Source organism: Segatella intestinalis (assembly GCF_029348455.1).
Lineage (GTDB): Bacteria > Bacteroidota > Bacteroidia > Bacteroidales > Bacteroidaceae > Prevotella.
Genome location: NZ_JARJVV010000010.1, coordinates 1 through 57,671, shown reverse-complemented (window position 1 = coordinate 57,671; position 57,671 = coordinate 1). Strand labels below are relative to the sequence as shown.

Annotated in this window: 52 protein-coding genes and 3 pseudogenes (1 of these 55 running past the window's edge); 23 read left to right on the top strand and 32 right to left on the bottom strand. The window is 44.5% G+C overall.

Translation table 11 applies throughout. The features are described from left to right. Positions 1-2,906: the 3' portion of a helicase-related protein gene (locus P3T48_RS08100; RefSeq protein WP_276506342.1), read on the top strand. 2,350 nt of this gene lie to the left of the window's left edge; 2,906 of the gene's 5,256 nt are visible here — the last part of the coding sequence; its start codon lies beyond the left edge, outside the window; the stop codon is at positions 2,904-2,906. A gap of 467 nt (positions 2,907-3,373) precedes the next feature. Here the strand turns inward: P3T48_RS08100 and P3T48_RS08095 are convergent, their stop codons facing one another. The 12 genes and pseudogenes from P3T48_RS08095 to P3T48_RS08040 all read right to left on the bottom strand — a co-directional run bounded on the left by P3T48_RS08095 (position 3,374) and on the right by P3T48_RS08040 (position 9,565). Continuing rightward, positions 3,374-3,712 carry a helix-turn-helix domain-containing protein gene (locus P3T48_RS08095; protein WP_276506341.1) on the bottom strand — a complete coding sequence of 113 codons (339 nt, stop codon included), beginning with the start codon at positions 3,710-3,712 and terminating at the stop codon, positions 3,374-3,376. Positions 3,713-4,451: 739 nt separating this feature from the next. After that, positions 4,452-4,841 (bottom strand): HepT-like ribonuclease domain-containing protein, encoded by a 390-nt coding sequence (locus P3T48_RS08090; RefSeq protein WP_276506340.1) that lies wholly within the window; start codon positions 4,839-4,841, stop codon positions 4,452-4,454. Beyond that, on the bottom strand, positions 4,828-5,127 hold the full coding sequence (locus P3T48_RS08085; RefSeq protein ID WP_022109834.1) for a nucleotidyltransferase family protein: 300 nt from the start codon (positions 5,125-5,127) through the stop codon (positions 4,828-4,830). Before P3T48_RS08085 ends, P3T48_RS08090 begins: the two co-directional genes overlap by 14 nt. A gap of 147 nt (positions 5,128-5,274) precedes the next feature. Further along, positions 5,275-5,793, bottom strand: a complete 519-nt coding sequence (locus tag P3T48_RS08080) for a DUF1810 domain-containing protein (RefSeq protein WP_276506339.1) — start codon at positions 5,791-5,793, stop codon at positions 5,275-5,277. Positions 5,794-6,024: 231 nt separating this feature from the next. Beyond that, complete coding sequence (locus P3T48_RS08075) at positions 6,025-6,189, bottom strand: hypothetical protein (protein WP_276506338.1); 165 nt, start codon at positions 6,187-6,189, stop codon at positions 6,025-6,027. A gap of 40 nt (positions 6,190-6,229) precedes the next feature. After that, positions 6,230-7,120: a hypothetical protein gene (locus P3T48_RS08070; RefSeq protein ID WP_276506337.1), complete on the bottom strand. Its 891-nt coding sequence runs from the start codon at positions 7,118-7,120 to the stop codon at positions 6,230-6,232. A 62-nt stretch (positions 7,121-7,182) separates the two neighbouring features. After that, positions 7,183-7,353 (bottom strand): hypothetical protein, encoded by a 171-nt coding sequence (locus P3T48_RS08065; RefSeq protein WP_276506336.1) that lies wholly within the window; start codon positions 7,351-7,353, stop codon positions 7,183-7,185. A gap of 198 nt (positions 7,354-7,551) precedes the next feature. Further along, a pseudogene (locus tag P3T48_RS08060) lies at positions 7,552-7,707 on the bottom strand (IS4 family transposase); the annotation flags it as partial. Positions 7,708-7,833: 126 nt separating this feature from the next. After that, the gene (locus P3T48_RS08055) at positions 7,834-8,343 is read right to left on the bottom strand and encodes an HD domain-containing protein (RefSeq protein ID WP_276506335.1); all 510 of its coding nucleotides are present in this window, start codon (positions 8,341-8,343) and stop codon (positions 7,834-7,836) included. 21 nt (positions 8,344-8,364) lie between these two features. Beyond that, the gene (locus tag P3T48_RS08050) at positions 8,365-8,832 is read right to left on the bottom strand and encodes a peroxiredoxin (RefSeq protein ID WP_276506334.1); all 468 of its coding nucleotides are present in this window, start codon (positions 8,830-8,832) and stop codon (positions 8,365-8,367) included. Between the two features lie 182 nt (positions 8,833-9,014). After that, positions 9,015-9,215, bottom strand: a pseudogene (locus P3T48_RS08045) (type II toxin-antitoxin system YoeB family toxin); the annotation flags it as partial. Positions 9,216-9,286: 71 nt separating this feature from the next. Beyond that, positions 9,287-9,565, bottom strand: coding sequence for an Arc family DNA-binding protein (locus P3T48_RS08040; RefSeq protein ID WP_276506333.1), 279 nt, complete (start codon positions 9,563-9,565; stop codon positions 9,287-9,289). Positions 9,566-10,072: 507 nt separating this feature from the next. Between P3T48_RS08040 and P3T48_RS08035 the strand changes: the two are divergent. Together P3T48_RS08035 and P3T48_RS08030 are read left to right on the top strand one after the other, a co-directional pair. Then, positions 10,073-10,387 (top strand): annotated as a pseudogene (locus tag P3T48_RS08035) (type II toxin-antitoxin system RelE/ParE family toxin). A gap of 7 nt (positions 10,388-10,394) precedes the next feature. Continuing rightward, positions 10,395-10,739, top strand: coding sequence for a HigA family addiction module antitoxin (locus tag P3T48_RS08030; RefSeq protein ID WP_022253029.1), 345 nt, complete (start codon positions 10,395-10,397; stop codon positions 10,737-10,739). A 72-nt stretch (positions 10,740-10,811) separates the two neighbouring features. Here the strand turns inward: P3T48_RS08030 and P3T48_RS08025 are convergent, their stop codons facing one another. Next, positions 10,812-11,540: a sulfite exporter TauE/SafE family protein gene (locus P3T48_RS08025; protein ID WP_276506332.1), complete on the bottom strand. Its 729-nt coding sequence runs from the start codon at positions 11,538-11,540 to the stop codon at positions 10,812-10,814. A gap of 326 nt (positions 11,541-11,866) precedes the next feature. Beyond that, positions 11,867-13,924 (bottom strand): molecular chaperone HtpG, encoded by a 2,058-nt coding sequence (gene htpG / locus P3T48_RS08020; protein ID WP_276506331.1) that lies wholly within the window; start codon positions 13,922-13,924, stop codon positions 11,867-11,869. A gap of 222 nt (positions 13,925-14,146) precedes the next feature. Here htpG and P3T48_RS08015 point away from each other — a divergent pair, with 222 nt between their 5' ends. Both P3T48_RS08015 and P3T48_RS08010 read left to right on the top strand, forming a co-directional pair. Next, complete coding sequence (locus P3T48_RS08015) at positions 14,147-14,671, top strand: RNA polymerase sigma factor (protein WP_276506330.1); 525 nt, start codon at positions 14,147-14,149, stop codon at positions 14,669-14,671. Positions 14,672-15,057: 386 nt separating this feature from the next. Beyond that, positions 15,058-16,476: an aspartate ammonia-lyase gene (locus tag P3T48_RS08010; RefSeq protein WP_276506329.1), complete on the top strand. Its 1,419-nt coding sequence runs from the start codon at positions 15,058-15,060 to the stop codon at positions 16,474-16,476. 19 nt (positions 16,477-16,495) lie between these two features. Here P3T48_RS08010 and P3T48_RS08005 read toward each other — a convergent pair whose 3' ends face one another. Continuing rightward, a complete protein-coding gene (locus P3T48_RS08005) occupies positions 16,496-16,645 on the bottom strand; it encodes a hypothetical protein (protein ID WP_276506328.1) in 150 nt (49 codons plus the stop codon). Positions 16,646-16,915: 270 nt separating this feature from the next. Here P3T48_RS08005 and eno point away from each other — a divergent pair, with 270 nt between their 5' ends. Continuing rightward, complete coding sequence (gene eno / locus P3T48_RS08000; protein WP_217757668.1) at positions 16,916-18,223, top strand: phosphopyruvate hydratase; 1,308 nt, start codon at positions 16,916-16,918, stop codon at positions 18,221-18,223. A gap of 233 nt (positions 18,224-18,456) precedes the next feature. On the opposite strand, the gene P3T48_RS07995 is transcribed toward eno, so the two are convergent. The 5 genes from P3T48_RS07995 to P3T48_RS07975 all read right to left on the bottom strand — a co-directional run bounded on the left by P3T48_RS07995 (position 18,457) and on the right by P3T48_RS07975 (position 28,267). Then, positions 18,457-19,311 (bottom strand): helix-turn-helix domain-containing protein, encoded by an 855-nt coding sequence (locus P3T48_RS07995; RefSeq protein ID WP_276506327.1) that lies wholly within the window; start codon positions 19,309-19,311, stop codon positions 18,457-18,459. Between the two features lie 36 nt (positions 19,312-19,347). Continuing rightward, positions 19,348-20,703: an MATE family efflux transporter gene (locus tag P3T48_RS07990; protein WP_276506326.1), complete on the bottom strand. Its 1,356-nt coding sequence runs from the start codon at positions 20,701-20,703 to the stop codon at positions 19,348-19,350. Between the two features lie 366 nt (positions 20,704-21,069). After that, positions 21,070-23,214, bottom strand: coding sequence for a M3 family metallopeptidase (locus tag P3T48_RS07985; protein ID WP_443217180.1), 2,145 nt, complete (start codon positions 23,212-23,214; stop codon positions 21,070-21,072). A 123-nt stretch (positions 23,215-23,337) separates the two neighbouring features. Beyond that, a complete protein-coding gene (gene nifJ / locus P3T48_RS07980; protein ID WP_276506325.1) occupies positions 23,338-26,916 on the bottom strand; it encodes a pyruvate:ferredoxin (flavodoxin) oxidoreductase in 3,579 nt (1,192 codons plus the stop codon). 160 nt (positions 26,917-27,076) lie between these two features. Further along, a complete protein-coding gene (locus P3T48_RS07975; RefSeq protein WP_276506324.1) occupies positions 27,077-28,267 on the bottom strand; it encodes an ATP-binding protein in 1,191 nt (396 codons plus the stop codon). Between the two features lie 160 nt (positions 28,268-28,427). Here P3T48_RS07975 and P3T48_RS07970 point away from each other — a divergent pair, with 160 nt between their 5' ends. The 3 genes from P3T48_RS07970 (at position 28,428) to tamL (ending at position 33,420) form a co-directional block, all read left to right on the top strand. Next, positions 28,428-29,504: a hypothetical protein gene (locus P3T48_RS07970; RefSeq protein ID WP_158462280.1), complete on the top strand. Its 1,077-nt coding sequence runs from the start codon at positions 28,428-28,430 to the stop codon at positions 29,502-29,504. A 110-nt stretch (positions 29,505-29,614) separates the two neighbouring features. Beyond that, positions 29,615-31,261: a glycoside hydrolase family 43 protein gene (locus tag P3T48_RS07965; protein WP_276506323.1), complete on the top strand. Its 1,647-nt coding sequence runs from the start codon at positions 29,615-29,617 to the stop codon at positions 31,259-31,261. A 20-nt stretch (positions 31,262-31,281) separates the two neighbouring features. Further along, entirely contained in the window at positions 31,282-33,420 is a 2,139-nt protein-coding gene (tamL, locus tag P3T48_RS07960) for a translocation and assembly module lipoprotein TamL (protein WP_276506322.1), read from the top strand. On the opposite strand, the gene P3T48_RS07955 is transcribed toward tamL, so the two are convergent. Next, positions 33,374-33,856 carry a hypothetical protein gene (locus P3T48_RS07955; protein ID WP_276506321.1) on the bottom strand — a complete coding sequence of 161 codons (483 nt, stop codon included), beginning with the start codon at positions 33,854-33,856 and terminating at the stop codon, positions 33,374-33,376. The genes tamL and P3T48_RS07955 overlap by 47 nt on opposite strands. Before the next feature lie 101 nt (positions 33,857-33,957). Between P3T48_RS07955 and P3T48_RS07950 the strand changes: the two genes are divergently transcribed. Continuing rightward, positions 33,958-34,770, top strand: coding sequence for an MBL fold metallo-hydrolase (locus P3T48_RS07950; protein WP_276506320.1), 813 nt, complete (start codon positions 33,958-33,960; stop codon positions 34,768-34,770). An 11-nt stretch (positions 34,771-34,781) separates the two neighbouring features. Here P3T48_RS07950 and P3T48_RS07945 read toward each other — a convergent pair whose 3' ends face one another. From P3T48_RS07945 to P3T48_RS07930, 4 genes are read right to left on the bottom strand one after another with little or no spacing between them, the layout of a single operon-like run. After that, a complete protein-coding gene (locus P3T48_RS07945) occupies positions 34,782-35,081 on the bottom strand; it encodes a nitrous oxide-stimulated promoter family protein (protein ID WP_276506319.1) in 300 nt (99 codons plus the stop codon). Positions 35,082-35,096: 15 nt separating this feature from the next. Further along, a complete protein-coding gene (gene trxB, locus P3T48_RS07940; RefSeq protein ID WP_022253047.1) occupies positions 35,097-36,029 on the bottom strand; it encodes a thioredoxin-disulfide reductase in 933 nt (310 codons plus the stop codon). A 15-nt stretch (positions 36,030-36,044) separates the two neighbouring features. Then, entirely contained in the window at positions 36,045-36,638 is a 594-nt protein-coding gene (locus P3T48_RS07935) for a 7-carboxy-7-deazaguanine synthase QueE (protein ID WP_276506318.1), read from the bottom strand. Between the two features lie 36 nt (positions 36,639-36,674). Beyond that, on the bottom strand, positions 36,675-37,043 hold the full coding sequence (locus P3T48_RS07930) for a 6-pyruvoyl trahydropterin synthase family protein (RefSeq protein WP_276506390.1): 369 nt from the start codon (positions 37,041-37,043) through the stop codon (positions 36,675-36,677). A 280-nt stretch (positions 37,044-37,323) separates the two neighbouring features. Between P3T48_RS07930 and P3T48_RS07925 the strand changes: the two genes are divergently transcribed. Then, positions 37,324-38,424, top strand: a complete 1,101-nt coding sequence (locus tag P3T48_RS07925; RefSeq protein ID WP_276506317.1) for an AAA family ATPase — start codon at positions 37,324-37,326, stop codon at positions 38,422-38,424. A gap of 671 nt (positions 38,425-39,095) precedes the next feature. Here P3T48_RS07925 and P3T48_RS07920 read toward each other — a convergent pair. From P3T48_RS07920 to ligA, 3 genes are read right to left on the bottom strand one after another with little or no spacing between them, the layout of a single operon-like run. Then, entirely contained in the window at positions 39,096-39,713 is a 618-nt protein-coding gene (locus P3T48_RS07920; protein ID WP_276506316.1) for a deoxynucleoside kinase, read from the bottom strand. Between the two features lie 31 nt (positions 39,714-39,744). Continuing rightward, entirely contained in the window at positions 39,745-40,380 is a 636-nt protein-coding gene (locus tag P3T48_RS07915) for a deoxynucleoside kinase (protein ID WP_276506315.1), read from the bottom strand. Positions 40,381-40,414: 34 nt separating this feature from the next. Beyond that, positions 40,415-42,391 (bottom strand): NAD-dependent DNA ligase LigA, encoded by a 1,977-nt coding sequence (ligA, locus tag P3T48_RS07910; RefSeq protein WP_276506314.1) that lies wholly within the window; start codon positions 42,389-42,391, stop codon positions 40,415-40,417. Between the two features lie 235 nt (positions 42,392-42,626). Between ligA and P3T48_RS07905 the strand changes: the two genes are divergently transcribed. After that, positions 42,627-43,382, top strand: coding sequence for a WecB/TagA/CpsF family glycosyltransferase (locus tag P3T48_RS07905; protein WP_276506313.1), 756 nt, complete (start codon positions 42,627-42,629; stop codon positions 43,380-43,382). Here P3T48_RS07905 and P3T48_RS07900 read toward each other — a convergent pair. Beyond that, positions 43,322-43,675, bottom strand: a complete 354-nt coding sequence (locus tag P3T48_RS07900) for a hypothetical protein (protein WP_276506312.1) — start codon at positions 43,673-43,675, stop codon at positions 43,322-43,324. The two genes, P3T48_RS07905 and P3T48_RS07900, sit on opposite strands and share 61 nt — an antisense overlap. Positions 43,676-43,850: 175 nt before the next feature. Here P3T48_RS07900 and P3T48_RS07895 point away from each other — a divergent pair, with 175 nt between their 5' ends. After that, positions 43,851-44,144 (top strand): hypothetical protein, encoded by a 294-nt coding sequence (locus P3T48_RS07895; RefSeq protein ID WP_276506311.1) that lies wholly within the window; start codon positions 43,851-43,853, stop codon positions 44,142-44,144. 118 nt (positions 44,145-44,262) lie between these two features. Here the strand turns inward: P3T48_RS07895 and P3T48_RS07890 are convergent, their stop codons facing one another. Further along, the gene (locus tag P3T48_RS07890) at positions 44,263-44,730 is read right to left on the bottom strand and encodes a DUF6575 domain-containing protein (RefSeq protein WP_276506310.1); all 468 of its coding nucleotides are present in this window, start codon (positions 44,728-44,730) and stop codon (positions 44,263-44,265) included. A gap of 301 nt (positions 44,731-45,031) precedes the next feature. On the opposite strand from P3T48_RS07890, the gene P3T48_RS07885 reads away from it, so the two are divergent. Together P3T48_RS07885 and P3T48_RS07880 are read left to right on the top strand one after the other, a co-directional pair. After that, positions 45,032-45,292 (top strand): helix-turn-helix domain-containing protein, encoded by a 261-nt coding sequence (locus P3T48_RS07885; protein ID WP_276506309.1) that lies wholly within the window; start codon positions 45,032-45,034, stop codon positions 45,290-45,292. A 55-nt stretch (positions 45,293-45,347) separates the two neighbouring features. Further along, positions 45,348-45,608, top strand: coding sequence for a hypothetical protein (locus tag P3T48_RS07880; protein ID WP_276506308.1), 261 nt, complete (start codon positions 45,348-45,350; stop codon positions 45,606-45,608). A 76-nt stretch (positions 45,609-45,684) separates the two neighbouring features. Here P3T48_RS07880 and P3T48_RS07875 read toward each other — a convergent pair whose 3' ends face one another. Beyond that, a complete protein-coding gene (locus P3T48_RS07875) occupies positions 45,685-45,924 on the bottom strand; it encodes a hypothetical protein (protein WP_276506307.1) in 240 nt (79 codons plus the stop codon). A gap of 425 nt (positions 45,925-46,349) precedes the next feature. Here P3T48_RS07875 and P3T48_RS07870 point away from each other — a divergent pair, with 425 nt between their 5' ends. Genes P3T48_RS07870 through P3T48_RS07835 form a run of 8 tightly spaced genes read left to right on the top strand, consistent with a single transcriptional unit; the run spans position 46,350 to position 55,054 of the window. After that, positions 46,350-46,643, top strand: coding sequence for a helix-turn-helix domain-containing protein (locus P3T48_RS07870; protein WP_276506306.1), 294 nt, complete (start codon positions 46,350-46,352; stop codon positions 46,641-46,643). After that, complete coding sequence (locus P3T48_RS07865) at positions 46,627-47,688, top strand: DNA cytosine methyltransferase (RefSeq protein ID WP_276506305.1); 1,062 nt, start codon at positions 46,627-46,629, stop codon at positions 47,686-47,688. Before P3T48_RS07870 ends, P3T48_RS07865 begins: the two co-directional genes overlap by 17 nt. After that, complete coding sequence (locus tag P3T48_RS07860) at positions 47,685-48,920, top strand: DNA cytosine methyltransferase (RefSeq protein ID WP_276506304.1); 1,236 nt, start codon at positions 47,685-47,687, stop codon at positions 48,918-48,920. The genes P3T48_RS07865 and P3T48_RS07860 overlap by 4 nt, the downstream gene beginning before the upstream one ends. 19 nt (positions 48,921-48,939) lie before the next feature. After that, positions 48,940-49,926 (top strand): restriction endonuclease PLD domain-containing protein, encoded by a 987-nt coding sequence (locus P3T48_RS07855; protein WP_276506303.1) that lies wholly within the window; start codon positions 48,940-48,942, stop codon positions 49,924-49,926. A gap of 6 nt (positions 49,927-49,932) precedes the next feature. After that, positions 49,933-51,606: an AAA family ATPase gene (locus tag P3T48_RS07850; RefSeq protein WP_276506302.1), complete on the top strand. Its 1,674-nt coding sequence runs from the start codon at positions 49,933-49,935 to the stop codon at positions 51,604-51,606. An 18-nt stretch (positions 51,607-51,624) separates the two neighbouring features. Continuing rightward, entirely contained in the window at positions 51,625-53,859 is a 2,235-nt protein-coding gene (locus tag P3T48_RS07845; RefSeq protein WP_276506301.1) for a restriction endonuclease, read from the top strand. A 14-nt stretch (positions 53,860-53,873) separates the two neighbouring features. Then, a complete protein-coding gene (locus P3T48_RS07840; RefSeq protein ID WP_276506300.1) occupies positions 53,874-54,566 on the top strand; it encodes a DUF3223 domain-containing protein in 693 nt (230 codons plus the stop codon). Further along, positions 54,551-55,054 carry a very short patch repair endonuclease gene (locus P3T48_RS07835; protein ID WP_276506299.1) on the top strand — a complete coding sequence of 168 codons (504 nt, stop codon included), beginning with the start codon at positions 54,551-54,553 and terminating at the stop codon, positions 55,052-55,054. The genes P3T48_RS07840 and P3T48_RS07835 overlap by 16 nt, the downstream gene beginning before the upstream one ends. Before the next feature lie 442 nt (positions 55,055-55,496). Here P3T48_RS07835 and P3T48_RS07830 read toward each other — a convergent pair whose 3' ends face one another. Continuing rightward, positions 55,497-57,077 carry a PD-(D/E)XK nuclease domain-containing ATP-binding protein gene (locus P3T48_RS07830; RefSeq protein ID WP_276506298.1) on the bottom strand — a complete coding sequence of 527 codons (1,581 nt, stop codon included), beginning with the start codon at positions 57,075-57,077 and terminating at the stop codon, positions 55,497-55,499. Between the last annotated feature and the right edge of the window lie 594 nt (positions 57,078-57,671).

Sequence of the window (57,671 nt, the reverse complement as noted above, 5' to 3'; positions counted from 1 at the left end):
GACATCTGAATGTGTTGTCATGCTCTACAACTATGGAAATGGGTGTGGATATTGGTGGTATCAGTGAGGTGGTTATGAATAATGTACCACCAAAATCCGCTAATTATCTGCAGCGTGCAGGTCGTGCAGGTCGTAGAAGTGAGTCAAAAGCTTTGGCTCTGACTTTTTGTGCCCCAAACCCGATAGGCGCAAATACATGGAAGCATCCAGATTACCCAATTACGCATTTGACGGAGACTCCTTTGTTGAAATTGGAAAGCCGTCAGTTGATTCAACGTCATGTAAATGCTATGGTATTTGCAGATTTTGTGTCTTTGCAGGGTGGAATACGAGTTACTGCCAAATTGGAAGATTTCTTTGTACCAAAGGACGGATTGTGTTATTTCGACAAGTTTCTGAATCATATTGATAGCATTATAGGCGGTAATAGGACAGACCTTGATGTGTCATATAAGTCCTTAGTAAGAGGAACTGCCTTGGACAACATTCCATTGAGCGATGCGGTTTTCACAACTAAAAAAGACATAACGGCAGTTAGAGGACTATACCAAGCACGTATAGACAGTTTGGATAAAACAATAAAATTGTTCGAGGAAGAAGATGGGAATGGTGCAGCATTAAGATCAGTACAGCATCAAAAGGACAATTTTCTTTCAACTTCTCTCCTGACTTATATGGCAGAACATTCGTTCTTGCCAAGTGCTGGTATACCTACAGGTTTGGTGCAATGTGTATTGGGCAAAAATAATGAAGAAAACTCTCCGACTATGCATTTGAGTCAAGCCATTTCCGCTTATGCTCCTGGCAAGCAAGTGGTAAAGAATGAATGGATTTATCAACCTGCTGGAATTTTGATGAAGACGAAGTATGATGATAATACAACAAGATACGTGCTGCAAAACTGTACGCATTGTGGTTATACCGTTATACGACAAGGTAATGTCCTGAACGATTGCCCTAAATGCGGCAAGGAAAATTCAATGCATGGAATTAAGGACATGAGCATTTCGACTGAGCAACGTTTTACGGAAGTGGTTGAGCCTGTAGCTTTCAGCGTAGCATTTGGATCAAAACCAACCCGAAAAATGAATGCACAAGGAGAAATGAGCTTCGTTCAGCCAGTTTTGTTGAAAATGGATCCGTGGCAAGAAAAAACTTCTGCTGCAAAAATGGTTGTCCGTTGCTCAACAAACGAGTCCGAAATATTGTTCTTTAATAGAGGAATAAGTACCTATGGATTTGCTTTTTGTCCTTATTGCGGAAGAATGGAGTATGAGCAAAGTCCAGATTACTCAGAAAACGTTCTAGCTGGTCATAAGCATTTATCTACTGGCCTTCCATGTCCAGGAGGTGACGCAAATGGTAGAAATATTAGAAGACATGTTCTGCTTGTTGGACGTTATCAGACAGATTTTGTAGAAGTTAAATTCTATGATGCAGCTAATGTCTTGGTAAGAGATAGTGAAACGCTATATTCATTGGGTGTCATATTGAGTAGAAAACTTACAGAATTGTTGGGAGTTAATGATGGTGAAATAGACTTTGGCTATAATGAGTCCAGTCACTCTATCTTCATTTACGATACGGCTCTCGGTGGAGCTGGCTATTCTCCACTTTTCCGTGAGTATAAAGACAAGGTGTTGGAAAAGGCTTATGAAGCATTGGCGAAGTGTGATTGTGAGCGTTCTTGCACCAAGTGTTTGATTGACCGTAGATCTCAGTGGTATATCAATTACTTGAATCGTCAAAAGGCTTTGGAGTGGTTGGAAATGGAGCGCAATTCAAGAGTTGCCCCAGAGTCAATTGTTTCTGAAATTCCTGATGCTTCCGCAGTAACAACGGATTTTGCGACAGAATTCTATCAACTTACTCGCAATGATAACGTGAAGTCATTGAAAGTATTTGTGGATAATGATTATGACAATTGGCAACTTGATGATTTCCCTTATGGTAAGTTATTGGGTGAACTCTCTTTGTCTGGGGTTGATGTGGCTTATGTTTTGAATAAGAACATACGAATATCATCATGTTCAGCTTCTTCAAAAGCTATTTTGATGGCTGCATTGTTCAAGAATAAATTCGAGTATGTAAAGGCTGGATTAAGAGATTCTTTGAAACCATTACTTGCCGTGACATTTAGTGATGGAACGAACAAAATGTATTTTGGCGAAAATGTTGATACCTCTTTGACAGCTAAGTGGGGAGATGGAGATGTGTTCTCTTCTTTAAGTAACATTCTGATGGAATATGTTCCTATTAATCCGTCCGATGTTTTGTCTGAAATGAATGCAGATGATGGTTCTATCATGTTTGATGCTCGTATTCTGGAAGATTGCAATGTTGGCAATTTATGTGCAAAGTTGATGAAATGCAAATCTGAGAAGTGGAATCGAATAATTTCTAGTATGAAAGGGAAAAATGTCAGCTTGACCTATTCTGACCGTTACTTGGTCACTCCATTGGGTTGCATTCTTTTGGCGCATTTCATTGCGAATGTTCAGCAAAAACTGAATGTGAATATTGCATCATTGAATATCATCGTAAAAAAGTCAAATGGAGATTCTTATGGCAGTCATGGTGTTCGTTTGGAAAGAGAATACGGAGACAATATGGCAAGAAATAGTTTCTTGGAGGATGTTGTCAGAGAATTGACTGGTATAACTCCTACGATTGTGGATCAAGGCTATATTGAGCATGAACGTTGTATGTCCATAAAAGCTGCTGATGCGGAACTCTGTATTCGTCCTGATGCAGGTATTGCCCATGGATGGAGTTTGTATGGAAGAAACAATTCTGATTGTACCGACGATGATTTTAGATATGATTGGGATATGGATATTCCATTGTATAATAAAAAGCAGAATTATTCAGGAATCTTATATACGATTTCGTTTAATAAGCTGTAAAAAATGACTTGATGCAGAAAGACTGCACAGAGTCGAATTTATTTTGCAATTAAAATAGTTGCGATATGGAGAAAATTGCAAGAATATGTTGGAATACCCATGACTGGAAATGACCTTCGGGAAGCGAAGGAAAGTCTCAGTATGGGGATTCCTATGAAAGCAAGATAGTGTTGGGTATGAGGAATGGCTTTTGGATGACTCACGTATTTATGAGTCTGATGGTTATCATTATGCCTTTTTGCAACCAATGAATGTTGATAGTGGTAAGCATATTGGTATGGAGTATGACATTCATTTGTTTACCAATATCTCCTTGCAAGCAGAAAGTTCGCGATTGATAGAACAGATAGTTGATAGTTAATAATGGTTAAGGACTGATGGCTTCGTCATTCTTGATGATTCCCAAATAGAAAAATCCCTGTCGTAGGAAAGTCTTCCTATGGCAGGGATTTTTGTTATTTGTATGACTATTTTTTGCACATATCCTCAGCTACCATCATAGCAACATTTTGCGTATTTGGAAGTTTGTACGGACGATTGCTCTGTGTTGTGGTAATGATATCATCACCAAGAACCGTCGCCATCTTTGCGATTGTAGCTAAAGTGAGATTATGTGTTCCACTCAGCCAACGGCTCACTTCTGTTTCTGTCTTGCCAAGAGCCTTTGCGAAATCACGCTGTTTCATATTTCGTTCCTGTAATAGTTCAAAGACTCTGTTGGCAATAGCAACGCATAAGTCGACTTGTTTGTTTGTATCCGCAGGAGTTGACTTGCGGATTTCATCCATTAGTTTATTTGTTTTCATACTAAATCCTCCTTATTATTATTGTCTATGTCTATTGTCAATTCAAGTGGTCCATGTAAATTTGTACCATTGATTGTTATGATTCTTCTATTTTCAAGTTTCTTTATAATGATGTCTATCTTTTGTAAGTTTCGTACGGCTCTATGCAGATTTACATCTTCTTGATATGTTTGAGTTTGCTTTATACCACCATTTCCTAAGATTAAAATCTTATGGCTAATATTAAGGCAATACAATCTTAAATTAGATGTATCAAGATAAGAGGGTAGTGCCATCATCCTGTCACGTTTGCTTCCTTCCTATCTGAAGAATCTATCTTCTGCACCATTTTCCTTGATAATATCAATCCTTCTAATGAGGATTTGTACATCTTGGGCATATTGGTCCTTATAGGTGAGAAGGAATTTCTCAAATTTCGGTATATTCTTCACCCTCGAATCTTGGAGAATAAAGGCTGACTTTTTCTCCAGTTTCTAATAGCTCTATTAATAAGTTCTTTTCCATATAACTTATATTTTTGCTGCAAAGATAAACATAAATGTTGATTTTTGCAAGAATATTATGTAAAACTTTACTTTTATGTTTATCTTTTTATGATAGCGTGCATAATCCCACAGAAGTTTTTCGATTTGTTAGTTTATAAACTTAGAAGTTTATAATATTGATGCTTAGCTATTTGCCATTTGATAAAACTGCAAAGAAATTATGTCGAATTGTGAGTGCATTCATCTACCTGACATTACTCATCAAGTATCCGTTTTAAAGATTCTATCATTTCCTGAATTGCCTTTTTTAAAGGTTGCAACTCATTTTCTATAATCCACCAAATCTGATCGGCATCAACCTCAAAATAATGATGAGCTATGATATCACGTAACCCTTTCACATTTTTCCAATCAATTTCAGGATGAGTTGTAAGGAGTTCTCCTCTAGTAACCTTATCAAGTCCCTTTAAACTTTCTCCTATAGCAATAAATTGCATACATATGGAATCAAGAATTGCTACACCAGTAGAAGACATCAGAAAATCATCGCCACAATGATAAGGTTGTGAACGTTCTTCTATATGCTCAATAGAAAAATGCACTCTATTAAGTATATCCAATGCTACATATTTATCGAATTGCATAGATTCCATCCCGCTCAATTCTTGATTTAAAGAAAGGATTCATGTTTTTGTGAATACGCACTACATCAACTGAGCACTTGAACAAGCCCTCTAAAAACTCTTTCAAGTCGGCCAATAAAAATGGATTAGGAGTTTCTGTTTCTACACAAATATCCAAATCGCTTTGCTCTGTTTGCTCATTTCGTGATACGGAACCAAAAATACGCAAGGTCTTGATTCCAAAATCTTTAGTAATCTTGGAACTATTTTGCCTAATTATTGCTATATAATCTTGAACTGTTCTCATAACACTTATCTTTTAAGACAGTGCAAATATAAGTGATTATCTGGTATCTTCCAAACTTTTTGCCAAGTTTTTGCAATTCATCCCACAAAATATCATTTTAAAACTTTGATACATTCATATATTAATCGTAATTTTCTCTTATTAAGACTATTCTGAATGGGTTAAAAAGAATGCATCCAATACTTCCTCAAACACATCATTAGGACTCATTTTATTGAAGAGACGCATAGAAGTTTTGAGTTTCAGCACGTCAATTCCGCTTCCCATGATATATTTGATATCCTTATCCTTGTGGAGCAAGAGCGCCTTGCAGCATTCACGGAGTCTATCACCCAGAATTTCATGTTCAACATAGGCTCTGGCTTCACCCTCGCCATCCAAGCCATAGTATTTTGAATTGTAACTATGTCCGAGTCCCTTCTGTTGCGGGAAGATATACCATATCCAATGGCTTTGTTTTCTACCTTCTTTCAGTTCACTCAAAGCCTGGGTATAGGCAACCTCCTGTGCATCCAGGAAGCGCAAGAGATCATAGTGTGGCTGCTGAGCCTTTGGATATCCGATACTGTCCGAAGGTGTAGAATCGGACGCTAAGTTTTCACCAACGACAATTTTCTCATGATCAATTCGTTTGGGGCATTTACCGGGAACGAATAAAGCACTCAAAGACTTCACAAAAGTGACACCTAATTTAAAAACATTCATCCTCGTTTTAACGTTTTATCTAATTCTACAGCAGTTCCGTTCGCAAATGGATAGGGAGCAATAACCTTCACCTTATATGGTGACACCACATACATGATTCCCAGGCCAACACCAGCCAAAACGACCAGGCTGCCTAAGGACCAAAGTATATTTTAATCCTTTCTTCATTACATTTTCTCATTGAGCGGTTCTCTAGTAACCGAGACGCTCCATCAAAGAATCTATATCCCCACCATTTCTACGCCACTCATCATTGTCGCCATATTGACCATCTGTTAACGTATAAAAAAGATCACGTTCGTTATCATCTTCTTCATAACCACAATAATCTTCGTCATCAAAATCATCATTATCCATAATCCCAATATTTAGAATTTAACCAATCTATTACATTTGCTTATACCAATCTTGTTGGAAAGACAAATATACGACCTATATCTTCCGTTGGCAGCATTTGTAATCCCTTTATTGTAAAGATATTGAAATTTTCAAAATCACGTATATTAATGCTCCGCAATAAAACAGGTTTCTCGCCACGATTGTAGACACATACAGTAATACATATATTACGACAATACCCATCACCATCTGGACGCAATTCAAAAATCACATCCCAAGAACCCTCATCATTCTTATGTATGTTACAATTTGATATTTTAATCTCATACATCTTTTCAAGTTGAGAATCTTGCGAAAGCAGAAAATTGAGTTTACCCTCTTCCGTATTTGGCACGGAAGTTACGGGAACATACATACCATAATTTTGACAAACATCTTTGGCTGCAACATACCATACGTAATTATTCTCCTTAAATGAAGGCCTAATTTCTAACTTTACAAAATTACTGATTTTCAACTCCAAAATGGAAAAATCGTGTTCAGACATTATTTCATTTACATTTCTAGCAGTAAAACTTTCATCATAGCGTAGCTCTTTCAGTCCATTCCACCTGAATATAACAAGATACTCTTCACCTGACTTTAACACAGCTTTATTACTACCATTAACAATGCATTTTTGTGTGTTCATATCACGCAAGCAATCATAATTCCATACCTCCTCCCTAGCCAATTCATATCCTTCGATATAAGTTAGTCCAGCCGCATTTCTCTTGAGTATCCGCTTGCCGTCAAAGCGAAAATAAATTTTGTTGTCGATCTCAATTTCACTACTAGAAATATTCTTCACACAAATATGGTATGTTATACCTTGAAGATTGATTTTATACCCATCCAATCTAAATTGCAAGCCATTGGCTACAAAACCATTAAACCATTCTTTTTCCATAGTTCTATTCTTTATTGATTACTATTTCATTTGTATATAACCTCAGATGAAGCGATGCCCAATCATCGCTTCTTTCCGAAAATGGCATTCAATACCATCTTTCCTATTTTTCTCTCCAATCCAGCCTTAGAGGTAGGAATACCAGTTTCACGAGCAAACTTCTGTTTAGCCTGCGTGATACCGAGTGCCCGATTTAAGGAGAATGATACTCCTGGAATTTTAAACTTTGACATAAGCTAATCATATATTAAAATTAATCATTTACCAATTTCTTGAATTGCGTCATGCCATCCTCCTTTTTTATAAATTGCAAGAAGATGACGAAAGCCATCCCCGTAAATTGGGTCTGTACACTTCTTCATATTCTCAATCGCCGCATCAGCCTCTTTAGCATGAATTGCCTTCAAGACAATATAACTTCCTAAATCGAGTTCTTTGACATCGTTGAAAATAGTCTTATCAAATAGATCTCTTAGGTGGGTTTTGTCCGTCAATGAAATGCTTAGAATCTGCAAAACTTCATATGTCGAGCGTTTCAATTGCATATCATGGTGCACAATAGCCACGAGACAATAAGTGATAATGGCAACACTATCAAGTACGTTTCATTGCAAAATACTGCATAAAAGACTATAATTCAACTGTTTCAAAGATTGAATTGCCCTTTTTTATTGGACAGTAGTGCTATTATTTCTTAGACAAAAGTATTCTCCTTATTCCAGTCCCCACATATCATTCAGCATACTGATCGCAGACGCCGAACGGAAGACATGATTGCGGAAGGTGATGATGGCTTCGGGGGCAAGATGGTCTTCGAAGGAGTTGACCAGGAAATCAGCCTCGAGCAGGATGCGGTGATCGAGGCTGGTAACATTCTTATAAGTATGGTGATGGGCAATGAGCCAGCAGATTCTTTCTATCTGTGCGGCTGTGAATCCATCGACTTCTGTCAGGACTTTTCTTGCCTCATCAGGACCTAATTCTTCCTGATGCTTGCCATCGCAGTTGCCGTATTTGGCTTCTGAAACGTGAATGCCCACATCGTGGAGGATAGCAGCTGCTTCGAGCACGAAGAGGTCTTCCTCGTTCATCCCCTCTGAGACCGCTATCATACGGGCAAAGTCGTGCACCTTTACGAAATGCTGGATGCGTGGCGCATCGCCACCGTCATATTTTATCATCTCCCTCATCAACAGGGCGAGTGTCAATTCCTTGTTCGTCATCGCTTTATTTTCTGACAGGTATTACTTTTCATTATTGATATACTCCAGAATCTGTTCTGCATGTATCTTGGTCTTGATCTCCTTGGGAGTGAAGATTTTCTCGATGATGCCTTCTTCGTTAACGAGATAGGTGGTACGAAGGATTCCGATGGTCTTTCTGCCGCAGGTAACCTTCTCGCCCCAGCAGCCGAGTTCCTGCAATAGGGTAGTCTCGGTATCAGCAATAAGAGGGAACTGAAGCCCCTTGGTTTCGGCAAACTTCTTCTGCAAAGCCTGTTTGTCCTTGCTCACACCGATAATCTCGTAACCTGCAGCTGCCAACTCCTCTTTGTGAGCTTGCAAAGAACAAGCCTCAGCAGTACAACCGCTGGTGTTGGCTTTCGGATAACTATAGAGTACTATCTTGCGACCCCGAAAGTCGCTTGCCTTGATCTCACGTCCGTCCTGGTCTATGCCAAGAATCTCAGGAATTTTATCTCCTATATTCATAATCTTAATTGTTAATTTTGTTTTCTGTTCTTTTTGTCACAAACTTTTGATGATAAATACAATGCATGGTTACGGCAATTTATTGCCTTGCCTTGACCACTTTTACAACAAAGGAAAATTTCTTGTTCTTTATAGGAAAGTAAGATGATTTTGCAGATGCTTTATGGAGAATATGGGCTCAGTTATTTGTCATTATAATGTCCTTCTACATCTAATACAAAGACAGTTATGACTTCATCATGAATCTCATAGATGATTCTGTCATGGGCAGTGATATGTCTCGAATACAAAATAGAGTTTCCTCCTATCAAAGCCTCAGGATGACCGATACCTGTTCTTGGGTGATCCATGAGTTCATGATATATCTTTTGATATTTTTTGAATAGCTTTGGATTGGATTTCTACCATTTCTTGATGACATCTTCTGCACTCATGGATGTAATGACTGTGTAAATCATAAACTCGCAAAGTAATTGTCTATATCATCATGCGATTTCAATGTGGTATATTGACCACAATGAATTTCCTCTCTCACCTTGTCAATCTTATCCTGCAAGTCGGGAGTAATGACATTTTCTTCCACAGTCTTGTCCTTTCTCATGACATCCGTGAGAATAGATTCCACGTAATTGTTAAGGCTGCAATTAGTAGCCTTAGCTCGTTCCTTTAGCTCCTCGAGAAGCTCTGATGGTAGCCTGAATGACGTAGGCACGCGTAATGTTGATGAGCTCATATTCTTCGTTTTAATTCTTATTTGTTGCAAAGATAATGCAAACAAGTGCAATGAAAGCTTGCTTTCAAATTGCCGAGTGCAGCTTATCTTCTACAAAGATAATAAAAATACTGGGAATCAAGGTGATTCTTATGATTTTTAACACTGATAATCATATTTATAGTTGCTCTTTATTCTTGCTTTTTTAGCATCACAATAATCACATCAAAGTAATTGCGACGTTATGGAAAAGACCGTAGAATGGCAACTAAATGCTTTTTACGGGACTTCATTAGTTTTATATAACCATTAGCGATTGTAAAAGACTTTTTAATATACCCTTATTTTTCTCATCGTTGTATACTTTAAGTATTTTTTCATTTATAATATATTCTCACTAGTGTCCCGTTTAAACGGGACACTAGTGATAGATAATCACAATTATAGTTGTTTAGCCAAAGTTTCCTTCACAAAATTTGTGAATATCGAATTTATATATTATCTTTGCAACATCAAAACATAAAGGTTATGATAGTAAATTTCAACGAGGATTATCTGCGTGATCTATATAGTTCTGGCAAATCTGATAAAAAGCATCGCTTTCAACCGCAAATAGTTAGAAAGTATATTCGAGTGATAGACCTTATGATATCGGAAGATAACGTTCAAGGCCTATGGAAATATAATTCTCTCAATTATGAACGGTTAGAAGGAAACAAGGAAGGATAGTCCTCGGTAAGAGTGAATGATCAGTATCGAATAGAATTTGAAGAAGAATTTGAGGATGGTCAGACTATTGCAACCATATGTAATATAACAGAATTATCAAACCATTATAAATGAAATAGTTATGAGCAACGATAAAAAAACAATAAAGGAAATGCGGGCAAACGATATGACTCCGGCTTTTCCTACGCATCCTGGAGATGTTCTGAAGAATGAGATAGAATATCGTGGAATTTCTCAGCGACAGTTGGCGGAGGAAATGGGGATTGCCTATTCTGCTCTGAATGAAATTCTGAATGCTCGTCGTCCTGTAACGGAAAAAACGGCCCTGCTCTTTGAGGCTGCACTTGGAGTGAATGCTGAGCCTTTGTTGAAAATGCAGATGAGATATAATCTGCAATCAACAAAAAATGATTCTACCTTTATGGCCAGATTGGCAAAAGTTAGAAGAGTGGCTGCAGCCTTGTAAAAAGAAGGCCTGCAGTTTTTATTCCAGTCCACACATTTCAGTAGATTGCTGATAATGGCATAGGCATATACGCTACGCTTCCAGTAGGAAGGTTAATCCGCTGATTCCGATATAGGCATAGATGATGTATTTGAGCAGGGAGCCGCTGAGGTGCCTGAACACCCAGGAGCCTATCAGGTTGCCAATGAAGACTCCGGCGATTCCGTAGATATAACCTATGGAGACCGTGGTGGTGAAGAAACCATTGTAGGCTCTTGCCAGTGTCATCATCAGATTGCCTGCCAGGAAATAGGTCTGCGTCATCGCCAGATAGCGATCCTTGTCTGGCTCAGAACTGACGAAATAGAGTACGGCTGGTGGTCCCTGCATTCCGAAGAATCCTCCCATCAGTCCGCTCAATGTTCCTGCCGTAACCTGCACAGGCAGCGTTGTCTTTACCTTGATGCGCTTGCTGAAGAAGGCGAAGTAGATGCTCACAATGATCAGTGTAATGCCTAACAATATGTTCAGAATATGATATTCCATCCGCCGGAGCACGAAGATAGCTCCGATGGAGATGATGATGAAGGTGAAAAGAATGGGCAGCAGCCGCCTCCAGGTGATGTACTTGTATTTCTGAATAACGATAATCAGGGAGGTGGTCATCGCCAGAATGCCCGAGAGGGTTGTTGCCTCACCGAAGGAAGGCATGATAGAGGGGAGCATCGTCATGATGAAGATGCCAAAACCGAAGCCAGTGGTGCGTTGTACAAAACTGGCTCCGATGCTCAACAGGAAGAGTTCTACTACTATCTGATCCATTCTATAGTATTATTTATCTGAGCTTTCTGATAACTCTTGTAGGTTTGCTTTGTGGCAAGCACTGCTATACATACGAAAGTTAAGTTACTTGTATGTCTGAGGTTGAATATCGATTGCGAAATTACAACATTTTATTTAATGGTGCAAATACTATAAACAAAAAAATGACCCGACATCTCACTAAATTTAAATTTAGTTTGGTGTCGGGTCTTATTATGAAGTGATTTATTTTTCTTTACAGAACTTTCTTATGTACGGAAGTTATGGAAGTTTCAACTTACGTATTTGAGAAAGTAGAGTCATATTACTCTCTGCATATCAGCGCTTTACTTGATCATGCTGACGCTTCTCTTGAGGAAGGCGTCGAGGGCAGCACCCTTGAGCATGCCGTTCTGCAGTAGGGCGAGGTCGATGAGCTGATGTACGATATTGTTGTCCTTAGCGTAATCGGCTATGATGTTGTCGCGCTTCTGCTTCTCGTCGCTCACGGCCTTCTGGGTGTTCTGCAGGTCGTCCTTCTCTTCCTGGGTAATCTCCTCGGGCTTCTTCTTGTCTTGCGACTGGTGCAGAACAGCCAGTCGGGCTTCCTGTCCCTTCAGCTCTGCCAGTACAGGTTTCAGTGCCTCGGCTGTATGCTGCTCGGCATCGGCGAGAACCTTCTTTACGAGCTCGTGGTCGCTGTTGAGCACGATGTTGTAGCTGTTGGGCATCTGTCCGTAGAAGTTCATGCCTGCCTGGAACTGGCTCATGGCCTTCATGCGTCGCATATACTCGTTCTGAGTGATGAGTACGGGCTGGTTGGCTTCGCCCAAGGCCTGTATCTCTACGAAGAACTCTGTCTTGTCGAGCTTAGGCATCTGTGAGCGGAATACCTGTGACAGATTGGCAGTCTGTTCGTCTGTCAGGTCTGTCTTCTTGGCATCCTCCTTGACGATGAGTCGGTCGATGATGTCGGCATCTACACGTGTGAAGCGCGATTTCTCGAGCTTCTGCTCCAGCATGTTGACCATTGGAGTGTCGAGCTGTCCGTCCATCATGAGTACCGAGTAGCCCTTGTTCTTGGCAGCCTCGATGTAGGAGTATTGTTCCTCCTTGTTGTTGGCGTAGAGGTATACCAGGTTGCCGTCCTTGTCGGTCTGGTTGTCCTTGATGAGGGTCTTGTATTCCTCGAAGGTGAAGTACTTGCCGTCTACGTCCTTGAAGAGTGCGAAGTCCTTGGCGCGGTCGTAGAAGTCTTCCTGCGAGAGCATTCCGTAGTTGATGAAGATCTTCAGGTCGTCCCATTTTTCCTCGTACTCCTTGCGGTTCTCCTTGAAGATGGAGTTGAGTCGGTCGGCCACTTTCTTGGTGATGTAGGTGGCGATTTTCTTCACGTTGCTGTCGCTCTGCAGATAGCTTCGGCTCACGTTGAGCGGGATGTCTGGCGAGTCGATGACGCCATGCAGCAGGGTGAGGAACTCAGGCACGATGCCTTCCACCTGGTCGGTAACGAACACCTGGTTGCAGTAGAGCTGTATCTTGTTGCGCTGCATGTCGATGTTGTTCTTGATGCGTGGGAAGTAGAGGATACCTGTCAGATTGAATGGGAAGTCCACATTGAGGTGAATCCAGAAGAGGGGCTCGTCCTGCATGGGGTAGAGGGTGCGGTAGAAGTTCTTGTAGTCCTCGTCCTTGAGTGTGCTTGGCGTCTTGGTCCAGAGGGGCTCTACGCTGTTGATGATGTTGTCCTCATCGGTCTCTACGTTCTTGCCGTCCTTCCATTCTGTCTTTTTGCCGAAAGCCACGGGCACAGCCATGAACTTGCAGTACTTGTTGAGCAGCTCCTCTATCTTGTTCTTCTCGAGGAACTCCTTGCAGTCGTCAGCTATGTGGAGCACGATGTCGCTACCACGCTCCGCCTTGTCGGCGTCCTCTATCTCGAAGGCTGGTGATCCGTCGCAGCTCCATTTCACGGCCTTGCTTCCCTCGCGATAGCTCTTGGTGATGATCTCCACCTTGCTTGCTACCATGAATGAAGAGTAGAAGCCGAGTCCGAAGTGTCCGATGATGGCATTGGCGTTCTCCTTGTATTTGTCGAGGAAGTCGGTCACTCCCGAGAAAGCTATCTGGTTGATATATTTGTCTATCTCCTCCTCGGTCATTCCGATGCCGTGGTCGCTGATGGTCAGGGTTCCGGCCTCCTTGTCGAGGGTGACGCGCACGGTGGTGTCGCCTATCTCGCCCTTGAAGTCGCCCTGGGCAGCCAGAGTCTTCAGCTTCTGTGTGGCGTCTACGGCGTTGGATACCATCTCGCGCAGGAAGATGTCGTGGTCTGAATATAAGAATTTCTTGATGACAGGGAAGATGTTCTCTGTCGTTACTCCGATATTACCTTTTTGTGCCATAATATTGATATGTTTATTTAGTTGTTTTTATTGTTCGATTCATTCGATTGACCATGTCCTCGCAAAATGTGTGCCAAAAAGGAGGGGCATCTGTCATGTTTTGATTTATTTTTAGCTTTTTGTTCTCTTTTGTTTGGTCGTAGCAACTATTTTTCTTACCTTTGCAACCATCTTTCAAGAAGTGGATGAGTCTTCGACTATTCCCACTGAATTTTGACCATCATGGACTATACAATAACTAAACAAGCTATTATTGCTGATTACTATACATTTCACTACGAGGAGCTTCTTGCCTTCGTGGCATCTCGCCTTCATGTTTATTCTGATGAGGCTGAAGACATTGTCCAGAATATCTTCCTGCGCCTTCTGCAAACCGACAAGATGATTACTCCCATTACGCTTCCCTGCCTGGTCTACACCATGGCTCGCCATCTGATATGTGATTTTTGGCGGCACAGGAAGCGGGTAGAAGAGCATGAGCATTTCATACAGGGCAGCATGGGTACGGCAGGTTGTGGCGAGTCGGTCGAGATGGTTTATTCGGTTGTGGAGATTACCGAACTCATGGAGCGTGGCATTGCCCGTCTTAGCGAGAAGCAGCGCAAGGTGTACCGTCTTAACGTGTACGACGGCATGAAGGTGGGAGAGATTAGCCGTGAACTGAGGCTCAACTACAAGTGTGTGGAAAACCGACTGGGTGCAGCACGAAAGGAAGTGCGGGGCTATATGAAGCGCATGTTGGCATAATCTCCTCTCACACCGAATGCTGCGTTTCTCACGCTCGCTCAGAGAAATCTCACACCGAATGCCATGTTTCTCACGCTCGCTCAGGGAAATGTCACACCGAATGCCACGAAATTATCTCCGAATGCTATGTGGAGCAAAGGGCTTGTTTCCTTTAACTCCTTACCGCCTATAATATCCTGATTCTTCGACCTTTAAGGCTGTTGTCTTAACTCCTTAATTCCATTAACTCCTTTACTCCTGAAAACTCCTCTTTTAACTCCCTAACTACACGATTGTTTGTTTTTTACAAATAATCGTTCTCTTTTTATAAAGACGATGTGGAAAGAAAGCAGTACTTTTGCAGCGAGAAAAAGAAATAAAAATATTAACGCTTAATAAATAGTATTATGGTTGAAGAAAAGAAATACAGAGTAGAGTCCGACCTTCTGGGTGAACTCAAGGTTCCAGCAGAAGCTCTTTATGGTGTGCAGACACAGCGTGGTATCAACAACTACCACATCTCGCGCAAGACTATGGTCGACAACCCTGACTTCATTATCGCTATCGCTTTCGTGAAGCTGGCTGCCATTGAGACCAATCATTCCTTGGGCGTGATCAACGATGAGATCTCGGGTGCCATCGCTCAGGCCTGCCGAGAAATCATTGAGGGCAAATGGCATGAGAACTTCCCTATAGATATGGTACAGGGTGGTGCAGGTACATCGGTCAACATGAACGCCAACGAGGTGATCGCCAACCGTGCACTCGAAATCATGGGTCATGAGAAGGGCGACTACCAGTATTGCTCACCCAACGACCATTGTAACTGCGGACAGAGTACCAACGACGTTTATCCTACCAGTATCCGTCTGGCGCTCATCCGTATGAACACGCATCTCGTGGGTGCCCTTACAGGATTGATAAGCGCCTTCCGTTATAAGGCTGATGAGTATTCCGACGTCATCAAGATGGGACGCACACAGTTGCAGGACGCTGTGCCTATGTCGTTCGGACAGGAGTTCAATGCCTATGCCAACAATCTGGAGGAGGAAATCCTTAATCTGGAGCGCAACGTGAAACTGCTGCACGAAATCAATATGGGTGGTACAGCCATCGGTACAGGTCTGAACGCTGTTCCTGGTTTCGCCAAACTTTGTGCAGCCAACCTGAGCAAGTTGACGGGCGAGAACTTTGAGACTGCTACCGACCTTGTTGAGGCTACTCCCGACACGGGTGCCTACGTGAGCTATTCGTCTGCTCTGAAGCGTCTGGCTGTTAAGTTGTCTAAGATATGCAACGACTTGCGACTCATGGCTTCTGGTCCTCGCTGCGGTCTCAACGAGATTAATCTGCCTCCTAAGGCTCCTGGATCTTCTATCATGCCAGGCAAGGTGAACCCAGTTATCCCTGAGGTGACCAATCAGGTTTGCTTCAAGGTAATCGGCAATGACACCACTATCAGCTTCGCAGCAGAGGCTGGTCAGCTGGAGTTGAACGTGATGGAGCCTATCATCACAGAGAGCCTCTTCGAGAGCCTTACATGGATGAAGAATGCCATAGAGACCCTTACCTCGGAGTGCATCCTCGGCATTACAGTGAACAAGGAACGTTGCTACGAAATGGTAAAGAACAGCATCGGTATCGTGACTGCCCTCAATCCCATCATTGGCTACAAGAAAAGTACCAAAGTGGCTAAGGAGGCTCATGAGACAGGCCGCTCAGTCTACGACATCGTGATAGAGCAGGGCATCATGAGTAAGGAGGAACTCGACAAGGCGCTCGATCCTAACGAGATGCTGCAGTCGCATAAGTTCACTTTGAAATAATGAATGTTTCGCGTTTGTGTTAAAGGTTTAAGTTAAAAGCTACGTTGAAGCCTGCTGCTCCTGCGGCTTTGGTTGGCAGGGGCGGGCTTAAGTTTTTCTGAATTAAGGTTGATAATCTTGGGCTGGAGGCATTTTGCTTCCAGCCATTTGGGGTTGAATACTTAGCCATAAAACATTTGGCTTTAACTTCTCTATTTTCTTTGAGTTCTCTATTTGCGAAAGTTGAGTAAATGATAGAAGTTTCGGATAGTGTTAGTCTCTTTACTCATAAGTAGGTATTTAATCGGAATACCTATTTTTAATGACGTACGAAATTTGGAGATATCTCAGATTATATCTATTTTTGCACTCAGAAACAGAAATCGTATAGAGACGATAAGTATCGTGCTTCAAGCGTTTTTGTTAATGTTTTATGTAATAAAAAAAATATTAAAGTATTATGATTATTGAAAATGTTCATGCAAGAGAAATCTTGGATTCCCGCGGCAACCCTACAGTAGAGGTTGAGGTTACATTAAAGTCGGGTATTGTGGGTCGTGCTTCTGTTCCATCAGGTGCGTCGACAGGCGAAAACGAGGCTTTGGAACTTCGTGATGGTGATAAGAACCGCTATGGTGGTAAGGGCGTCTTGAAGGCTGTGGAGAATGTGAACAAGGTGATTGCGCCTGCCTTGGTGGGCTTCTCTGCCTTGGAACAGCGCGCCATTGACTACAAGATGCTGGAACTCGACGGTACCAAGACCAAGTCGAACCTGGGTGCAAATGCTATTCTCGGTGTGTCTCTGGCTGTGGCACATGCTGCTGCCGAGTATCTGCACATCCCCTTGTATCGCTACATCGGCGGTTGCAATACCTACACCCTTCCTGTTCCTATGATGAACATCATTAATGGTGGTGCTCACTCTGATGCACCTATTGCCTTCCAGGAGTTCATGATCCGTCCTGTGGGTGCTCCTTCCGAGAAGGAGGCCATCCGCATGGGTGCCGAGGTGTTCCATGCATTGGCTAAACTGCTGAAGAGCCGCGGCCTTTCTACTGCCGTAGGTGATGAGGGCGGTTTTGCTCCTGCACTCGATGGTATCGAGGATGCACTCGAGAGCATCTGTCAGGCCATTAAGGATGCTGGCTATGAGCCAGGAAAGGATGTGAAGATAGCCATGGACTGTGCTGCCAGTGAGTTTGCCGTTCAGGAGAATGGTGAGTGGTATTATGATTACCGCCAGTTGAAGGATGGTAAGAAGAAGGATCCTAATGGCAAGAAACTGACTGCTGAAGAGCAGATCAAATTCCTGGAAGAACTGATTACCAAGTATCCTATCGATTCTATTGAGGATGGTCTTGATGAGAACGATTGGGACAACTGGGTGAAGTTGACTGCTGCCATTGGCGACCGTTGCCAGTTGGTAGGTGACGACCTCTTTGTTACAAATGTGAAGTTCCTCGAAAAGGGCATCAAGATGGGTGCAGCCAACTCTATCCTTATCAAGGTAAACCAGATTGGTTCTCTTACTGAGACCCTGGATGCTATTGAGATGGCTCATCGTCATGGTTACACTACGGTTACTTCCCATCGCTCGGGTGAAACCGAGGATACTACAATAGCTGATATTGCTGTGGCAACCAACTCGGGGCAGATCAAGACGGGTTCAATGAGTCGTACCGACCGTATGGCTAAGTACAACCAGCTTATCCGCATCGAAGAGCAGTTGGGTAATCGCGCAGCCTATGGCTATAAGAAGTTAAAATAATTGTGATAGTTTTTTTTAAATTTAGCGTAATCCTTTCACCATGACAATACACGATTAGAATAGAATAGATCAGATATACGAGAATACATGGGCATGGATGGCTGAGAGAGTTGTCCATGCTTTTTTTCGTTTTTTATGTCACTAATGTAATTTCCCGAAACCCATGCTCATGGCTATCAGAAGCAAGCTACTTATGCCCTTCTCTTAGGTTTCATCACCTTTCATCGTCTTTCTCAGCCTTTGTTTCTGTAGGCGAGGGGAGTCATGCCGGCACGCATTTTGAAGAAGTTGGTGAGGGCGCTCTGGTCGCTGAAACTCAGGGCGTCGGCTATTTCGCCAATTGACATGCTGGAATGAGAAAGGAGGTTGCAGGCTTCCTTGTAGATGAGCGAGGTGACGTGCTCGTTGATGGTAGAGCCGCTTATCTCCTTGACCAAGCGCGAGAGGTAGGCCGTGGAGACATTCATCTTGCTGGCGTAGAAACGGATCTGGCGCTCCTTACGGAAGTTGCGGTACAGGTGATGGAGGAAGATTTCGTACACCTCCTTCTTGTGCTTGAAGTCGTGGGAGATGGATCGTTCCTCGTAGGGCAGCTCCTCGAGGATGAGGCGAAGCACGTTGAACATCGACTGTATCATCTCAACCTTGTTGATGTGTTGATGGCGCACGATGTTGTGAATGATGTTGAACACATCGCTCACGCTCTTGTGCTTCTCCTCCGTGAGGTGGTAGATGGTGTTTTCGTCCACCATGTCGGTATCTACGAGAACACATTCTGCCTTGAAGTCAGGCGTCAGTTCTATCTCGTTGATGACGTGTCGTGAGGTCATGACGAGGAGGCTGTCGGCGTTGAGCGTCTTCCTCTCGTCTTGTTCGCTGATGACTATGGTGGCTGTGCCTTTCCTGATGAGCAGGAGTTTGGTGAAGAGTGTGCGCTGTTGCACCATTTCCTTGAAATGATGGAGCACATCGACACCCGTAGGTAGGGTGAACCCTACTGAAATATAGGCGGCATAAGCGCCAAAAATGTCTGTCAACTGATATTTATTGGCAAACTCTTCCAGGTTGTATATCTGTTGTTGTTTCACGGTTATGTGGTTTTTAAGTTATCATTTTTTTACTTGTTACTTGGCTTCTTCCATTTTTCTGAGTTCTTTCTCAAACCGTTGCCAGTAGAGGGCGCCGGCGATGGTGAGTCCGAAGGGGAAGGCTATCCAGATGCCCAGGATACCCATGCCGAGAGGGAATCCGAGGGTATAGCCCATAGGTAGGGAGATGACGAAGTAGGCGATGAAGGCGTAGAGCACCATCGGACGCACGCAGGCGATGCCGCGAAGAGCATTGGCAAAGCTGTATTGCAGTCCGTCGCCAAACTGATAGACCATCATCATGATGATGAGCAACGCCACGTATTGCTGCACCTCCACGTTGTCGTTGAACCAGCCTCCTATCTGATGGCGCAGGAGCAGTACGGGCAGACCCATACAGATGGAGAACATCAGGTTGAGTCGCCAGCCGTCATAGGCATTGCGGCGAACCGCCTGATAGTCTTTCTGACCAACGAAGTGACTTACACGGATGGCCATGGCGGCAGCCATACCCGAGAGTACGAGATAGAAGAGCTGGGAGAGGGTGATCATCACCTGGTGGGCTGCCAAAGGTATGGTTCCGAGCCATCCCACCATCACACAACTGAGGGTGAAAGCCGACGACTCCATGCCCAACTGCAGGGCTACGGGCCATCCTAAGCGGTTCATCTCGCGGAAGTCGGCCTTGGTGATGCTGCTATGCAAAATGTCGTGACGGTACTGTGCGAACTTCTTCCTGCCTATCACGATTCCCACCATGGCTGCTGCCATGAGCACACGGCTCAGCAAGGTAGAGATTCCGGCTCCGAGAAGTCCCAGTTCGGGGAATCCTGCCACACCATAGATGAGCAGCCAGTTGCCGAAGATGTTGACCACGTTGCCTGCTATCATCACCCACATCGCCACACGCGTCTCTGCCACGCCATCAAGAAATTGCTTCATGGTGTAGAATATGCCCATGAAGAGTACCGAGACGAGGTTGACGATGAAGTAGGGACGGATGAGGGCGAGCAGCTCTTCGGGTTGTCCGATGTGCGAGAGGTTGAGGTAGAGCACCACAAGCGCTATGGAGAGAAGGGTGCCCGTAAGCATATTGGCAAAGAGCGAGTTGCGCACCTTCTGTCCGATGCTGTCGATACGTTCCTCGCCATAGAGTCGGCCGATGATAGGAGTCAGACCATAGGTGAAGCCCATGTACATGACGAACACCAGGGTATAGATGTTGTTGACAAGTCCTGCCGCAGCCAGTTCTTCCGTGCTGTGGTGACCTATCATGATGGTGTCGGCAAAACCTAAGATGATGGTTCCTAACTGTCCTATGACGATAGGTATGCCAATGCTTAATAGATTCTTATAGTAATGTCTTTGTGTTCCTGTTATTTTTTTGCTCATATATAACATCTTGTCTGTTATTCATGCAAAGATAATGCAAATCGAATGCAGAATATCAAGCTTGCTTGAATATTTTGCTGAGTGCAGCTTATCTTATGCAAAGATACAACGTTTTCTTGTAACATACAAAAAAAATGCAGAAAATGTGCTGTCTCTTAGTATCTTTATGAAAGTCTGTAGAACAGAAAGCTATTGAGTTGTCGCTGGGTTCAGAAGGTTAAGATGAGTATAAACGAAAAACAGAACAGTGTGTCGGTCGTGACACCTGTCCTGTTGTATGATGTACTGAGGCTCTGTTGCCTTAAAAATCTTTATCGGCAGTAAGATTCAGTTTTACTTTTTTACCTTTTTACTTTTTTACCTTTATTACAATCCTCTTGCTTTGAGCAGGCCAGAAGCATCAGGTTGCTTCATGCCAGTGAAGTCGGTAAACATTTCGAGCTGATCCTTGGTATTGCCGCGGCTGAGAATCTTGGTGCGGAAAGCCTGACCAACAGCAGGGTCGAGTGCTCCATGCTGAGCGAAGTAGTCGGCTACGTTGACAGCGAGAACCTCTGTCCACAGATAGCTGTAATAGCCTGCTGCATAGCCACCTCCCCATACGTGGTTAAAGTAAGTGGTAGAGTATCGTGGAGGTATCTGAGTATTGAGAACTTCTGACTTGAAGAGAGCTTCTTTCTCGAAGGCTCCAGCCATGTAGGCAGAAGGAACCTGTTCGGGAGTCAGTTCGTGCCAAGCCAGGTCGAGACAGGTGGCAGCTAAGTTCTCGCCCAAGGAATAGGCTGTCTGGAAGTTGATGCTCTTGAGCATGCGTTCCTTCAGGGCTGCTGGCATAGGAGCGCCTGTTTCAGTATGACGGGCAAAGTGGTCGAACACCTCAGGAATGGAAGCAAACGACTCATTAAACTGCGAAGGCATTTCTACGAAGTCTCGTGCTACGGCTGTACCGGAAAGGGTGTTGTACTGGCAGTCGGAGAGTATGCCGTGCAGGGCGTGACCGAACTCATGGAACATGGTGCAAACCTCGTCCCAGGTGATGAGTGAAGGCTGTCCTTCGGGAGCCTTGGCGTTGTTGCATACATTATATATAATAGGCAACTGACCGCGCTGTCTGCTCTGCTTGGCGAAAGCGCTCATCCATGCGCCACCTCGCTTGGTAGGACGGCGGAAGAAGTCGCTATAGAAGAGAGCCAGAGGCTTACCGTTCTTATCGCTCACCTCAAACACCTTCATGTCGGGATGATAGGTTGGGATGTCCTTGCGCTGTTTGAAGTTAAGACCATATACCTTGTGGGCAGCATAGAACACACCGTTGATCTGTACGCTGTCGATATTGAAATAAGGTTTTATCTCGTCGTCTGTAATGTTGAGGAGTTCCTTCTTCATCTTTGCGGAATAGTAGAATCGGTCGTAGGGCTGCAGCTTGAAGTCATTACCCTCCAGTTTCTGAGCGTATTCTTCGATAGCCTTGGTCTCTGCCTCAGCCTTGGGAGTGTATTCCTTGATGAGCTGTCCCAGGAAGTTGTTCACGTTCTGACTGTTCTTCGCCATGGTCTTCTCGAGCGAGTAGTCGGCATAGTTGTTGTAGCCCATGAGCTGTCCCTTCTCGGCACGCAACTTGGCTATTTCGGTAACGATAGGGAAGGTGTTGAACTCTGGATTGGTGGCATCGGCACGATGGATACTTGCCTCGTACACACGGCGGCGAAGGTCGCGGTTGGCAAGCGAGGCGAGGATAGGCTGCTGGGTGGTGTTGATGATTACCACGCAGTAAGGAGCCTTACCGCCACGGCTCTCTGCATCTTTCTTGCACTGAGCTATATCAGCATCGCTCAGGCCAGCCAACTCGTCCTTGCTCTGTACCCATACCACAGCATTGTTGGTGGCTGCAGGCAAGAGGTTATCCCATTGCTCCTGCAGTTGCGAGATGCGGGTATTGATCTGCTTCATGCGCTCCATCTTCTCTGCCGACAGCAAGGCGCCAGAGCGAACAAAACGCTTGTAGGTCTGCTCGGTCAGGCGAAGATCTTCGCCCTTGAGTTTCTTCAGTTCGTTGTCGTAAACGAACTTGATGCGGTTGAAGAGTTGCTTATTGAAAGAAATCTCGTTGTCCAGATCGGTAAGCAAAGGCATCACCTTCTTCTGAGTTTCTGCAATGCCAGGAGTTTTGTGGGCGCTCGTGAGTCCGAAGAAGACGTTGCTCACACGGTCGAGCAGGAGTCCGCTCTCTTCGAAAGCGAGGATGGTGTTCTGGAAGGTTGGTTTCTTCTTGTTGTTGACAATCTTCTGGATGTTCTCACGCTGGCTCTTGATGGCTATCTCGAAGGCAGGAAGATAGTCGCTCTCCTGAATCTTGCTGAAATCGGGAGCGCCGAAAGGCAGAGTGCTCTTTACGAGAAGCGGATTATGGGTGGAAGAACTGGCACCAGCGGATTGGGCAAACGTAGTGGCTGGCATCTGCAGGAGGGCAGTGGCCAGGCCGAAGGTAAGTAATGTTTTGTTTAGTCTCATGTTGGTCTTTTCTTGCAAAGTTACGACTTTTTTTCGATAAATATGCAAAAACGTATAAAAAAAGCCGAGAGGACAAAAAAATCCTCTCGGCTTGCATTATATTACTGATATAGAAGAATCAGATTAGATTTCCTCGCTCCAGTCCTCCTGGCTCTTGCGAACGTAAGTCTGGTAGCGGAGCTTAGCCATCTTCTCTGCCTGAGAGAAGAGCTCATCAGCCTCCTTAGGGAATGCCTTCTGTACAGAGAGGTAACGAACCTCACCGAGCAGGAAGTCGCGGAAGTTCTCCCAGTTAGGAGCCTTTGAGTCGAGTGTGAATGGGTTCTTACCCTCATCAGCCAACAGTGGGTTGTAACGCCACAAGTGCCAGTAACCGCACTCAACAGCCAACTCTTCCTCGTGCTGTGAACGACCCATACCGCCCTTACGCTTCAAACCGTGGTTGATACATGGTGCGTAAGCGATGATGAGTGATGGACCTGGATAAGCCTCAGCCTCACGGATAGCCTTCAATGTCTGAGCATTGTCAGCACCCATAGCTACCTGAGCTACGTAGATGTAACCGTATGTAGTCTGCATCAAACCGAGATCCTTCTTACGGATACGCTTACCCTGAGCAGCGAACTGTGCGATGGCACCGAGTGGAGTAGACTTAGAAGACTGACCACCAGTGTTAGAGTAAACCTCAGTATCGAGTACCAAGATGTTAACATCCTCACCAGAAGCCAATACGTGGTCGAGACCACCGTAACCGATATCATAAGAAGCACCGTCACCACCGATGATCCACTGTGAACGCTTAACGAGGTAGTGATCCAAAGTCTTGAGCTCCTTGCAGATAGGGCAACCCTTCTCAGCGCCGGCAGCGATGAGAGGCTTCAACTCTGCAGCAGCCTCCTTAGAACCCTCTGAATCGTTCATGTTAGCAACCCACTTGTCAGCAGCTGCTACGAACTCAGCAGGAACATGCTCCTGAGCCTTAGCCTCCTCGAGCAAGTGAGCGATACGCTCCTTCATCTTCTTGTTACCCATTACCATACCGAGACCGAACTCGCAGAAGTCCTCGAACAATGAGTTGTCGAATGCAGGACCCTGACCCTTAGCGTTCTTTGTATATGGAGTTGATGGGATAGAAGCTGAGTAGATAGAAGAACAACCAGTAGCGTTAGCGATCATCTGACGATCACCGAAGAGCTGAGAAATCAACTTAACGTATGGAGTCTCACCACAACCAGAGCAAGCACCAGAGAACTCGAACAGTGGCTGAGCGAACTGAGAGTTCTTAGGACTCTGCTTGATGTCAACGAGATCCTGCTTAGAAGCAACGTTGTGTACGAGGTACTCCCAGTTAGCTGCTTCCTTAACCATATCCTCTGCGTCAACGTTGAATGGAACCATTGTCAACGCCTTCTCACCCTTCTTACCTGGGCAGACGTCAGCACAGTTACCACAACCCAGACAGTCGAGTACTGAAGTCTCGATGCGGAAGTGCATGCCAGCCAAAGCCTTAGGTGCCTTAACATCCTGAGTCTCGAGACCCTCGATGCCTGCGAGCTCCTCGTCGGTCAATACGAATGGACGGATAGCTGCGTGAGGACAAACGAATGAACACTTGTTACACTGGATACAGTTCTCAACGTTCCATACTGGTACGAATGCCTCAACACCACGCTTCTCGAATGCTGCAGTACCATTCTGCCATGTACCGTCAACTGTGTCGTGCTTAACGAAGTCAGAAACCTTCAAGAGGTCACCTGCCTGGCCGTTGATAGGACGAACGAGCTCCTTAACGAATGCTGGAGCGTTATCCTCCTTAGCTTCATCGTCAGCGAGGTTAGCCCAAGCTGGATCTACTGTCAACTGCTTGTACTCACCACCACGGTCAACAGCGCCGAAGTTCTTGTCAACAACGTCCTGACCCTTCTTAGAGTAAGACTTCACGATGAATGCCTTCATCTGCTCTACAGCGAGATCCAAAGGAATAACCTCTGTGATACGGAAGAATGCAGACTGGAGGATGGTGTTGGTACGGTTGCCGAGACCAATCTCCTGAGCAATCTTAGTTGCGTTGATATAGTAAACTGTGATGTTGTTCTTAGCGAAGTAACGCTTTACCTTGTTAGGGATGAAGTTAACCAACTCCTCGCCGTCGAAGATTGTGTTCAACAGGAAGAAACCGTTCTTACGCAAACCACGTGTTACATCGTACATGTGGAGGTAAGCCTGTACGTGACAAGCTACGAAGTTAGGAGTATTTACCTGATATGCGCTGTGGATAGGGCTGTCGCCGAAACGCAAGTGAGAGCAGGTGAAACCACCAGACTTCTTAGAGTCGTAAGAGAAGTATGCCTGGCAATACTTGTTGGTATTGTTACCGATGATCTGAACTGAGTTCTTGTTAGCACCAACAGTACCATCAGCACCCAAACCGTAGAACTTAGCCTCGAACAAGTCGTCGCCACCCATTGGGATCTCCTCCTCTTCAGGGAGAGAAGTGAATGTAACGTCATCAACGATACCTACAGTGAAGTGGTTCTTTGGCTGTGGCAACTCGAGGTTCTTGAATACAGCAACGATCTTAGCAGGAGTTGTATCAGAAGAACCGAGACCGTAGCGACCGCCAACGATCAATGGCTTGCGCTCGTCATCGTAGAGAGCAGACTTAACGTCGAGGTACAATGGCTCACCCTCTGCACCTGGCTCCTTAGTACGATCGAGAACAGCGATGCGCTTAACTGTAGCTGGGATAGCCTTCTTCAAGAAGTCAACAGAGAATGGACGATACAGGTGAACTGCAACCATACCAACCTTCTTGCCCTGCTTGTTCAAGTAGTCGATAGCCTCGCGAGCAGGCTCTGTAGCAGAACCCATCAGGATGATGATGTTCTCAGCATCCTCAGCACCATAGTAGTTGAAGAGGTGATACTCACGGCCAGTGATCTTAGTCATCTCCTGGCAGTACTTCTCTACTACCTCAGGAATTGCATCGTAGTAAGAGTTGCAAGCCTCACGGTGAGTGAAGAATGTCTCTGGGTTCTCAGCGGTACCGCGAGTAACAGGACGCTCAGGAGACAATGCACGGTTACGGAAGTCCTCGATGTACTCTTCCTTAACCAATGGACGGATGTCTTCCATATCCATCTCCTCGATCTTGTGGTACTCGTGAGAAGTACGGAAACCATCGAAGAAGTTAATGAAAGGAACCTTTGTCTCCAATGTTGCCAAGTGAGGAACTGCAGAGAGGTCCATTACCTCCTGAACAGAACCAGAGCAGAACATAGCGAAGCCAGTCTGACGACAAGCCATAACGTCCTGGTGGTCACCGAAGATACAAAGAGAGTGAGAAGCCAATGTACGAGCTGATACGTTGAACACGCAAGGGAGCAACTCACCAGCGATCTTGTACATGTTAGGAATCATCAACAACAAGCCCTGAGAAGCAGTGTAAGTTGAAGTCAAGGCACCAGCCTGAAGAGAACCGTGAACAGCACCAGCTGCACCAGCCTCAGATTCCATTTCCTGGATAGAAACTCGCTGACCGAAGAGGTTCTTACGACCTTTGGCAGCCCATTCATCTACATGCTCCGCCATTGGTGATGATGGAGTGATAGGGTAGATGGCAGCAACCTCAGTAAACATGTAGCTTACATGAGCGGCAGCTGTGTTACCATCACAAGTGATAAATTTTTTTTCTTTAGCCATTTTACTTTTAGATAAAATATTAAAAATGTTTTGTATACTTATTTTATTTTTGTCTTAATAGTCTTGCTTTGCTTTTATTTTTCCTTCGAGGTGTAAACTCTGAGGCTTTTCTTCGAGACCTTTCTTGTTGCGCTTTCCTTTTAGTAGTTGCGCTTTCCTTTTAGTAAAGGAATCCCAAGAGCCAGAGCGGTATTCTGTTGTCCTTTCCCACCTCGGTGTTGTAACGGGCGTAGATGGTGTCGGGGTTATACCTTAATTTATTAGTAGCCTGGGCGTCGCATATGCGGAACTTCCTGTTACCGTCCACCATATAGAAATGGTCGTGTCCACCCTGATGCACCTGATGGTCTTTCCACATGGAGTTGACAAAGAATGTTTCCATCACTTCCTGTTCGTCTATCTGCAGGGGGAAAATGGCATACATCAGATTGGGATTGTGCAACATCACCTTGGATGGCTTTTTGGGGAACTCTTGATTGTCTGGATAAATCATGTTGATGAGTCGTGCGTCTGCGAGATACTTGATGTAGTTCATCACCGTGGCACGGCTGGTCTCTATGCCTTCAGCCAACTGACTGATGTTAGGCGCCTTGGCTCCCTCTACTGCCAACTGGTAGAAGAGTCGCTTTATCTTAGTGAGGTACTTCAGTTCTATCTGTTTGATGAGCAGAATGTCCACCTCGGTCATCATATTCATGGTTTTGAGCAGGTTCTCGGTAAAGTTGCGCTGCTCCAGGAAGAAGGGATAGAAACCATGGTGCAGATAGTCCTTGAAGTATTTCATCGGACTCACCTTGGGCAGGATCTGCTTGATGATGTGCTCATGGTTCTGCAGGATGTCCTCCAACTCGTATGGCTGGAAGTTGTTGCCTGTCTGCAGGTTGATGAACTCGCGGAAGGAGAAACCACGCAGGTTGTAACTCTTCACGATGCCGTTGAGCTCAGGATTCTCCTCTTTCAGTCGCATCACGCTCGAACCAGTAAAGACGATCTTCAGTTCGGGATAGAGGTCATAGCAACGACGAAGCTCCTTGCTCCAGTCTGGCTGTTTGAAAACCTGGTCGATAAGCAATGTGCGTCCGCCCTGTCTGACAAAGTCGCCGGCAAAGTCGGCTATTCCACGTCCTTGGAAGTAGAAGTTGTTCATGTTCACAAAGAGACATTTGTGGTCGTCAGCACCAAACTTTTCCTTGGCATATTGCAGTAGGAAAGTAGTCTTTCCGACTCCTCGTGTACCCTTGATACCAATCATGCGGTCGTTCCAGTCAATCTCATCCATCAGGGTGCGACGAACCGGAGCGTTGATGTGCTCGACCAGATATCGATGTGTTCTGAAGAAAGCCTCTTCCATGAGTTTATGTTCTTTCGTATTGTTTTTAATAGTGCAAAGGTAATATTTATTTTCTAAATTGCAAACTCAAGATAGCAAAAAACAACTTTTTTTTCATTATTTAGCACTAATCTAAGTAAAATGAGGCAAAATATAGCGAGATTTTAGTAACTTTGCACTCATGAAGTTGCATATTTTCAATCCAGACCACGATTTGGCGTTAGCTGCCAACCAAAAAATATTCACCGCACCCCATGCTGGTCGTCTCCTTCGGGGCGACCTGTCTTTCATTCCTGCCTTATGGGCTGACGATGGAGATTTGGTGTTGGTCGACGACATAGACAATGCCCGCGACAAGGTGCGTCATCTCTGCGGTTATGAGAACCAGGACAGGGTGGAGTTCGTCACCAAGTTGCAGTTGCAGAAGATATTTGCCGATACCATGTCGGTGGACAGCATTCATCCCTGGGGCTGGAATCTCTCGCTCAAGGAGGAGTTGCGCCGCATAGGATGCCCTGACATAATGCTTCCTACCGATGAAACCATGCAAAAGATAAGAGAACTGAGTTCTCGTCAATGGGCATCCACGCATCTGCAGAGCGACGTGAAGTTTGTGTCGAACCTGCAGGATCTTATCCTTCTGGTGCAGCAAATGCAGCGGGCTGTAGTCAAGGCTCCATGGAGCAGCAGCGGCAGGGGCGTGCGCTATCTCACAGCTCAGATGTTGCAAGACCCAGGCTTCTCGCGCTGGGCTGAACGTATCATCGAAAAACAGGGCGGTGTCACAGTAGAGCCCTATTATAATAAGGTGAAAGATTTCGGTATGGAGTTTGAAGCCATCGACGGACAGATTGTTTATCGAGGACTGTCTCTTTTCCAGGTTGCGAAGAATGCCTATACGGGCAATGTGCTTGCATCGGAGGAAGAGAAGGAGGAAATGCTGCAGTCTTATGTCAGTCATGAGCAGCTGGAAGCTATCAGCCAGCATGTCTGCGAGGTGATGCAGCCTGCTCTGAAGGGAGTCTACAGCGGTCCGTTCGGAGTTGACATGATGGTGTGCGCCAAAGAGCCCGGAAGCAAGGATGTCTTTATCAATCCCTGCATCGAACTCAATCTTCGTCGCACGATGGGACATGTCGCCTTGGCTCTCAGTGGTCATGGCGAGCATCCTCTACGCATGATGCAGGTCCTCTTTGATGGTAATCGCTATCATCTGACTGTAAGAAAGATAGAGCAGAATACTAAACAAAATGTTTAATATGTAAATTCTTTCACCAAACAATATGTTTAATACGTCATTTCTTTAAATAAATAAAATATCATTCAAATAAACTATTTTTTTTAACAAACTAAATCTTTTCATAACCAATGAAGAAAAAACTAATCGTATTATTTCTTGCATCGGCATCTTTAGGAGCCTTTGCTCAGACAGCTAAACCTTACGTGTCGCAGGTATGGAATCCGGATAATGGTAACGGAACTTATACCAATCCTGTAATTAATGCAGACTATAGTGACCCCGACGTGGTGGCTGTAGGTGATGACTATTACCTCACAGCCAGCAGTTTCAACTGTATTCCCGGTCTGCCCATCCTCCACAGCAAGGACCTTGTCAACTGGGAACTCATCGGACATGCTGTCACCAAGCTCCAGCCTGAGAGCGAGTTCGATAAGCCATCGCATGGCAATGGTGTGTGGGCTCCCTGCATCAGTTATCATAACGGCGAGTTCTATATCTATTGGGGTGACCCCGATTACGGTGTGTTCATGGTGAAGACCAAGAATCCAGCCGGCAAATGGGACGATCCAGTGTGTGTGATTCCTGGCAAGGGAATGATCGACACCTCTCCTCTGTGGGACGAGGACGGCCGTGTGTACTTGGTGAATGGCTGGGCCAATTCGCGCAATCGCTTCGCATCTGTCATCACTGTTCGCGAGTTGAATGCCGAAGGAACCAAGGCCATCAGCGATCCTGTCATAGTCTTCGACGGCAACGGAACAGAGAATCGCACTTGCGAAGGTCCTAAGTTTTATAAGCGCAACGGCTGGTACTGGGTGATGTTCCCTGCCGGAGGTGTTCCCACAGGTCATCAGATTGCCATGCGCTCCAAGTCGCCTTTCGGTCCTTACGAGGCTAAGAAGGTGCTTGCTCAGGGCAAGAGCAAAATCAATGGCCCTCATCAGGGCGGATGGGTTCATACAAAATACGGCGAAGACTGGTTTATGCATTTCCAGGACAAGGAAGCCTACGGACGTGTGGTTCACTTGCAGCCTGTCACCTGGAAGGACAATTGGCCTGTGATGGGCAAGGTGCCAGCTAAGGGCTATTGTGGCGAACCTTACGAGACTTATAAGATGCCTAAGGCAGCCGTTCATGTGAACGTAAACCCTGTGGAGAGCGATGAGTTCAATGAAACTAAGTTGGGCCTTCAATGGCAATGGCACGCCAACTACCAGCAGTGGTATGGAATGCCAACCTCGATGGGCGTGATGCGCGTCTATACCGACAAGAACGACGGAACCATCTGGCACACACCCAACCTGTTGTTGCAGAAAACTCCAGCCGACAACTTCACAGTCACCACCAAACTACAGCTTACTGCCAAGGACCAGAACCAGATGGGCGGTATCATCATGATGGGCCTCGACTACACGGCATTGGTAGTCAAGCGAGTGGGCGATGAGTTCCAGTTGCAGCAGATTACCTGCAAGAGTGCCGACAAGGGCAAGGCCGAGACTGTGAAGGTTCTCGATACGCTGAAGCCAAGTTTGGTAGACAAGATAGACTATCAGCCAGCCATCCACGAGCAGGCTTATATGCGAATGGTGGTACGCCAGGGCAAGATGCAGTTCTATTTCTCCCAGAATGGCAAGTCGTACAAGAAGGTGGGCGATGAATTTACCATGCGCGAAGGCAAGTGGATTGGAGCCAAGGTAGGACTCCTCGCCAAGGAGCCCGAAGGCAAGACCAACCGTGGTTGGATAGATGTGGACTGGTTCCGCATCACCAAATAATAACGTAAAAGCAAAAAAAGTTGAAACTATATCGAATATCCATATTGTTTGTTCCCCTCGTGTTGGGTGCGTGCTCTGTGAGTAAGCATGTTCCCGAAGGCGAATATATCCTTAACAAGGTGGAGGTGAAGAGCGACGATAAATCCTACGATGCTTCGTCGCTCAAACCCTATGTCCGTCAGAAGGAAGCCCCCAAGATCTTCTCGCTTTTCAGAAATCCCTTCAGCCGCAAGCCCGTCATCTTCGATACGTTGCAGGCACGCCTGTCGTGTCAGGACCTCCGTGTGGCGATGCAGAACCAGGGATTCCTGCAGGCAGGAGTCTCGCTTTTCACCACTACGAAGGGCAAGAAGCTCGATGCCCAGTATCTGTTGCATCCGGGAGAGCCATTCCGGATAGGTAAGATGACCTATGTGGTCGACGACGAAGAGGTGCGCAAGGTGCTGAGTCTGGGCGATGAGAGTCAGCGCTTGCTGAAGCCAGGAATGCGTTTCAGTGTAGAGGCGCTTGATGCCGAGCGCAAGCGTATAGCAAGACTCTTGGCAGACAGTGGATATTTCCGTTTCAACAAAGACTTCATTCAGTATGATGCCGACACCATCTCCGGCGAGAAGGATATCGACCTGAAACTCCATCTCCTGAAGTACAAGGCAAGCAGCAATCAGCCTGCCACCGACCATCCGCGATACTGGATTCGTCAGGTCAACTTCTTGAGCAATGACAGTCTGCCCATCCATCTGCGCCACCAGGTGTTGCTCAACGCCACAGCCGTGAAGGAAGGACAGCCCTACAGCGCTTCCGACCTGCAGCGTACGTACAACAACTTTGCCCGTCTGCAGGCTGTGAAGTATACTAACATACGTTTCGTAGAAGTGCCCGACACCAATCAGCTGGACTGCAACATACAGATAAGCACCAACAAGCCCCACACCCTGTCGTTTCAGCCCGAGGGCACCAATACGGCAGGCAACCTGGGAGCAGCAGCCTCGCTTACCTATACCAACCGCAACCTGTTCCATGGCAGCGAACAGTTCAGCATCGAACTGCGTGGAGCCTACGAGGCCATCAAGGGACTGGAGGGCTACACCGACCAGAACTACATCGAGTATTCGGCAGAAGCCAAGTTGATGTTCCCGCGATTCTTAGCTCCATTCCTGTCGAAGAGCTTCCGTAGGAGACAGACGGCAAGTTCTGAGCTCTCTGTGAGTTGGGACATGCAGAACCGTCCCGAGTTCTATCGCAGGGTGTTCTCTACAGCCTGGCGCTATCGCTGGGCAGAACCCAGACACCATCTCAACTGGCGCATCGACCTGCTCGATCTCAACTATGTGTATATGCCGTGGATTTCTCCTACCTTCAAGAAAGACTACCTCGACGATGCAGACAATCGTAACGCCATCCTGCGTTACAACTACGAGGACCTTTTCATTATGAAGATAGGTTTTGGTATTACATATAATAATGGTATAGACGCCATGAGGGCAAATATCGAGACAGCAGGCAATCTGCTCAACGGAGCAGCCAAGGCGTTCGGACTGAAGAAGAATGGAGAGGGTCAGTACACCTTATTTAATATAGCCTACGCTCAGTATGCTAAGTTTGATTTCGACTACACCCATCTGATGCAGTTTGACAAGCGCAATGCCCTGGCGCTGCATGCAGGCTTCGGCATAGCCTATCCTTATGGCAACAGCCGAGTGCTGCCTTTCGAAAAACGATATTTCTCGGGTGGAGCCAACTCCGTGCGAGGATGGGGTGTAAGAGAGTTGGGACCAGGAAAGTTCAGAGGTACCGAAGGCCGTATCGACTTCATCAACCAGACGGGCGATCTGAAGCTCGACCTCAATGCCGAGTACCGCACGTCTTTGTTCTGGAAGTTCCAGGGTGCATTCTTCGTAGATGCCGGCAACATCTGGACCCTTCGTTCCTACGATGAGCAACCAGGCGGACAGTTCAAGTTGGATGAGTTCTACAAGCAGATAGCTGTGGCTTACGGCTTGGGAATACGTCTTAACTTCGACTATTTTATCCTGCGTTTCGATATGGGTATGAAAGCCATCAATCCCGCCTATGAGAACGAGCAGGAGCACTGGGCAATCATTCATCCACGACTCAGTCGCGACTTTGCGTTTCACTTCGCAGTGGGCTTCCCATTCTAACCATCCATCTTCCGTCTCTCTTTACCATGGGGAGGCAGAAGTTGGCTTTCTCTGTCAGTCGGGCAACCTTTCCTATGGTGTCCATCTGCAGAAAGTCAGAAACCTTTATTTCTATTGTGGCAAGCGAATCATTGTCTTGCCATTCGATGTCGCCCAGTTCAATCTGGGCGTCTTCGTTTTTAGCACGCAGCGAGTCGACATCCGCCTGGTGCACATTGCTGGAAGCAAACCTCAGCCATTTCTCCGACTCGGGCGTGCAGTAACGCAGCGCTTTCTCGAAGTGCCAGTTGTAGTAGTTTACGGCGAAGGAGTCGGCATCCATTCGCAGTTGTTCCTCTTCGCTCAGTTCGTGCTTGCAAGAAGAACCTGCCATCATCATCATGCCGCTCACGGCAGCCAATAGGATCCATCGAAGATAAATTCTTCTTGTTCTCATATCAGTATCTTTTTAAATTAGCTTAAAAACGCCACAAAGGTAAGAAAAAACTTTGTAATTAGAATCTTTTTAGCTAACTTTGCATGAAAATAAAAATTAAGATGCTAAGATTTATTTCCTTCGGCAGCGGAAGTAGTGGTAATTGCTACTATCTTTTTACTGAGACGGATTCACTATTAATAGATGTGGGAGTAGGAATAAGGACACTGAAAAAGCACTTTCATAACTATGGATTGCGCTTCGAGGATGTGCACAACATTCTTATCACTCACGACCATGCCGACCATGTCAAGTCTGTGGGAAGCCTAAGCAATGATTATCACTTGCCTGTTTATACAACTCGTAAGGTGCATAGTGGCATTGAGAACAACTATTGTGTTCGCAAGAAGATCAATGGTGCCAATGTGCATGTCGTAGAGAAAGGTGTGCCCTTCGTGCTGGGTGAGTTTCGTATTACTCCATTTGGTGTTCCTCACGACAGTACCGACAATGTGGGCTATCAGGTGGAGTGTGGTGGTGTCACCTTCTGTCTCATTACGGATGTGGGCCATATCACCGACGAGATGAAGGCCTTCATCGGTCGTGCCAATTATCTTGTTTTAGAGGCAAATCATGATGAGGAGATGCTTCAGCAGGGGCCATATCCCCAGTATCTCAAGGATCGCATTCTCGGTCCTAATGGTCATCTTAGCAATACCTCCTGTGGTAAGGCATTGGCAGAAAATGCCACCGATGCTCTGCGTCATGTCTGGTTATGCCATTTGAGCGAGGAGAATAATCATCCAGAATTGGCACGCAAGACTGTAGAACAGATTCTGCGTAGCTATGGTATCGTGGCAGGAAAAGACTTTATACTGGAGGTGCTCAAGCGTAAGACTCCCAGTGAAATCTATACATTGAAAGCGACAGAATAATGTCTGAATGTTCACCATTCATTGATCATGTGTCTTATTGCAGCAATGGGGTGATGCCACAACATACGGGGGCCTGCATAGCGCATAGCAGCCTGCATTTGTATTTTTCTGTCAGGCTTATAGCAGTGAATAGGACATTTCTTGCAAGTTGGCTTCTTCTCGCCAAACTTGCAATGCTCCAATCTGGTGTAGGCATAGTCGAGTAGGGCCGAACACTCCTCGCAAAGTCCTTCTTTCGTATGCTTCATGCCGTGGCAGTATATCTCCACCATTTGGCTTACCGTTTTCTTTTCTTGCTCTATGCGCGTCATGAGACTCCTTTGCCTTTAAAGCTTTTGTAGATAGCGGTCGGCTTCGATAGCGGCCTTGGCTCCAGAGCCTGCAGCTACAACTCCCTGACGGTAAACGGGATCGGCCACATCACCTGCAGCAAAGATACCGGGCAGATTGGTGGTGGCAGTGCCGGGAACCACCTTGATGAATCCCTGCTCGTCGAGATCGATATGGCCCTTGAAAAGCTCGGTGTTGGGCTTATGACCAATGGCAAGGAAGAAACCGTCGATGGCAATGTCGAAGGCCTCCTCGTTGGGTTCGCCGAGATGACGTACCAGGTGGGCACCCTCTACACCGTTGTCGCCAAAGAGCCCCGTGGTGTTGGTTTCGAAGAGTATCTCGATGTTCTCCTTTTCCTTGACTCGTTGCTGCATGATCTCAGCAGCACGCAGGAAAGGCTTTCTCACGATCATATACACCTTCTTGGCGAGACTTGCCAGATAGAGAGCTTCCTCGCAGGCCGTGTCTCCACCGCCCACAACAGCCACCGTACGCTTACGATAGAAGAAACCGTCGCAGGTGGCACATGCCGATACACCCTGTCCCTTATACTTCTCCTCGTCTTCAAGCCCCAAGTATTTGGCTGTGGCTCCTGTGGCAATAATGATGGTGTCGGTTGTAAAAGCCTTACCGTCTTCGTCTTCCACACGATAAGGACGATTCTCGAAGTCGATGTGAGTGATGCTTCCGTCGCGCATTTCAGTTCCGAATCGTTCCGCCTGTTCACGCATGTCCATCATCATCTGATTGCCGTCCACACCATTGGGATAGCCGGGAAAGTTTTCTACGATGGTGGTGGTGGTCAACTGTCCGCCTGGTTGCAAACCGGCATAAAGTACAGGTTTCAGGTCTGCACGACCAGCATATATGGCAGCTGTATAACCAGCAGGTCCACTTCCGATAATGAGAGTTTTGATATGTTCCATATTTTTGATTGAGTTTTATTGAATTCCTATTATTTTGTGAGTTTGCAGCGAGAGTTGCCATTCCGGGTGCTGCTTGATGTATTCGATGCAATGCTTCATGATGATGGCGTTCTGCTCATCGTTGCCTGTGTCGCAAGGCTGCAGATACAGGAAGTCGGCCTTCAGATGGCAGCAGTCCACAGGATGCTTGTCGTCGAAAACGAGTTTCAGTTCGTTGGCATGAGGGATGACGACAGCCGCCTGAGTCTCTACAAAGGCCTTCTTTGGCGAACAGGTTATCCAGTCCATTTCCTGTGGCAGCAGATGCGTTCCGTTGGTCTCCACAGCCACATAGTAGCCGGCCTGATGCCATGCCTCAATGAGGGCGTCGTCGGCCTGCAGAGAGGGCTCTCCTCCTGTCAGCACGATAAACCGGCATTCACTTCCCGTGTGTAAACATTGCTCCACAATATCCTGTGCCGTCATCTCCGTATAGTGTGTGAAGTCGGTGTCGCAGAAAGGGCACGACAGGTTGCACCCGCTCATTCTTACGAAGACGGCAGGTCTGCCTGTCCATCTTCCCTCACCCTGTAGTGAGTAGAATATCTCGTTGACTCTGTAAGTTTTCATTCTTTGTTATCTGTGAATATCTGCAGCCAGTCAGTGTTACTTGACGATGAACTCTATACCCTTTATTTTGTTCTCGTCGATGACAGTAGCTGTGTTTCCGAAGCTTTCCTGTATGTTAACCTTGTAGCATGCGTCGAACTGTTCGACAATCCATTTACCGATATTCTCGGCAGTAGGGTTGAAGTCGAAAATCTCGTTGAGGTTGGCATGATCCATCTTGCTGTGTATGACTTTCTTGATGTGAGTGAAGTCTTCCACCATACCATCCTCGTTGAGTTTGTCCCTGCTGACGAGGAAAATTTCTATCTGCCAGTTGTGTCCATGCATACGGCTGCACTTGCTTTCGTAGCTGAGCTGAAGCGAGTGGGCAGCGGATATTTCTAACTTTTTGGAAATACAGTATATCATATCTTGCTTCAAAATAATCTAATAATCTTTGCAAAGATACATCAAATCGGTAAAATATCAAAATAAATGAGTGATTTAATTTTGTTAAGAGCCTGATTTTGTCAAATCTTCATGACAATGAATAAAAATAGTATCAATCTTTTCGTTACCTCAGAATTTTGCATTAACTTTGCAGAAGTTAAACTGCATCTCAGCAAAATATTCAAGCAAGCTTGATATTCTGCATTCGATTTGTATTAACTTTGCAGAATTAAGCAGAAAAAGATACGCAAACCATATGAATAATATTAAGAAAATAGTCCTTACGGGCGGTCCTTGCGCAGGCAAGACCACAGCATTAGTACGCATCATAGAGCATTTCTCGGGATTGGGTTACAAGGTATTCACCATTCCCGAGGTACCTACCATGTTTACCCAGGCAGGTATGAACTATCTTACCGACAACGCCAAGTTCTTCTATGAGGGCGAGAAGGCTACGCTCCAGATACAGTTGGCTTTAGAAGACAGTATGATGCGCATGGCAGAGACGATAGACAAGCCAGTCATCATCGTATGCGACCGTGGTGCGATGGATATCTCTTCGTATCTCACTCCCGAGCTTTGGAACCGTATCATCGGAGAATTGGGGTATACCACAGCCCAATTACGCGATGAGCGTTACGATGCCGTACTCCATCTTGTTTCAGCAGCCGATGGCGCCGAGCAGTTTTATACCACGAGCAACAATGCCCAGCGCTTGGAGCGTGCCGACGAACATGGTTTGCAGATAGCCCGCGAACTCGACAAGAAGGTTATCAGTGCCTGGACGGGTCATTCTCATCTGCGTGTCATCAACAATCACGACGACTTCAACAACAAGTTGAACCGTGTTCTCAAGGAGATTAGCAATGTGCTGGGTATTCCTCAGCCTGTGGAGGAGGAGCGTAAGTACATTGTCGAGGTGACGGGCGATGTGGCAGGAAGCATCGACAGCGACATCGTACAGACATATCTTACCACCGAACCTGGTTGCGAGGTACGTCTTCGCAAGCGTGTCTTCGATGGCAAGACGGTGTATGTTCATACCACCAAGAAGTTGCTTTCTACCAACGAGCAGATAGAGACGGAGCGCCAGATAGGTAAGAATCTCTACGAGTCCATGCTTCAGCAGGCCGATCCGTATCGTGTCACCATCCGCAAGCATCGCATGAGTTTCATCTGGAAGGGTCAGTACTTCGAGTTGGATTCTTTCGAGTCTCCCGCTCCAGGATTAGTCATTCTCGAGACCAAGGGCATTGCGAAGCATGAGAGTGTCAAGTTTCCTCCCTTCATCCATGTGAAAGAGGATATCACGGGCAATACACAATATTATAATTATAATATCGCGTTAAGGAAGTAGTTTTTTAAAGCTTTTGCCCTTACTGGGCGCATTGCAGACTGACATTATACCCAGGGCGTTGCCCTGGGCTAAGAGCTTCTGCCCCTTCAGGGCGTGCAGGGTAATTTCAATCCTACAGGAGGGCGTATTGGGTAATTAAAAGTCCATATAAGCAACACGCCCCGAAGACCAAGAAGCTCACAGAAATAGCACGCCCTTTACCTTTCCCTTCGGCCGGTGACCGTTGGTTCAGGGCGTGCTGCTATGGGCTTCATGGCCTTTCTGCAGTCCGTAAGCGATTCATATCCATGCGGTCGCATACCGCAAAATGCAGCTCTGCTGCTGGCGAAGACCTCTGATGGTCCGCCAACCTTATAGCGAAGCGGTTTGAGCACCGAGTAGGGCGGTTAGCACATCCCCTGTCCCCTGAGGGGAAAGGGGCTTGGGGAAAGCGGTGGACCCTCCCTTAAGGGTAAGGGAGGACTGGTGGGTTCTCGAAAAATCCCTCATTAAGGTTAAGGGAAGACTGGTAAGTTTTCGAAAAAACTTAAGGCTAAAGGGAAAAACTGGTGGGTTTTCGAAAGAAATCGAAAGAAAAACATATTAAGGCTAATTAAGGATAGGTGGAGTTTCGAGAAACAAAAACCTCGTTTCTCTAAAGGAAAAAGAGAAACGAGGTTTCATTATCACTGTTACATTGGGAACAATCCGAAGAGTTCAGCGTCGATTTGATCCGTCACTTTGCGGAAATCCTGAGGATTTTCCTCAAAGTGCAAGTTGTCGCCATCAACGATGATCAGCTTTCCCTTATACCCCTTGATCCATTCCTCGTAGCGGTCGTTGAGCCCCTGCAGATAATCAATACGAATACTCTTCTCGAAGTCACGTCCACGCTTCTCGATATGACTCACGAGTGTAGGGATGCTGCTTCGGATATAAATCATCAGGTCGGGCAGTTTCACCAGACTGATCATCAGGTCGAAGAGATCAGTATAGTTTGCGAAGTCACGGTCGCTCATCAGTCCCTTGTCATGCAGGTTGGGTGCGAAAATCTTAGCGTCCTCGAAGATAGTACGGTCCTGGATGATGGTTTCCTTGTTCTGTGCTATTTCCACCACGTCGTGGAAGCGCTTGTTCAGGAAATAGATCTGCAGGTTGAACGACCATCTTTTCATGTCCTCGTAGTAGTCAGCGAGGTAAGGGTTGTTGTCCACAGGTTCGAAGTTAGGCTTCCAACCGTAACGTTTACTGAGTAGTTTGGTGAGCGTAGTCTTTCCGCTTCCTATGTTGCCTGCTATAGCTATATGCATATCTTTATTTATTTTTTATGATGGTTATTATTTATCTTCCCTCCTCCTCCTTCGAGAAGAGTCCGAAGAGTTGCGAGTCTATTCTGTCTACGATTTCGCCAAACTCCCTGGGGTTGTGTTCGAAGTCGAGGTTATCCACCTCTATGACCAGCACCTTACCCTTGTACTTCTTGTATATAAACTCATCGTACAGGTTGTTGATGCCCTGCAGATAGTCGATGGGCATCTGCTGCTCGTAGTCGCGTCCCCGCTTCTGAATGTTCTTTACTAAGTGCGGAACCGAAGCTCTCAGATACACCATGAGTTCAGGCATTTTGATCACCTTCATCATCGAGTCGAAGAGTCCCATATAGGTATCGTAGTCCCGCTCGTCCATGTTCCCCATATTCTTGTTGTTGGTAGCGAAAACATACACGCCCTCAAAGATGGTCCTGTCCTGTATGATGGTCTCTTTGCTCTTTTCTATCTCCAAAAGGTTTTTGAAGCGCTGTTTCAGGAAATACACCTCCAGGTTGAGCGCCCATCTCGAGATGTCCTTGTAGTAGTCGTCGATGTATGGGTTATCATCTACAGGCTCCAGAAATTTCTTCCATCCATAATGCTTTGCGAGCATATTGGTGAGTGTCGTCTTTCCGCTGCCGATGTTGCCAGCTATTGCTATGTACATGTTATGTTGTTATAAGTATATTATCAATCCGTTGTTATGATTCTTTCGTAAACTGCTCCACGAATTGGTCTTCCGTGATGATAGGAATGCCCAACTGCTGCGCCTTCCTGTTCTTGGTACTTGCCGAGGCAGCATCGTTGTTGATCAGGAAGGACGTGCTCTTGCTCACACTTCCCGTCACCTTACCGCCCTGTTGCTCGATGTAAGCCTTCAGCTCATTGCGGTTCTTGTAGTGGTGCACGTCGCCCGTCACCACAAAGGTCAGTCCCTCGCACATCGAGCCCTTCTCCTGAGGCTCCTCCTCCCTGATGTCGAGTTCCTTCAGGAGTCGCTGCACCTTACCGAAGTTCTTGTCGTCGCGGAAGAAGCCGATAAACTTGGCACTCTTCTCCGGTCCGATACCCTCGATGCTTGCCAGCTCGTCGTCGAAGAGAGCCGTGCGTGCCACCTCGATAAGCTTTGCCACCGGATATTCAGCCAGCAGTCTCTTCGCCACATCTCCGCCACACAGCGGAATGCTGAGCGCATAGAGCAGATGACGACCGTCGGTGGTACGGCTCTTCTCGATGCTTTCCAAGAGGTTGTGCACCGACTTGCGGCCGAACCCCTCGAAGGTAGCAATCTGGTGACTGTATTGCGACAGATGATAGAAGTCGGCATATTCGTGGATGAAACCGCAGTTGATAAATCGCGAAACCGTCTGTTCCGAGATACCCTCGATGTTGATACCCTCCTTGCTCACGAATCGCGAGAACTTCTTCAGCTGCTTGGCCGTACAGTCGGGGTTGGTGCAGTGCAGCGTCTTCGTGCCGCTCTCACTCTCCGTCACCACCGCCTGTGCACCACATACAGGGCACACCTCAGGCACCTCGAGCACACCCACCTTCTCAGTGATGCGAATCACCTTCGGTATAATCTTGTTGGCCTTGATTACCTGCAGACGCGTACCCTTGCCCCCGATGCCCAGACGCTCACACTCACTGATGTTACAGAGCGAGGCACGCTGCACGGTCGTACCCTCCAACTCCACAGGCGTGAAGACAGCCACGGGCGAAATCGTATTGGCGGCACACGACCATTCAATGTGGTCCAGAGTAGTGTCGGCATGCGTGTCCTGCCATTTGAAGGCATAGCCCGCACGTGTAGCATGATGGCCGGTCACCGACCCCGTAGCAGCATACACCGTATCATCGTAGGCTATCACCAGTCCGTCGACAGGGAAGGGGAACACCTTGTTCGTCACCTTGTGGGTGAAGAGGTCCACCACCGCCTGGATATTCTCAGCAGTAGGGTGGTCGATGCGTTCGCGCTCCACGGGATTGAAGCCCAGCGAAACCAGGAAGTCCATCCTCTCGCCCCACGAGGTGATGTCGTGCTCCGTATATACTAAGGTAAAGGGAATCCACTGCAGATGTCGTGGCTTCACCTCCTCGATGTCCTTCAGGGCCAGCGACCCCGAAGCCAGGTTGCGTGGATTAGCATAGTCGCCCTCCGTCTCCAACACAAATCGCTCGAAGTCTGGATAGGAGATCACCGCCTCGCCACGAATCACCAAGTGTCCCATCTCGTCTATCTGTTGAGGAATACCCGCGATGGCAGGCGCCAGATGAGTGATGTTGGTACCGATATGCCCGTTGCCACGAGTCACCACCTTGGTCAGCCTACCGTTGTCGTAGGTCACGACGAGAGTCAGACCGTCCAGTTTCCACGACAGCCAGATACACCTTCCGTCAGCCCATTTCACCAGTTCAGCCACACTCTTCGTCTTGGCAAGCGACAGGGCAGGGAACTCATGTTCCTCCTTCTGTCCCGCCACGTTGTCTTCCGACACCTTGGCAGTAGGCGAGTCGGGCAGGGTGATCCCCGTTTCCTCCTCCATCAGTTTCAGCCGGTCGAACAGAGCGTCCCATTCGTAGTCGCTCATCAGTTCCCCCTTACCGTTATAGTAAGCCTCCGAGGCCTGGTTCAGTTTATCCACCCATTGCCTCATCAGCATTTCTTGCTGTGTCATATATATATTAATATTTATCTTACTTTTTCAAGTATGGAAGTTCGATAAGTTAAAGAAGCTTCCCCGGTTAGCAAAAGTAAAGTTTCCATTGTTTTTGCAAAAATAGGAAATAGTTTTCAATTAGCCAAACATTCTTACTCTTTTCACTGATTTCTTAATAAATATTTGGCAGTCTCATAGAAAAGCCATACCTTTGTCGAGTCTAAGAATTTCAATTCAAATAACACAAAGACATATGTTCCGACTGAAGACATTAACGATATTAGGCAGCAAGGCCGAGCTATCCACCCTCCCCGAGGGCAAGCTGCTCATCAATACGATCAACGCCCATTCCTACAACACAGCCCTGAAGGATCCCCTCTTTGCCGAGGCTCTGTCGTGTGGCGACGTACTCATCCCCGACGGAGTGAGCATCGTGAAAGCCTGCCGATGGATAGGAGCGAAGTCGCAGCCTCGTGAGCGCATCGCAGGCTGGGATCTCTTCGACTACGAGATGAACCGTCTTGAACGTGAGAGTGAAGCATCAACCGCCAAAGGCGAAAGTCCTAAGACAGTGATGTTTATGGGAAGCTCTCAGAAAGTACTCGACCTGATAGTGAAGCGAGCCGCCGAGGTATATCCCCATCTCAAGGTAGCCATCTATTCACCCCCTTACAAGCCCGAGTTCACCGACGAGGACAACCGCGCCATCATCACCGCCATCCATGCCTCCAATCCCGACCTGCTGTGGATAGGCATGACAGCTCCGAAGCAAGAGAAGTGGACCTATTCCCACTGGTCAGAGCTCGACATCCACTGTCATGTAGGCACCATCGGAGCCGTCTTCGACTTCTTTGCCGGCACCGTAGCGCGTGCCCCCTTATGGTGGCAGAACCACGGTCTCGAATGGCTCTACCGTCTCCTGAAAGAGCCCCGCCGCATGTGGCGTCGTTACATCCTCGGCAACACCCTCTTCCTCAAGAACATGTTGACCGAGAAACTCTCCAAATAACCCTTGGCAGCAATCACCAGCCCCCAGTAAGCATCGAGCAAGCACCCAGCATGAGCATCAAGCATCGAGCAAGCACCCAGCAAGCACCCAGCAAGCATCGAGCAAGCAGCCAGCCAGCAATTATCGGGCAAGCAGCAGCATGAGCAGCAAGCATCGAGCAAGCACCCTGTAAGCGATTTGTATCCATGCGGTCGCATACCGCAAACCGCAGCTCTGCTGCTGGCGAAGACCTCTGATGGTCCGCCAACCTTATAGCGAAGCGGTTTGAGCACCGAGTAGGGCGGTTGGCACATCCCCTGTCCCCTGAGGGGAAAGGGGCTTGGGGAAAGCGGTGGAGCCCTCTTTAGTGGTAAAGAGGGACGGGGTGATTTTAGAAAGAACTCTTAAGGTTTAAGGGAGGACTGGTGGGTTTTCGAAAGAACTTAAGGTTAAGGGAATCCTGTTTGGTTTTCGAAAAAAAACACTATTATGTCAAGAAAAAGCAAATATAAATGCAAGAAATGCGGCTACGCCACGGACATATATGAAGGCCGTGGCTTCATGGGCCAACACATAGAAGCCATGACCTGCCCCGACTGCCACAACATAGTCCCCCTTGTCGTAGGCGGCGTCATAGGAGATGCCGCCCCCAGTTTCAACTCCCTTGTAGGCAGACTCTGCCTCCGTTGCGGTTCCGACCGCATACACCTCTGGGATCACCACACATGCCCCCATTGTGGAGGCGAGATGCAACCCACTGGCAACTCCGAATTTTGGACGTAAGAAGCATTAAGGTTAGGTGTCACTAAGTGTCCGAAGTTTGAAAGAGCTCGACTGGGCTGCTGCGGATGTGGGGGTAGTTAGTGCGTTGCTCGTTTCTTGAAAATTATCACGCTATGAGTTATAGTACCGCAGCACAGACCTTGCGGAACCAATCGAGCTTCTTGCCACTCATTTCTGCTATAGATATGTTCTCTTTGTTGACATCTTCTGGTTCAAATTCGTAATAAGAATCTTCGGCAGGGAGATAGTCTTCTGGAAGATCTTCTATAGAGTGTGCCTGGAAGTTGTGATGTTTTCCTTCTATATCTATATCTACAGTATATACTATGTCATCTAATGGCGAACTCAGTACATTGCGCAAAGTCAACTCTTTCTTGATGTATTTTTGTATCATGTCGTAATCGATTCTGATGAACATCCAGCGATTGTCCGTATCATCTTGGTCAATCCAATAGAAGAGATAGTTGTCGCCGTTGTTTGTTACATAGTGCGACAACAGTGCCCCATCAAAATAGATGAGATCGGCTACTTTCTTGAACTTGTCGAAGTTGCAGTTCTTAATTTCAATTCCCTTTATAGTTTTCATATTTATACTCCTTTATAGATAAGTCGCATAATGGAAACTCCAACATGTTATAATGTCCATTACTCGCTGGTGTAGTGAAGTTCTGTTTTATATTAAAATTTGCTTGCAAAAATAAGTAATATTTTTCTCTTATGCAAGTTTTAGCTTTTCTTTTTGTGTTTTCATGGATAATTAGAAGTCTTTGTTACCTTTTGTATGCTTGAAAGAGATTGTGTTCGGTGTCATTAAGGTTTTCAATAATATTCATATTTTGTATATTCGTAAAAAGAATATATATTTGCACCTTATTAAATATGGTAATATGGACAAGAGCATACATTCACATTTATATCACCAAGTCATAGGCTGCTTGCGTGGTAAGCGTGAGAAGTTGGGGATTACTCAAGTTCAACTTGCTGATTTATTGAAAGTTAATCAGACTTTCATAAGTAGGGTTGAAACAGGTGACCGCCGCCTCGATATCATAGAACTTCATCATATTTGTCAGGTGTTGGATGTTCCGTTTGTCGACTTCATTCAGGAAGTCGATAGGGATATTCTGAGCAGAGGCGAGGGGAAATGAATAAAAGAATTTAAAATAACCTCTTGTATTAAAACAATAAAATAACTAAATAACAATGGAACAATTAGATAATAACGAAATCTTTGATGATTTCAAACTTGCTGAAGAGCAAACAGCTTATGTTAGTGATGCAATCTGCAATGTAATAGAGAAAGAGTTATCAGAAGTAGAGCTTGAGTTCTCTACCATAAAGTTCTGTCAGCATGAGCCAAAGTTTATAGCCATACCAGGATCCTCATCTAGGATTTCACGAACATTATCCAAGATAAACTTATCACGATTTACCTCTGCTTCAATATCAGCCTTCGACTGGTAGAAGGCTTGACGGCAATGTCCAAATAGACGGCAAGCAGTCGCAACTTTCATATTGCGCTGCTCGACCAGTTCCATGACTACTTGGCCCCAGATTTTTTTCGTATTGGAATGTCAAAGTACTCTTCAGCACGTGTAATCATCAGATCACGTGCTTCTGTTTCCAACTTAGAGAAGGCCAAGGCTTTCTCTAAGTTTTTGATGCGTTGCTTCAAATGAGCATTCTCTTCTTGATAACTTTCCTTACTACGATTTGCCATATCTGTTATATTTGCTTGTTCAGATTGCAAAGATAACAAATCTTTTTCATTTGCAAACACTTTCAGCCAAGTATTTAATGACCAGATTGATGCTATTCCACGACTCTTGCAAAAACTTTTTTGCTGAGTCCAGACTGATAATAGTCGCGAAGTAAAGACAATTTGTCTTCCTTACTGTAACTTTTGTACTTTACTAAACACATTTTGTTAATTAACCATAAATGTGTCTATCTATATCAGTATAAGTCAGTATCGCTTTTCCGCCTGATGGCATATTCTTAGTCAGGTATTCACGGATAGCATTCAAAGTATGTTCTTGTTCCTTCTGCATATAACAATGATATCAATGCCAATGCAAAGATATAGATATTATTATATATATGCAAATTTTTGAACATCTTTCTCTAGGATTTAGTAAAGAAAAACGTTAGCCTTATTTGGGCTAACCGATTTTGGGCTATAATTTTGCAGTAAATTAGCTAATTATGGATAAAAGTATACATACAAGATTATACCAACGTGTAATAGCTCGCTTGCGTGCCAAGCGAGAAGAGAAGGGCGTTACACAGATGCAACTGGCTGAAAAACTAGGTGTTAACCAAACCTTTGTTAGCAAAGTTGAAATTTGTGAGCGCCGTTTAGATATAGTCGAACTTCTAACGATTTGTGAAATCCTAGAAATTCCTTTTGTTGATTTTATCAAAGAAATCGACGAAGATATTATTTCAAAGTTTAAAGATTCTAAAAAAAACAGTCATAATAATGAAAAAGCAATATAATATAATTGATCTATTTTGTGGTTGTGGTGGTCTTTCTAAAGGATTTGAGGAAGCTGGCTATAAGACTCTGTTAGGCGTTGATATTGAGCAGGCAGCACTTAATACATTCGAAAAAAATCATAAAGGTGCCGTTGGGATGAATCTTGATTTGTCTGCTTATGATTCTTTTGATAAGATTGATAAGGTTATTGACGGTAGAAAAGTTGATGTCATTATTGGTGGTCCGCCTTGTCAAGGCTTTAGTTTAACTGGTCCTAGAAACTTTGAAGATAAGAGGAATAAGTTGTATTTAGCAATGATAGAGACTGTTCGACGCTATCAACCGCAAGTTTTCCTTATAGAAAATGTTCCTGGTATGGCCAATCTTTATAAAGGAGCTGTTAAAGATGAAATCATTAGGAGATTTACTGATATGGGCTATAATGTTAATTGTAAAATAGTTTGTGCGGCGGATTACGGTGTTCCTCAAATACGAAAACGTTTGGTTTTCGTTGGTTTGAAGCAATCTCCTGTTAAATATGATTTCCCTTCTCCTATTCTTGAAGAAAAAGATTATATAACTTGTAAACAAGCAATTTGTGATCTTCCTTCTTTGGTAGATGATTTGGGAACAGAGGTTGCTGCTTACTCAAGTGAGCCGCAAACTGATTATCAGAAGCAGATGAGGGGTAATTGTAATGTGTTGTATAATCATGTTGCAGTAAACCATAAGGAATTTGTTAAGCAGGTTATTGCTCAAGTTCCTGATGGGGGTAACTATAAAGATCTCCCAGAAGGTGTTGGTACCAGTCGTAATTTCCATATGGCATGGACAAGATATGCAAGTAACAAACCTTCTCGCACAATAGATACTGGGCATCGAAATAATTTTCATTATAAATGGAACAGGTGTCCTACTGTAAGAGAGAGTGCTAGGCTTCAGTCTTTTCCTGATGATTTTGTATTTTTAGGTAATAAGACGCAGCAAAACAAGCAGGTTGGTAATGCAGTCCCTGTTTTATTAGCGTATGCTTTAGCAAAACAAATTTTAAAGTATTTGAAATGATCCAGAAGTTACATACTATCGAATTATTTGCTGGTTGCGGGGGGCTTTTGGAAGGCTTCCTGCAGCAGGGGTGTTATGATACTTTGGCCTGTGTTGAATGGGAAAAGGCACCTTGTATGACTTTGGCAAATAGACTAGAAAGAAAATGGCATCATTTATATGCAAAAAATGAAGTCATTAGATTTGATATACAACGTACTGACGAATTGATAAATGGCTTTGATGATGAAGAGTATGGTAAGCATGAGGGACTTGCAAAACTTGTTGGCAGCCAAATCGTTGATGCTATTGTTGGTGGTCCTCCTTGTCAAGCATATTCTTTAGCCGGGAGAATTCGAGATGAACATGGAATGAAAGAAGACTATCGTAATTATTTATTTGAAAGTTATATGCGAATAGTTAAGTACTTTAAACCAAAGTTTTTTGTGTTTGAAAATGTTGTGGGATTGTTAAGCGCAGCTCCTGATGGTTATCCTATTGTGGATCGTATTCGTAAAGAATTTATGGATGCAGGCTATAAAGTCGCAGATGATTTTAAGGACACACTGTTTGACGTTTGTGATTATGGTATTCCTCAGCATCGTAAAAGGGTTATAATTATTGGAATTAGAATGGATTATTTTGATAAAGGCAAAACTGTAACTGATGATATGATTCATGATTTCTATAAGGTTATTATGCCCTCCTTGCGAACAAGACAGAGGACTGTTAATGAAGCAATTGGAGATTTGCCAAAGATATTTCCACTACCAGATCCCGTAGTTGTAAATGGTAAAAAATATTCTCACGCTCCTATATCTTCTGATAAAGTCAAGAATCATATACCACGATTCCATAGTGCCAGAGACATTTCTGTTTTTCGAATGTTGGAAGAAGACATAGAAACTGGGAGAAATGAATATGTTAAAATAGATAAGCTGAAGGAACTATATACTAAAGTTACAGGAAAGGTTAGTAACATACATAAATATTATGTTTTACGTAATGATGAGCCAAGTAATACTATTCCTGCGCATCTATATAAAGATGGAATGAGACATATTCATCCGGACTCAACTCAAGCTAGGAGTATTACGGTTAGAGAAGCTGCAAGACTGCAGACATTTCCTGATGATTTTGAGTTCTTGGGTGCAAATATGGCTCAATATAAAATGGTTGGTAATGCTGTACCTGTAGATTTCGCAAGAATTGTTGCAGAAGCATTATATAGGTTAATAGATAAATATTGTTGATATGCTTTATTATACAAATTTGGATAAGACAGTTTTAGGGATGCTGCAGAATACTGCATCATCAAATAATATAGTAATCGTAACTGGCTATATCGGCTATCAGACGATAAAGATGTTGGCTGATAGTTGTAAGGGCGTACACATAACTATAGTCTATGGCATGTATGGCAATGATAGCATTTCTTTGCCATTACACAATGCACTTAAAGAAATTCAGACTCAATATCCTGATGTTGAGATTCTTTATTCCACTATTCCTGTTCATTCGAAAATATATACCTGGAATTGTGATGATAGCATTAAAAGAGCTTTAATTGGATCTGCAAATTTTTCAGTTAGTGGAATGATGAATGATTATAAAGAGATTCTTTCTGATGTAGAAACTGATGTGTTTGGAAATTTACGAAATTATTGTAATTATGTTCTTTCTAAGACCATTAATTGTACAGATGCGAATGTAAAGGTAAAAAAGGTTTTTAAAGCCTCTAGACGTAGTAAGTTTACGCAACCTCTTTTGTTAAAGAATGTTTGCCGCGCAACTTTGTTGGATGTACATGGGAAGGTTAGTCCTAAGTCTGGTTTAAATTGGGGCTTAAGTAAAGGCCACGTTTCCGATGGTGATGCATATATCCGTATTACCTCTAAATATATTGATCAATTTCCTACACTTTTTCCTCCTAAAAAATATGTAGAGGTAGAGAATTTGCAATCGTTAGGTAGGTCACGACGTGAAAATGACGAAGTGGAGTTGATTTGGGATGATGGTGAGAAGATGATGGGGTTATTGGAAGGCCAGCAAACAAGAAAAATTAATGGTTTGGTTTATCCTAAACAGCTTAGTTCTAGCCCTTCTAAATCGATATTGGGTAAGTATTTACGTAAAAGATTAGGTGTTGATTTAAACCATGTCATAACTAAATCTGATTTGTTAAGATATGGTCGTACGAGTATTGATATATCGTTGATAGGTGATGGTATATATTATTTAGATTTTTCAGTTAAATAGTAGATTATGGCAGAAGCTTCACTAATATGTAGGGGCAAGAACCTTACACTTGAAACTGTATTGGCATTTGTAAACGCAATGCCTTTAACTCCAATGAAAAAGGCTGATTTTCATGCTGCAACGGAGTCGAAATTGAAAGGTTGGACTCAAACACATTCTCAAATAGCAAGACAATTAGCTCTCTATTTTGAGAAAGAAGGTATATGTTATCCACGTTTTTCCCAAAGGATGACTTATACAGATATTTTGCGTTATATGGTAAATTGGGCAGAGCATTATTTCGTTCCTAATATTTATACGCCAAGCTTGAAGACAGAAGAACATAGAGTTACTAATATTTATGCTTATTTGAAAAATAGCATAAAGAATGGGATGTGTTCTTTTAATGATGCATGTTTGCAAATGTTTGATATGGAATTAAATAATACTGATAAAGTAAGAGTATATATTAATAACTTCACGGATATTATTATTAGTGATGATTTAATGTCTGTAAACGACCATTTGGCTTACACATCAATACCGGAAATATATCCAAATAATATTGGTTTGTATGCAGAAGATTATTTTAATTATTTTACAATTGATTCCCAACGAAAGGATATAAACAGCATAAGTAAGGTAGATTCTCTCCAACAAATCTTTTATGGTGCTCCGGGTACTGGTAAAAGTCATACTATAAATGAACTTACAGTAGGAAAAGATGTTGTCCGTACAACGTTCCATCCTGATACAGATTATTCTACTTTTGTAGGCGCATACAAGCCAACAACTAAGTCTGTGCCGGTGATGACAGTTATAGGTAAAGAAGCAGTTCTTGTAAAGGATAATAAAGGCAATGAAATGACGGAAGACAAGATTGTCTACAAGTTTGTGAACCAAGCTTTCTTACAGGCATATATTGCAGCATGGAAGAAATATTGCGCTGTACAGGAGAATGAAGAACCATTGGATGAATATTTAGTTATCGAAGAGATTAACCGAGGCAACTGTGCCCAGATATTTGGTGATCTTTTTCAATTGCTTGATCGAGGTGATAAAGGTTTTTCTGTGTATCCAATCATGGCGGATTCTGATATGAAAGAGATGCTTAAAAAAGAATTTGCAGGATTGGAAATTAAGAAAAAAGAAAGTATTAATGCTTTATTCAAAGGTGGTAAGGACATTGTTGCCCAAGTATTGAAAGGTGATATCTTATTGCTTCCTAGCAATCTCTATATCTGGGCAACCATGAATACTAGTGACCAGTCTCTTTTCCCAATTGATTCCGCTTTCAAGCGTCGATGGGATTGGAAGTATATGCCTATAGATACCAAAAAAGAGAATTGGAATATAGAAGTGGGCGGAAAAAAATATTCATGGTCAGACTTCTTGGAGGCTGTTAATGAGCAGATATTTGAAGTAACGAAATCTGAGGACAAGAAACTTGGTTTCTATTTCTGTCGTGCAAATAATCATGTTGTTGATGCAGGGAAGTTTGTTAGTAAAGTAATCTTCTATCTGTACAATGATGTATTCAAAGACTACGGCTACGATCGCAAGATGTTTCTGGGCGAGGATGGAAAGGCTATTCAATTCCATGAATACTTCCAAAGCAATGGAGATATAAATGAACAGATGGCTGCCCGATTCTTAAACAATCTGGGGGTTAATCCAATTGTAGAGAACAACGCAGAATAAGCAGAATAAAAAGTACTTATGTATATTATCATAGAGGAACATAAATATCCCATCAAGGTTTTAGGAAAGGCCCTTGATGGTATCACAAATCTGAGGGACGTTAACGGTATGGTTAGCGTTAACTACGTAGGGTATTATTATAACCCTACGCTGAAGGACTGTGTGTTCATATTACCTAAGGTGTTAATGGAAGATGTAGATGGTGAGGAGCTTATCTTCGGCCACTGTAAACCTGAGGATATTGTAAACTTAGAGCAGCAAAATCAGTTAACTCAGGAGGAACATGATTTCATCTATGAATTGTCTGTTTGGATATATCGTGCGATTTGCGTATTTCGTGATAGTAAGGTTGATAATACCATCGTTAGACAGCAGAATTCTCAACAAATGGGTCATGGAAGGTTGCATCAATGTAACACTTTCCTTGATATTTTGTTGGCTTTGCAAAAGTTTAACAGGGAGAACCAGAACTTCTTTTTCTTTGTGCTAAGAAATGTTCATTCTGGATATAATAAGATTAATTGGGCCAAAACGATTAATAAGTCAATGGCTATTATCCAAAATAACCAGCCTGTTTATCTGAATCCTGTCAACAAGAAACGCCAGATTAATTTTGATGAAGAACTGCTTGTCATCTTTTTCTCTATCTTGCGTTATATACATGACAAATATGGTTTCCCTGTTCAGATAAATATAAACTTTCCTCTGATTACCGGAGAAAAGTTTAGAACTTATCTGGATGGTATGGGTGAGGTGCGTTTGATGCAAATAAAATATAAGTACTTTTCCGATAAAGCATTGTATTTATGGGAACTTTGTTATGCCTTCTTTGCGCATAGTAAGGATATCAATGTTGAGACGGATGATAAGGAGTATCTGCTGGTAAAGAACTTTAATATCGTGTTCGAGGCAATTATTGATGAATTAGTGGGCGATAAAAAACTGCCTGCAGATCTGAAAGACCAGGGGGATGGCAAGAGGGTAGATCATATGTATACTTACCAGAACCTTACCAATAATGAAGAGGAGAAAGATATATATTATATAGGTGATTCTAAATACTATAAGCGTGGGCATAAGATAGGAAAGGAATCTGTATATAAGCAGTTTACTTATGCAAGAAATGTTATTCAGTGGAATCTGGATTTATTTAATGATGGGGATAAGGAAGAGCAGAAAGACCATTTTAGACTTCGTGATGATGTTACGGAAGGTTATAATGTAATTCCTAACTTTTTCATTTCTGCAGAGCAGAAAACGTTGAAGGCTGAGGATGATATCAAGTTGACTGATAATAGAAAGCAGGACTTCTTGTCTCGCCAGTTTGATAACCGTCTGTTTGATAGAGACACTTTCCTAATAGCTCACTATGATGTAAACTTTCTCTTTGTTGTTGCCTTGTATGGTCGCAATGAGCAGGGAGAAAAGAAAGCGTGGAAAGATAAGGTGAGGTATATGTTCCGAAAGGAAATCCAACAGATGCTTAATTCTAAATTTGACTTTTATGCGATGACAGCTAAGGAGGGAGTTAGTGCTGTGGGATATATACAGGACCATTTCCAGCAATTGCTAGGCAAGGTCTTTACACCTTATGATGACAGAGAGACTCAGAAGTACTACTCTTTAGCTTTGGATAATGGCGAGCAGTTTGCTGGTGAAAATGCCACAATATTGTCTCAATTAAAAGATTCTTTTTATGTAGTACCATGCAAGATAGGGGATGATCCCAAAAAGTTGTTGCCGGAGGTTTCTCCTTTGACGGAGGGTATGCTGGTACCATCTTCGTTCTTGACGATGCATTATCTTGAAAGGTATCTTGGTAAGACAATTTTGGTAGGTTGCTATCATGATGAGGCTCATCTCAATTGGATTCTAGGACAGAATGACAAAGGTACGCTTATCTATAATATTCGCGTTGGTAAAGAGCGTGAAGGTGGTCAGATTAAGGCTCAGCTTGATAGAATGACGGTTCCATTTGTTGTGCTCTATGAATATAGATGTGAACATGAAAATAAGTATCGTGTGTTCCATGTGCACCACCATGCTTATATCAAAGAGGATAGAATGCGTGGAACCCTTTACCCAAGGGAACCCAAGGGTAACTATTTCTGTTATATCTTTGATGAAGAAGTAACGCTAGGTAATCTTGACGTCCATCGTTTACTTTCCCAAAAACGAATAGATGATAGGGAATATGTTGATGGTGCGCCTATATTTATGAGTGGTAAAGATTTGATAAAATATAGAAGATAATAGGAGGAGAAGAAATGAGCTTTACATCAGATAAAAATGAACTTAGGAGGATTTTGAACTCTCATAAAATAGGGGAGTGCACTACAGAAGAAGAAACAGCGTTTATAACAGTTTTCTTTAGATTGTATCATCCTGATTGGTATAATAAAACTCAGGGTCTTATGCAGGTTGTTACATATAAGATTAAAGCTGAAACTAAACATCGGTCAGATGGAAGGTGCTTTTGGCTTATATTGGAAAATGGAGCGGAGGAAGATATCGGTTTCAGAATATTGAATGCGCATCCGGCAGATAAAGAACAGTACATGCGGAAAAATATTGCTGCAGCGTGTCGTACAGCAGTAAAGCAACCAAGTATTAACCCTTTCCGAGATAATATTCTTAAAAAGTTTAAGGAAGGTCTTCCAGTCTATAGTGATTTGTCAGGAAAACCTATTCTGGATAAAGGAGATTTTCATATAGATCATTATGACCTTACTTTCGAGGATTTAGTAGAAAAATGGATAGAGATAAAGGGTATGAAATATCTCTATCAAAGGATAAATATGAATGATCATATGAGTACTATTACAAAATTTGTAGATGAGAATCTTGTCGAAGAATTTGTGCAGTACCATGACCAGCATACCCACTTGCGAGTTGTGACAAAAGAGGAAAATTTAAGTTTGTTGAAAAAAAATAAAAAAAGCGTATGCCAGATAAAATGACCATACAACAACGCCACAACAACATGGCGGCAATTAAAGGCAAGGACACCAAGCCGGAAGTCCTTGTCAGGAAATTCCTGTGGTCGCACGGATTCAGATACAGGCTCAACCATCCACGCTTGCCAGGAAAACCAGACATCGTATTGCGCAAATACCATACGTGCATCTTTGTGAACGGATGCTTCTGGCACGGACACGAAGGATGCAAATACTACAGGGTGCCGAAGACGAATACGGAGTTCTGGGAGAGGAAAATCTCACGCAACAAGGAGAGAGACCGGGAGGAACAGAAACAGCTGGCAAGGATGAGGTGGCACTGCATCACCGTCTGGGAGTGTGAACTGAAAGGGGAGAGGAGAGAGAAGACGCTCGAGTCGCTGGAGTACACGCTCAACCATATCTTCATCCAGGACAGAGACCTGAGATACAGGCTGCCGGAAAGGGAGGACTTGGGTATGGCTGCGGAAGAGAATGTTTTATTATTCTAATGTTATTTTGTCATAGTTTTTGGTTATGACAAAATAATATTTTTTCTAAAAAGAGGAGGATTTTATTTAGAAAATCAACCTGTCCGTTTTTAGCCATAATAAGGGATTTCTCGAAAACCCACCAGTCCTCCCTTACCCTTAAGGGAGGGTCCACCTCTCATCTCGGTCTTCTCCCCTCAGGGAAGAAGAGGAAACCGCTCCTTCTCGTCGCTCGTAACCATTTCATTCTATGGTTGGCGGACCATCAGAGGTCTTCGCCAGCAGCGGAGCTGCGGTTTTTTGTGCGGGGATGAACCCGCTTTCACTCAAGGACTTGGTTATGGGCAGCTTGCTCCTTGCTGCTCATGCTGGCTGCTTGCTCGATGCTTGCTTACTGTTTGCCCGATGCTTGCTGGGTGCTCGAAGCTTGATTGCTGCTGATGGGTGCTTGTTGATGCAGGAATTACTGCTGGACTTCTTGCCAATCTATGAGGCCTTTGCCTTTATCGTCGAGCTCAAGGCCTAATCCGATGACCTGACGGCTGTCTGCAAGGAAAGGTTCCAGATACTGGCGGTCGAAAATCTGATGAGTGGCAGCAGACTTGCCTCCGTTGTTTTGCAATTTCAATTCTATTACGTAGATATAACGGGAGGTCTGTACTGTCATGTCGATTCTACCTGTGGAAATCATTTTCTCTACTTCTACCTTTAGTCCAATGGCATTGAGGATGGTACTGATAATGAGACGATAACGCTCTTCCATGTCCATGGAGGCGAGTTTCTTATTGCTGTACGGCACGTCGGCTATCAAGGCCTTCAGGGTCTTCATTGCCTCGTTTGTCTCGCCTGTCCCTAATTGGGCGTACAGGTTGGCTTGGAGTGATTGGAGGTCGCTCTCTGAACGGAGGGCGAGGGATGGGAGAACCTGGTCGTAAAGGGCTTGTTTCACCTCTTCGTTGGGGAAGCCAAGTGTATAGCCAAACTCGTCGTATTTCTTGATGGTGAGGTAGCCTGACTGGTAAAGGAACAGCTCGGCACCCCCTGCACTGACATCGGATGTCTCTAAGGTGTTTCGCATGATACGGCAATTCTCGAAGTTCTTCAATCGAAGCTCCATGTTGTCGACAAATTTCGGTATCAGCGAAGTGGCTCCTGATGCTGCCCAGTAATTGCTGAGCTCTTGTGTGCTCAATGCGTTGATCAGGCTATAGGGGTTGTAGATGTCTGTCATATTGCGGCGGCTGAAATGGTAGCCATCATAGTAGGCTTTCAACTTGTCGTGAGTTTCCTGAAGTGTCCAGTTGTTGACTTCGCCCATTTTCTCCAGCTCTGGCTTGAAGTTTGTTAATATTTCTTCTTCTGTGATGCCACAGATGGTTGCATATTCTGGCAGGAAACTGATGTTGGTCAAATTGTTGAGCACGGAGAAAAGTGAAATCTGCGTAAACTTTGTGATGCCCGTGATGAAGACAAACTTTTCGTATTCGTCGCAGGCCTTCAGTACTGCAAAGACATCGCGATAGACTTCGGTGCAGGCTTTGTGATGTTCCGTCTTCCATGAATGTTGCAGCGGTGAATCGTATTCGTCGATGAGAATGACTACCTTGTTGCCGGTTTTGTTGTATGCACCTTCAATGATGTTTTGGAATCTTACAGCAAGAGAGCTATCCTGCCGCACAGCAATGTTGTATTCCGATTCAAGGTTGTGAAAAACATTGTCAAGATAACTCCACACTCTTTTCGGTTCGGCTCCTGCCAGACTCATATCGAGACGGATGACAAGATATTGTTTCCATTCTTTCTCTAACTGCATGATTTTCAGTCCCTCGAAGAGTTCTTTTCTCCCTTCGAAGTACATCTGTAGTGTGTTGATAAGAATTGACTTGCCGAAACGGCGGGGACGGCTCAGGTAGTTGTACTTTTTGCCATGATTCGCCAAATGCCAGATGAGGTCGCTCTTGTCTACATAAAGATAACCTTCTTCTCTGATTTCTTTGAACGATTGAATGCCTGTCGGCAGCTTTCTGTTGCTGATGTCTGTCATGTTTGGTTCTCCTTGATTAATATGCTTATCTTTTGTAAAGATAATGCAAATGAGCGCAATGAAAGATTTACTTTCAAATTGCCGAGTGCAGCTTATCTTCTGCAAAGATAATGCAAATGAGCGCAATGAAAGATTTACTTTCAAATTGCCGAGTGCAGCTTATCTTCTGCAAAGATAATGTTTTCATGCGATATATGCAAAAAGATTGGCTTAATTTTGATAAAAAAAGCCTCCGACTCTCACGAGCGGGAGGCATGATAAAAGAAAAAATGTAAGGAAGTTAAGGGAGTTAAGGAGTTAAAGGAGTTAAGACAACAGCCTTTTTAGACCGCCTATAAGGTCAGAAACTTATAGAATCAGCATGACCTGAGCCAATGTTCTCCGCCCGAAGCACAGTATGCAAGCCCCCCGCAACCAGCACGCCCTGAACCAATGTTCATCGCCCGAGGCACGAATGCACGCCCCTTGCAACCAGCACGCCCTGTTTTACTCTAATTGAGCAAGCTTTGAGCGCATTTTTAACGTTAATTATGTTTAACGAGCCTTGGATCTTGCCTGATGTAGTTTACGTCATAGACTTCACCTTTTTCCACG

Bases quoted from the DNA above. Each gene is read 5' to 3' on its own strand.
- P3T48_RS08095 (WP_276506341.1), bottom strand. From the start codon at position 3,712: ATGAAAACAAATAAACTAATGGATGAAATCCGCAAGTCAACTCCTGCG.
- P3T48_RS08090 (WP_276506340.1), bottom strand. From the start codon at position 4,841: ATGCAATTCGATAAATATGTAGCATTGGATATACTTAATAGAGTGCAT.
- P3T48_RS08085 (WP_022109834.1), bottom strand. From the start codon at position 5,127: ATGAGAACAGTTCAAGATTATATAGCAATAATTAGGCAAAATAGTTCC.
- P3T48_RS08075 (WP_276506338.1), bottom strand. From the start codon at position 6,189: ATGGATAATGATGATTTTGATGACGAAGATTATTGTGGTTATGAAGAA.
- P3T48_RS08070 (WP_276506337.1), bottom strand. From the start codon at position 7,120: ATGGAAAAAGAATGGTTTAATGGTTTTGTAGCCAATGGCTTGCAATTT.
- P3T48_RS08065 (WP_276506336.1), bottom strand. From the start codon at position 7,353: ATGTCAAAGTTTAAAATTCCAGGAGTATCATTCTCCTTAAATCGGGCA.
- P3T48_RS08055 (WP_276506335.1), bottom strand. From the start codon at position 8,343: ATGACGAACAAGGAATTGACACTCGCCCTGTTGATGAGGGAGATGATA.
- P3T48_RS08050 (WP_276506334.1), bottom strand. From the start codon at position 8,832: ATGAATATAGGAGATAAAATTCCTGAGATTCTTGGCATAGACCAGGAC.
- P3T48_RS08040 (WP_276506333.1), bottom strand. From the start codon at position 9,565: ATGAGCTCATCAACATTACGCGTGCCTACGTCATTCAGGCTACCATCA.
- P3T48_RS08030 (WP_022253029.1), top strand. From the start codon at position 10,395: ATGAGCAACGATAAAAAAACAATAAAGGAAATGCGGGCAAACGATATG.
- P3T48_RS08025 (WP_276506332.1), bottom strand. From the start codon at position 11,540: ATGGATCAGATAGTAGTAGAACTCTTCCTGTTGAGCATCGGAGCCAGT.
- htpG (WP_276506331.1), bottom strand. From the start codon at position 13,924: ATGGCACAAAAAGGTAATATCGGAGTAACGACAGAGAACATCTTCCCT.
- P3T48_RS08015 (WP_276506330.1), top strand. From the start codon at position 14,147: ATGGACTATACAATAACTAAACAAGCTATTATTGCTGATTACTATACA.
- P3T48_RS08010 (WP_276506329.1), top strand. From the start codon at position 15,058: ATGGTTGAAGAAAAGAAATACAGAGTAGAGTCCGACCTTCTGGGTGAA.
- P3T48_RS08005 (WP_276506328.1), bottom strand. From the start codon at position 16,645: ATGGCTAAGTATTCAACCCCAAATGGCTGGAAGCAAAATGCCTCCAGC.
- eno (WP_217757668.1), top strand. From the start codon at position 16,916: ATGATTATTGAAAATGTTCATGCAAGAGAAATCTTGGATTCCCGCGGC.
- P3T48_RS07990 (WP_276506326.1), bottom strand. From the start codon at position 20,703: ATGAGCAAAAAAATAACAGGAACACAAAGACATTACTATAAGAATCTA.
- P3T48_RS07985 (WP_443217180.1), bottom strand. From the start codon at position 23,214: ATGAGACTAAACAAAACATTACTTACCTTCGGCCTGGCCACTGCCCTC.
- nifJ (WP_276506325.1), bottom strand. From the start codon at position 26,916: ATGGCTAAAGAAAAAAAATTTATCACTTGTGATGGTAACACAGCTGCC.
- P3T48_RS07975 (WP_276506324.1), bottom strand. From the start codon at position 28,267: ATGGAAGAGGCTTTCTTCAGAACACATCGATATCTGGTCGAGCACATC.
- P3T48_RS07970 (WP_158462280.1), top strand. From the start codon at position 28,428: ATGAAGTTGCATATTTTCAATCCAGACCACGATTTGGCGTTAGCTGCC.
- P3T48_RS07965 (WP_276506323.1), top strand. From the start codon at position 29,615: ATGAAGAAAAAACTAATCGTATTATTTCTTGCATCGGCATCTTTAGGA.
- P3T48_RS07955 (WP_276506321.1), bottom strand. From the start codon at position 33,856: ATGAGAACAAGAAGAATTTATCTTCGATGGATCCTATTGGCTGCCGTG.
- P3T48_RS07950 (WP_276506320.1), top strand. From the start codon at position 33,958: ATGCTAAGATTTATTTCCTTCGGCAGCGGAAGTAGTGGTAATTGCTAC.
- P3T48_RS07945 (WP_276506319.1), bottom strand. From the start codon at position 35,081: ATGACGCGCATAGAGCAAGAAAAGAAAACGGTAAGCCAAATGGTGGAG.
- trxB (WP_022253047.1), bottom strand. From the start codon at position 36,029: ATGGAACATATCAAAACTCTCATTATCGGAAGTGGACCTGCTGGTTAT.
- P3T48_RS07935 (WP_276506318.1), bottom strand. From the start codon at position 36,638: ATGAAAACTTACAGAGTCAACGAGATATTCTACTCACTACAGGGTGAG.
- P3T48_RS07925 (WP_276506317.1), top strand. From the start codon at position 37,324: ATGAATAATATTAAGAAAATAGTCCTTACGGGCGGTCCTTGCGCAGGC.
- P3T48_RS07920 (WP_276506316.1), bottom strand. From the start codon at position 39,713: ATGCATATAGCTATAGCAGGCAACATAGGAAGCGGAAAGACTACGCTC.
- P3T48_RS07915 (WP_276506315.1), bottom strand. From the start codon at position 40,380: ATGTACATAGCAATAGCTGGCAACATCGGCAGCGGAAAGACGACACTC.
- ligA (WP_276506314.1), bottom strand. From the start codon at position 42,391: ATGACACAGCAAGAAATGCTGATGAGGCAATGGGTGGATAAACTGAAC.
- P3T48_RS07905 (WP_276506313.1), top strand. From the start codon at position 42,627: ATGTTCCGACTGAAGACATTAACGATATTAGGCAGCAAGGCCGAGCTA.
- P3T48_RS07900 (WP_276506312.1), bottom strand. From the start codon at position 43,675: ATGTGCCAACCGCCCTACTCGGTGCTCAAACCGCTTCGCTATAAGGTT.
- P3T48_RS07895 (WP_276506311.1), top strand. From the start codon at position 43,851: ATGTCAAGAAAAAGCAAATATAAATGCAAGAAATGCGGCTACGCCACG.
- P3T48_RS07890 (WP_276506310.1), bottom strand. From the start codon at position 44,730: ATGAAAACTATAAAGGGAATTGAAATTAAGAACTGCAACTTCGACAAG.
- P3T48_RS07885 (WP_276506309.1), top strand. From the start codon at position 45,032: ATGGACAAGAGCATACATTCACATTTATATCACCAAGTCATAGGCTGC.
- P3T48_RS07880 (WP_276506308.1), top strand. From the start codon at position 45,348: ATGGAACAATTAGATAATAACGAAATCTTTGATGATTTCAAACTTGCT.
- P3T48_RS07870 (WP_276506306.1), top strand. From the start codon at position 46,350: ATGGATAAAAGTATACATACAAGATTATACCAACGTGTAATAGCTCGC.
- P3T48_RS07865 (WP_276506305.1), top strand. From the start codon at position 46,627: ATGAAAAAGCAATATAATATAATTGATCTATTTTGTGGTTGTGGTGGT.
- P3T48_RS07860 (WP_276506304.1), top strand. From the start codon at position 47,685: ATGATCCAGAAGTTACATACTATCGAATTATTTGCTGGTTGCGGGGGG.
- P3T48_RS07850 (WP_276506302.1), top strand. From the start codon at position 49,933: ATGGCAGAAGCTTCACTAATATGTAGGGGCAAGAACCTTACACTTGAA.
- P3T48_RS07845 (WP_276506301.1), top strand. From the start codon at position 51,625: ATGTATATTATCATAGAGGAACATAAATATCCCATCAAGGTTTTAGGA.
- P3T48_RS07840 (WP_276506300.1), top strand. From the start codon at position 53,874: ATGAGCTTTACATCAGATAAAAATGAACTTAGGAGGATTTTGAACTCT.
- P3T48_RS07835 (WP_276506299.1), top strand. From the start codon at position 54,551: ATGCCAGATAAAATGACCATACAACAACGCCACAACAACATGGCGGCA.
- P3T48_RS07830 (WP_276506298.1), bottom strand. From the start codon at position 57,077: ATGACAGACATCAGCAACAGAAAGCTGCCGACAGGCATTCAATCGTTC.